This window comes from Leuconostoc lactis, from assembly GCF_007954625.1.
GTDB lineage: Bacteria > Bacillota > Bacilli > Lactobacillales > Lactobacillaceae > Leuconostoc > Leuconostoc lactis_A.
Genome location: NZ_CP042420.1, coordinates 535,001 through 592,671, shown reverse-complemented (window position 1 = coordinate 592,671; position 57,671 = coordinate 535,001). Strand labels below are relative to the sequence as shown.

Annotated in this window: 56 protein-coding genes, 1 tRNA gene and 2 rRNA genes (2 of these 59 running past the window's edge); 30 read left to right on the top strand and 29 right to left on the bottom strand. The window is 44.0% G+C overall.

What is annotated here, in order from left to right; translation table 11 throughout:
• The 3 genes in view from FGL80_RS03080 to FGL80_RS03070 are tightly spaced (at most 2 nt apart) and all read right to left on the bottom strand, a layout consistent with a single transcriptional unit that may run on beyond the window.
• Positions 1 to 300, bottom strand: partial view of an ABC transporter permease gene (locus tag FGL80_RS03080; protein WP_009999951.1) — the 5' portion only. 666 nt of this gene lie to the left of the window's left edge; 300 of the gene's 966 nt are visible here — the first part of the coding sequence; it begins with the start codon at positions 298 to 300; its stop codon lies off the left edge, out of view.
• Between the two features lie 2 nt (positions 301 to 302).
• Entirely contained in the window at positions 303 to 1,292 is a 990-nt protein-coding gene (locus tag FGL80_RS03075) for an ATP-binding cassette domain-containing protein (protein ID WP_055308507.1), read from the bottom strand.
• Positions 1,289 to 2,302 (bottom strand): ABC transporter ATP-binding protein, encoded by a 1,014-nt coding sequence (locus FGL80_RS03070; RefSeq protein WP_147001798.1) that lies wholly within the window; start codon positions 2,300 to 2,302, stop codon positions 1,289 to 1,291. The genes FGL80_RS03075 and FGL80_RS03070 overlap by 4 nt, the downstream gene beginning before the upstream one ends.
• Before the next feature lie 323 nt (positions 2,303 to 2,625).
• Here FGL80_RS03070 and FGL80_RS03065 point away from each other — a divergent pair, with 323 nt between their 5' ends.
• The 3 genes from FGL80_RS03065 to FGL80_RS03055 all read left to right on the top strand — a co-directional run bounded on the left by FGL80_RS03065 (position 2,626) and on the right by FGL80_RS03055 (position 4,953).
• Positions 2,626 to 3,066 carry a MarR family winged helix-turn-helix transcriptional regulator gene (locus tag FGL80_RS03065; RefSeq protein WP_055308509.1) on the top strand — a complete coding sequence of 147 codons (441 nt, stop codon included), beginning with the start codon at positions 2,626 to 2,628 and terminating at the stop codon, positions 3,064 to 3,066.
• A complete protein-coding gene (locus FGL80_RS03060) occupies positions 3,063 to 3,947 on the top strand; it encodes a metal ABC transporter solute-binding protein, Zn/Mn family (RefSeq protein ID WP_055308510.1) in 885 nt (294 codons plus the stop codon). Before FGL80_RS03065 ends, FGL80_RS03060 begins: the two co-directional genes overlap by 4 nt.
• Before the next feature lie 145 nt (positions 3,948 to 4,092).
• Positions 4,093 to 4,953, top strand: a complete 861-nt coding sequence (locus FGL80_RS03055; protein WP_055308511.1) for an aldo/keto reductase — start codon at positions 4,093 to 4,095, stop codon at positions 4,951 to 4,953.
• Positions 4,954 to 5,035: 82 nt separating this feature from the next.
• Here FGL80_RS03055 and FGL80_RS03050 read toward each other — a convergent pair whose 3' ends face one another.
• The 6 genes from FGL80_RS03050 to FGL80_RS03025 form a co-directional block, all read right to left on the bottom strand.
• Positions 5,036 to 5,800, bottom strand: coding sequence for an ABC transporter permease (locus FGL80_RS03050; RefSeq protein WP_055308512.1), 765 nt, complete (start codon positions 5,798 to 5,800; stop codon positions 5,036 to 5,038).
• Positions 5,801 to 5,803: 3 nt separating this feature from the next.
• Positions 5,804 to 6,709: an ABC transporter ATP-binding protein gene (locus tag FGL80_RS03045; RefSeq protein WP_055308513.1), complete on the bottom strand. Its 906-nt coding sequence runs from the start codon at positions 6,707 to 6,709 to the stop codon at positions 5,804 to 5,806.
• A 25-nt stretch (positions 6,710 to 6,734) separates the two neighbouring features.
• Positions 6,735 to 7,556, bottom strand: coding sequence for a hypothetical protein (locus FGL80_RS03040; protein ID WP_055308514.1), 822 nt, complete (start codon positions 7,554 to 7,556; stop codon positions 6,735 to 6,737).
• The gene (locus FGL80_RS03035; protein ID WP_055308515.1) at positions 7,553 to 8,458 is read right to left on the bottom strand and encodes an ATP-binding cassette domain-containing protein; all 906 of its coding nucleotides are present in this window, start codon (positions 8,456 to 8,458) and stop codon (positions 7,553 to 7,555) included. Before FGL80_RS03035 ends, FGL80_RS03040 begins: the two co-directional genes overlap by 4 nt.
• Entirely contained in the window at positions 8,455 to 8,844 is a 390-nt protein-coding gene (locus tag FGL80_RS03030; RefSeq protein ID WP_055308516.1) for a GntR family transcriptional regulator, read from the bottom strand. Before FGL80_RS03030 ends, FGL80_RS03035 begins: the two co-directional genes overlap by 4 nt.
• A gap of 483 nt (positions 8,845 to 9,327) precedes the next feature.
• The gene (locus FGL80_RS03025; RefSeq protein WP_010006252.1) at positions 9,328 to 10,389 is read right to left on the bottom strand and encodes a BMP family lipoprotein; all 1,062 of its coding nucleotides are present in this window, start codon (positions 10,387 to 10,389) and stop codon (positions 9,328 to 9,330) included.
• A gap of 277 nt (positions 10,390 to 10,666) precedes the next feature.
• On the opposite strand from FGL80_RS03025, the gene FGL80_RS03020 reads away from it, so the two are divergent.
• On the top strand, positions 10,667 to 11,182 hold the full coding sequence (locus FGL80_RS03020) for a DoxX family membrane protein (protein ID WP_055308517.1): 516 nt from the start codon (positions 10,667 to 10,669) through the stop codon (positions 11,180 to 11,182).
• 127 nt (positions 11,183 to 11,309) lie between these two features.
• Positions 11,310 to 12,218 (top strand): alpha/beta hydrolase, encoded by a 909-nt coding sequence (locus FGL80_RS03015; RefSeq protein ID WP_147001980.1) that lies wholly within the window; start codon positions 11,310 to 11,312, stop codon positions 12,216 to 12,218.
• Here FGL80_RS03015 and FGL80_RS03010 read toward each other — a convergent pair.
• The 8 genes from FGL80_RS03010 to tyrS form a co-directional block, all read right to left on the bottom strand.
• Entirely contained in the window at positions 12,215 to 13,033 is an 819-nt protein-coding gene (locus tag FGL80_RS03010; RefSeq protein WP_147001797.1) for an HAD-IIB family hydrolase, read from the bottom strand. The two genes, FGL80_RS03015 and FGL80_RS03010, sit on opposite strands and share 4 nt — an antisense overlap.
• Positions 13,034 to 13,131: 98 nt before the next feature.
• Positions 13,132 to 14,988 carry an FAD/NAD(P)-binding protein gene (locus tag FGL80_RS03005; protein ID WP_055308520.1) on the bottom strand — a complete coding sequence of 619 codons (1,857 nt, stop codon included), beginning with the start codon at positions 14,986 to 14,988 and terminating at the stop codon, positions 13,132 to 13,134.
• A gap of 101 nt (positions 14,989 to 15,089) precedes the next feature.
• Entirely contained in the window at positions 15,090 to 15,815 is a 726-nt protein-coding gene (locus FGL80_RS03000) for a response regulator transcription factor (protein WP_147001796.1), read from the bottom strand.
• The gene (locus tag FGL80_RS02995) at positions 15,812 to 17,122 is read right to left on the bottom strand and encodes a GHKL domain-containing protein (protein WP_147001795.1); all 1,311 of its coding nucleotides are present in this window, start codon (positions 17,120 to 17,122) and stop codon (positions 15,812 to 15,814) included. Before FGL80_RS02995 ends, FGL80_RS03000 begins: the two co-directional genes overlap by 4 nt.
• Before the next feature lie 286 nt (positions 17,123 to 17,408).
• Positions 17,409 to 18,398, bottom strand: coding sequence for a YeiH family protein (locus tag FGL80_RS02990; protein ID WP_009999979.1), 990 nt, complete (start codon positions 18,396 to 18,398; stop codon positions 17,409 to 17,411).
• A 72-nt stretch (positions 18,399 to 18,470) separates the two neighbouring features.
• Positions 18,471 to 19,340, bottom strand: a complete 870-nt coding sequence (locus FGL80_RS02985; RefSeq protein WP_055308523.1) for an NAD(P)-dependent oxidoreductase — start codon at positions 19,338 to 19,340, stop codon at positions 18,471 to 18,473.
• Between the two features lie 173 nt (positions 19,341 to 19,513).
• Complete coding sequence (locus FGL80_RS02980; RefSeq protein WP_055308524.1) at positions 19,514 to 20,503, bottom strand: D-2-hydroxyacid dehydrogenase; 990 nt, start codon at positions 20,501 to 20,503, stop codon at positions 19,514 to 19,516.
• 73 nt (positions 20,504 to 20,576) lie between these two features.
• Positions 20,577 to 21,824: a tyrosine--tRNA ligase gene (gene tyrS, locus FGL80_RS02975; protein ID WP_055308525.1), complete on the bottom strand. Its 1,248-nt coding sequence runs from the start codon at positions 21,822 to 21,824 to the stop codon at positions 20,577 to 20,579.
• A gap of 395 nt (positions 21,825 to 22,219) precedes the next feature.
• Between tyrS and FGL80_RS02970 the strand changes: the two genes are divergently transcribed.
• Entirely contained in the window at positions 22,220 to 23,158 is a 939-nt protein-coding gene (locus FGL80_RS02970) for a multidrug resistance efflux transporter family protein (RefSeq protein ID WP_055308526.1), read from the top strand.
• Between the two features lie 48 nt (positions 23,159 to 23,206).
• Here the strand turns inward: FGL80_RS02970 and FGL80_RS02965 are convergent, their stop codons facing one another.
• Together FGL80_RS02965 and FGL80_RS02960 are read right to left on the bottom strand one after the other, a co-directional pair.
• A complete protein-coding gene (locus tag FGL80_RS02965; RefSeq protein WP_172792730.1) occupies positions 23,207 to 23,644 on the bottom strand; it encodes a cysteine peptidase family C39 domain-containing protein in 438 nt (145 codons plus the stop codon).
• A gap of 81 nt (positions 23,645 to 23,725) precedes the next feature.
• The gene (locus FGL80_RS02960; protein ID WP_081455410.1) at positions 23,726 to 23,983 is read right to left on the bottom strand and encodes a helix-turn-helix domain-containing protein; all 258 of its coding nucleotides are present in this window, start codon (positions 23,981 to 23,983) and stop codon (positions 23,726 to 23,728) included.
• A gap of 99 nt (positions 23,984 to 24,082) precedes the next feature.
• On the opposite strand from FGL80_RS02960, the gene FGL80_RS02955 reads away from it, so the two are divergent.
• Complete coding sequence (locus tag FGL80_RS02955) at positions 24,083 to 24,811, top strand: helix-turn-helix domain-containing protein (RefSeq protein ID WP_147001794.1); 729 nt, start codon at positions 24,083 to 24,085, stop codon at positions 24,809 to 24,811.
• Between the two features lie 266 nt (positions 24,812 to 25,077).
• Here FGL80_RS02955 and pdxT read toward each other — a convergent pair whose 3' ends face one another.
• Entirely contained in the window at positions 25,078 to 25,632 is a 555-nt protein-coding gene (gene pdxT, locus FGL80_RS02950; RefSeq protein WP_055308529.1) for a pyridoxal 5'-phosphate synthase glutaminase subunit PdxT, read from the bottom strand.
• A gap of 12 nt (positions 25,633 to 25,644) precedes the next feature.
• The gene (pdxS, locus tag FGL80_RS02945) at positions 25,645 to 26,529 is read right to left on the bottom strand and encodes a pyridoxal 5'-phosphate synthase lyase subunit PdxS (protein WP_366246697.1); all 885 of its coding nucleotides are present in this window, start codon (positions 26,527 to 26,529) and stop codon (positions 25,645 to 25,647) included.
• Between the two features lie 117 nt (positions 26,530 to 26,646).
• Here pdxS and FGL80_RS02940 point away from each other — a divergent pair, with 117 nt between their 5' ends.
• The 5 genes from FGL80_RS02940 (at position 26,647) to FGL80_RS02920 (ending at position 31,029) form a co-directional block, all read left to right on the top strand.
• Complete coding sequence (locus FGL80_RS02940) at positions 26,647 to 28,083, top strand: aminotransferase-like domain-containing protein (RefSeq protein WP_147001793.1); 1,437 nt, start codon at positions 26,647 to 26,649, stop codon at positions 28,081 to 28,083.
• 89 nt (positions 28,084 to 28,172) lie between these two features.
• Positions 28,173 to 28,919 (top strand): helix-turn-helix domain-containing protein, encoded by a 747-nt coding sequence (locus FGL80_RS02935; RefSeq protein WP_055308532.1) that lies wholly within the window; start codon positions 28,173 to 28,175, stop codon positions 28,917 to 28,919.
• A gap of 110 nt (positions 28,920 to 29,029) precedes the next feature.
• Positions 29,030 to 29,377 (top strand): PadR family transcriptional regulator, encoded by a 348-nt coding sequence (locus FGL80_RS02930; RefSeq protein WP_009999995.1) that lies wholly within the window; start codon positions 29,030 to 29,032, stop codon positions 29,375 to 29,377.
• A complete protein-coding gene (locus FGL80_RS02925; protein WP_055308533.1) occupies positions 29,377 to 30,717 on the top strand; it encodes a DUF4097 family beta strand repeat-containing protein in 1,341 nt (446 codons plus the stop codon). The genes FGL80_RS02930 and FGL80_RS02925 overlap by 1 nt, the downstream gene beginning before the upstream one ends.
• A gap of 57 nt (positions 30,718 to 30,774) precedes the next feature.
• Positions 30,775 to 31,029: a PspC domain-containing protein gene (locus FGL80_RS02920; RefSeq protein ID WP_055308534.1), complete on the top strand. Its 255-nt coding sequence runs from the start codon at positions 30,775 to 30,777 to the stop codon at positions 31,027 to 31,029.
• A gap of 133 nt (positions 31,030 to 31,162) precedes the next feature.
• On the opposite strand, the gene gyrA is transcribed toward FGL80_RS02920, so the two are convergent.
• The 6 genes from gyrA to dnaA all read right to left on the bottom strand — a co-directional run bounded on the left by gyrA (position 31,163) and on the right by dnaA (position 40,196).
• Positions 31,163 to 33,685 carry a DNA gyrase subunit A gene (gyrA, locus tag FGL80_RS02915; RefSeq protein ID WP_147001792.1) on the bottom strand — a complete coding sequence of 841 codons (2,523 nt, stop codon included), beginning with the start codon at positions 33,683 to 33,685 and terminating at the stop codon, positions 31,163 to 31,165.
• 95 nt (positions 33,686 to 33,780) lie between these two features.
• The gene (gene gyrB, locus FGL80_RS02910) at positions 33,781 to 35,790 is read right to left on the bottom strand and encodes a DNA topoisomerase (ATP-hydrolyzing) subunit B (RefSeq protein WP_055308536.1); all 2,010 of its coding nucleotides are present in this window, start codon (positions 35,788 to 35,790) and stop codon (positions 33,781 to 33,783) included.
• A 25-nt stretch (positions 35,791 to 35,815) separates the two neighbouring features.
• A complete protein-coding gene (gene recF / locus FGL80_RS02905) occupies positions 35,816 to 36,943 on the bottom strand; it encodes a DNA replication/repair protein RecF (protein ID WP_055308537.1) in 1,128 nt (375 codons plus the stop codon).
• The gene (yaaA, locus tag FGL80_RS02900) at positions 36,925 to 37,386 is read right to left on the bottom strand and encodes a S4 domain-containing protein YaaA (protein WP_010000003.1); all 462 of its coding nucleotides are present in this window, start codon (positions 37,384 to 37,386) and stop codon (positions 36,925 to 36,927) included. Before yaaA ends, recF begins: the two co-directional genes overlap by 19 nt.
• A gap of 140 nt (positions 37,387 to 37,526) precedes the next feature.
• Positions 37,527 to 38,660 carry a DNA polymerase III subunit beta gene (gene dnaN, locus FGL80_RS02895; RefSeq protein ID WP_147001791.1) on the bottom strand — a complete coding sequence of 378 codons (1,134 nt, stop codon included), beginning with the start codon at positions 38,658 to 38,660 and terminating at the stop codon, positions 37,527 to 37,529.
• Positions 38,661 to 38,849: 189 nt separating this feature from the next.
• Positions 38,850 to 40,196, bottom strand: coding sequence for a chromosomal replication initiator protein DnaA (dnaA, locus tag FGL80_RS02890; protein WP_010000007.1), 1,347 nt, complete (start codon positions 40,194 to 40,196; stop codon positions 38,850 to 38,852).
• Positions 40,197 to 40,689: 493 nt separating this feature from the next.
• Here dnaA and FGL80_RS02885 point away from each other — a divergent pair, with 493 nt between their 5' ends.
• The 8 genes from FGL80_RS02885 (at position 40,690) to FGL80_RS02850 (ending at position 45,788) form a co-directional block, all read left to right on the top strand.
• A complete protein-coding gene (locus FGL80_RS02885) occupies positions 40,690 to 41,223 on the top strand; it encodes an rRNA large subunit pseudouridine synthase E (RefSeq protein ID WP_010000008.1) in 534 nt (177 codons plus the stop codon).
• Positions 41,224 to 41,305: 82 nt separating this feature from the next.
• Positions 41,306 to 42,022, top strand: a complete 717-nt coding sequence (locus FGL80_RS02880; RefSeq protein WP_010004821.1) for a YebC/PmpR family DNA-binding transcriptional regulator — start codon at positions 41,306 to 41,308, stop codon at positions 42,020 to 42,022.
• Between the two features lie 207 nt (positions 42,023 to 42,229).
• On the top strand, positions 42,230 to 42,364 hold the full coding sequence (gene rpmH / locus FGL80_RS02875) for a 50S ribosomal protein L34 (RefSeq protein WP_002816117.1): 135 nt from the start codon (positions 42,230 to 42,232) through the stop codon (positions 42,362 to 42,364).
• A gap of 120 nt (positions 42,365 to 42,484) precedes the next feature.
• Entirely contained in the window at positions 42,485 to 42,835 is a 351-nt protein-coding gene (gene rnpA, locus FGL80_RS02870) for a ribonuclease P protein component (protein WP_010004820.1), read from the top strand.
• Positions 42,832 to 43,671 (top strand): YidC/Oxa1 family membrane protein insertase, encoded by an 840-nt coding sequence (locus FGL80_RS02865; protein WP_010000016.1) that lies wholly within the window; start codon positions 42,832 to 42,834, stop codon positions 43,669 to 43,671. The genes rnpA and FGL80_RS02865 overlap by 4 nt, the downstream gene beginning before the upstream one ends.
• 169 nt (positions 43,672 to 43,840) lie before the next feature.
• Positions 43,841 to 44,299, top strand: coding sequence for a GNAT family N-acetyltransferase (locus FGL80_RS02860; RefSeq protein WP_055308538.1), 459 nt, complete (start codon positions 43,841 to 43,843; stop codon positions 44,297 to 44,299).
• Positions 44,283 to 45,206, top strand: coding sequence for a magnesium transporter CorA family protein (locus FGL80_RS02855; protein WP_010000019.1), 924 nt, complete (start codon positions 44,283 to 44,285; stop codon positions 45,204 to 45,206). Before FGL80_RS02860 ends, FGL80_RS02855 begins: the two co-directional genes overlap by 17 nt.
• A gap of 9 nt (positions 45,207 to 45,215) precedes the next feature.
• Entirely contained in the window at positions 45,216 to 45,788 is a 573-nt protein-coding gene (locus tag FGL80_RS02850; protein WP_010000020.1) for a xanthine phosphoribosyltransferase, read from the top strand.
• Positions 45,789 to 45,882: 94 nt separating this feature from the next.
• Here the strand turns inward: FGL80_RS02850 and FGL80_RS02845 are convergent, their stop codons facing one another.
• On the bottom strand, positions 45,883 to 46,428 hold the full coding sequence (locus FGL80_RS02845; RefSeq protein WP_055308539.1) for a TetR/AcrR family transcriptional regulator: 546 nt from the start codon (positions 46,426 to 46,428) through the stop codon (positions 45,883 to 45,885).
• A 136-nt stretch (positions 46,429 to 46,564) separates the two neighbouring features.
• Here FGL80_RS02845 and FGL80_RS02840 point away from each other — a divergent pair, with 136 nt between their 5' ends.
• The 4 genes from FGL80_RS02840 (at position 46,565) to asp3 (ending at position 51,431) form a co-directional block, all read left to right on the top strand.
• Positions 46,565 to 47,194 carry a GNAT family N-acetyltransferase gene (locus FGL80_RS02840; RefSeq protein WP_055308540.1) on the top strand — a complete coding sequence of 210 codons (630 nt, stop codon included), beginning with the start codon at positions 46,565 to 46,567 and terminating at the stop codon, positions 47,192 to 47,194.
• A 154-nt stretch (positions 47,195 to 47,348) separates the two neighbouring features.
• Positions 47,349 to 48,833, top strand: coding sequence for an accessory Sec system protein Asp1 (gene asp1, locus FGL80_RS02835; protein ID WP_055308541.1), 1,485 nt, complete (start codon positions 47,349 to 47,351; stop codon positions 48,831 to 48,833).
• Between the two features lie 31 nt (positions 48,834 to 48,864).
• Positions 48,865 to 50,391 carry an accessory Sec system protein Asp2 gene (asp2, locus tag FGL80_RS02830; RefSeq protein WP_055308542.1) on the top strand — a complete coding sequence of 509 codons (1,527 nt, stop codon included), beginning with the start codon at positions 48,865 to 48,867 and terminating at the stop codon, positions 50,389 to 50,391.
• Positions 50,392 to 50,396: 5 nt separating this feature from the next.
• Positions 50,397 to 51,431 carry an accessory Sec system protein Asp3 gene (asp3, locus tag FGL80_RS02825; RefSeq protein ID WP_147001790.1) on the top strand — a complete coding sequence of 345 codons (1,035 nt, stop codon included), beginning with the start codon at positions 50,397 to 50,399 and terminating at the stop codon, positions 51,429 to 51,431.
• 21 nt (positions 51,432 to 51,452) lie between these two features.
• Here asp3 and FGL80_RS02820 read toward each other — a convergent pair whose 3' ends face one another.
• Positions 51,453 to 51,827, bottom strand: coding sequence for a PaaI family thioesterase (locus tag FGL80_RS02820; RefSeq protein WP_055308544.1), 375 nt, complete (start codon positions 51,825 to 51,827; stop codon positions 51,453 to 51,455).
• Positions 51,828 to 51,863: 36 nt separating this feature from the next.
• On the opposite strand from FGL80_RS02820, the gene menB reads away from it, so the two are divergent.
• The 6 genes from menB to FGL80_RS02790 form a co-directional block, all read left to right on the top strand.
• Positions 51,864 to 52,697 carry a 1,4-dihydroxy-2-naphthoyl-CoA synthase gene (gene menB / locus FGL80_RS02815; RefSeq protein ID WP_055308545.1) on the top strand — a complete coding sequence of 278 codons (834 nt, stop codon included), beginning with the start codon at positions 51,864 to 51,866 and terminating at the stop codon, positions 52,695 to 52,697.
• A 191-nt stretch (positions 52,698 to 52,888) separates the two neighbouring features.
• The gene (locus tag FGL80_RS02810; RefSeq protein ID WP_055308546.1) at positions 52,889 to 53,680 is read left to right on the top strand and encodes a carbon-nitrogen family hydrolase; all 792 of its coding nucleotides are present in this window, start codon (positions 52,889 to 52,891) and stop codon (positions 53,678 to 53,680) included.
• Positions 53,681 to 53,688: 8 nt separating this feature from the next.
• The gene (locus tag FGL80_RS02805) at positions 53,689 to 54,876 is read left to right on the top strand and encodes a pyridoxal phosphate-dependent aminotransferase (RefSeq protein WP_055308547.1); all 1,188 of its coding nucleotides are present in this window, start codon (positions 53,689 to 53,691) and stop codon (positions 54,874 to 54,876) included.
• Between the two features lie 508 nt (positions 54,877 to 55,384).
• Positions 55,385 to 56,934, top strand: a 16S ribosomal RNA gene (locus FGL80_RS02800).
• A 113-nt stretch (positions 56,935 to 57,047) separates the two neighbouring features.
• Positions 57,048 to 57,119: transfer RNA gene (locus FGL80_RS02795), tRNA-Ala, on the top strand.
• A gap of 188 nt (positions 57,120 to 57,307) precedes the next feature.
• Positions 57,308 to 57,671, top strand: a 23S ribosomal RNA gene (locus FGL80_RS02790); it runs 2,546 nt beyond the window's last position.
• The 16S and 23S rRNA genes sit together here with 1 tRNA gene alongside, the layout of an rRNA operon.

Here is a 57,671-nt window from a genome sequence, read left to right as displayed (position 1 = left end):
GGTTGGCCAAAGGCGCTGTTCAATCAAGCGCGTGACTGACCAGCCCTTATTAACCGTATAAGAAGTGCCTAAATCACCATGCAAAACATGGTCGACCCAACGGATATATTGCTCATACCAAGGTAAATCAAGCCCGGCTGCGTGCCGCATCCGTTCAATTGTCGCTGGATCCGAATTGGGGTTTAGGTTCCCGTAAAACGGATCCCCCGGCATCAATTGTGCCAACATAAAAATCAAAATTGACACCAAAATCATCTGCGGAATCATAATCAAGACACGGCGTAGTATTGTTTGTAGCATAATTATCGTGCCTCCTTTTTCACAGCAGCAAAGTGGGTATCTGTGATAGCCTGCAAATCAAAGGCGCGCAATAATTGCCCTTGTTCGCGGTAATAATCCAACTTGCTTTCCTCAAACTCCGCTTCAAGCGCCTTACGCCGTGCGCGGTTGGCATCGCGTTGACTGACATCCAAGCTCGGAATAGCTGAGAGTAAGCGTTTTGTATAAATATGCTGCGGATGCTCAAAAATATCGGCCGTTGTACCCATTTCGACAAAGCGCCCTTGGTGCATAATGGCAATATAGTCTGTCATATATTTCACCACGCCTAAATCATGGGAAATAAACAAAAAACTAATCCCAAATTCACGCTGAATTTTCTTCATAAAATTCAACACTTGCGCTTGCACCGACAAATCCAACGCCGATACCGGTTCATCAGCCACAATCAAGCGTGGATTTGTCGCCAAGGCCCGCGCAACCCCAATCCGTTGCCGTTGACCACCAGAAAACTGGAACGGATATTGCGTCACTGTCCGTTCTGGCAGGCCAACAATGGCCAATAATTCTAAAACACGCGCATCAATCGCTTCTTGCGTAAAGAGTCGTTCACCGTTCGCCCCAGCGCCAATCGTCTGCGGCACACCAAAGTTTTTTAACGGCTCCGCAATAATTTCACCGATTGTTTTACGCGGATTCAGACTAGATTGACTGTCTTGAAACACCATTTGTACATCTTTGTTGTAATGCAGATGCTTTTTTTGCTTAATCGTTGTCACATCTTGGCCATCAAATAAAATTTTGCCACTGGTTGGATTTTCTAGCCCAACAATCGCCTTGCCAATCGTCGTCTTCCCCGAACCAGATTCACCAACCAAGCCATACGTTTTCCCGGCTTCAATGGTAAAAGAAACGTCATCTACCGCCTTAATGTTACCTGTTACCCGATTAAAAAAACCTGAGCGAATCGGATAGTAAACTTTCAAATGCTCAATTTTAACCAGCTCACTCATACCTCACCTACCTTGTTAAAATCATCCGTAAATTCAAATGTTCGCCAAGCCGTCCCCCGAACAAAATGATTGGGCCCGACTTCATGCAACGTGTCAGCCACGGGTGCATTGACGACGTCGTCATCAAGCCACGGCAAACGTTGTAGGAACAAGTCTTTACTATGATCCATGTCCTTCAAAGCTGGTACGGTACCCGGAATTGCATACAACGCCTGCCCAGGGGCAACATCTGCCGGGTCCGCCCGTAACAGCGAGCGTGTGTAAGGGTGCGTTGGGTGCGTAAATAAGTCATTAACCGGCGCTTCTTCAACAATTTGCCCAGCATACATCACGGCCACTTTATCGGCCATCGCCGCCACAACACCTAAGTCATGGGTAATGAGTAAGATACCGGCATTCTTTTTGAGTTGAATTTCTTTAATTAAGTCTAGGATTTGTGCTTGAATAGTCGCATCTAACGCAGTTGTTGGTTCATCCGCAATAATCAAATCTGGTTCATTGGCTAATGCAATCGCAATCATCACACGTTGCCGCATCCCACCAGACAGCTCATGCGGATATTGTTGTGCCACCCGTTTAGTATCCGTAATCCCAACGTCCGTTAATAACTTTTGAACCCGTGTTGTCACGACCTTAGCGTGTTTATCATGCACGGTAATGGCTTCAGCAATTTGGTCGCCAATTTTCATCAGTGGATTTAAGCTCGATAATGGATCTTGGAAGATCATTCCTACCGATACCCCACGGTACGTATCAAACTGCCGTTCAGATAATCCAATCAATTCATCACCGAGTAAGCGAATCGACCCCGTGGCCTGTGTTTGATCTGGGTTATGCAACCCCATGACACTCATCGCAAAGGTTGACTTCCCTGAACCAGACTCGCCGACGAGCGCCAACACTTCACCACGTGCAATCGATAAATTAACGCGGTGTAGGGCTGTTTGATAATCGCCAGCAATTTTAAATTGGACAGATACATCTTTTGCATCTAACAACAAATTCCCCATAAAGACAGTTTCTCCTCAAACATCAATTAAATTATAATCATCTCATTTTAATGATAGATTGTCGCGTTGATAATAATCATACATCTTTTTATTATAAAATGCTAATGTTTTGTGAGGTTTAAATGATACAAATTATTATAAATTGGTTAAAAACGCTATGACATATCAGGTTGTCGCCTTCGATAAAAAACCTACATTTTTAGATAAATGAGAACTTTATAACTAAGGATATGGTTTGGTCGACCCCTCAGATAGCTTGACAGGCTATCGTTTTCTTGATATAGTTTACTGGTTAATTAACTAGTAAACTATCGAGGTGACAGATGTCTGAATCCAATACAATTATTCATGAACTCAATACTTTTGTGCAAACCTACGCCGCGCGTTCTGAATTTATCAAAACGACGACTGCCCAGAAAATCAACGCCACACAAGCCCATCTGCTGATGCTATTGCAAGAAGAAAATGCAACCAATGCCAATCTGGCTCATAAGATGAACTTATCTAAACCAGCCATCACAAAGGCCGTTAAAAATTTGATTGCCCACGGCTACGTCATTTCATCACAAGATGCCAGCGATAAGCGCAGTGTGAATTACGCTTTAACTCCTGCTGGTATCAAGCTGGCGCGCCAACATGAACAGTCGCATCAAGCCTTACACGAAGACATTGATGCCACGATTGCGACTTTTACACCCGAACAACAAGCCACCATTATTCACTTTCTCAAACAAATTAATCAACTAGAGGATACCCGATCATGAAAAAACTCATTGCCGTGTTGGCAATTATCGTCATTGCCATTGTTGGTTTCGCTGCCTTTAAAGGTAGCGAAACCCCTCAAAAGGCCACGAATAAAATTAGCATTATCACGTCAACTGATTTTTACGCCGAACTTGCGCAAACCGTTGTCGGTGATCACGGCACAGCAACGGCCATTATCAAGCACGATAATATTTCCCCTGAAGACTATGAACCCACAACAGCCGTTGCCAAAAAAGTCAACGGGACTGACATTGTGATTGCTAACGGCTTAGGGTACGATGCTTGGCTCACAAAATTAGCCAAATCATCCCAAAAGTCGCAACTCGTAGAAGTTGGTGAAGATGTTTTACATGACAAAATGGGTCAAAATCCCCATTTATGGAATGATCCCAACACGATGATTCAATCAGCTCACTATTTAGCAGATCTTTTATCTAAAAAAGATCCCGCCCATAAGTCAGACTATCAAGCAAACGCCAAGAAATATATTGCCAGCTTACAGCCCATCACTGATTTAGTGGCACAACTGAAAGCCAAGTCCAATCAGCAAGACGTCGCCCAAACTGAACCAGTCTTTGAATACATGTTAGATGCGCTCGGTTATCACGTCATGGATAATGATTTTTCTGAAGCGATTGAAGAAGGTAACGATCCCTCACCAGCAACCTTATCTGCTTTGAAAACAGCGATTACATCACATAAAATCGCCTTCATTGTCAATAACAAACAAACGACCAGCTCAACCGTGACAAACATCATCAATCTCGCCAAGGCTAACCATATTCCAGTTGTCAACGTCACAGAAACCATTCCAAATGGTGAGCACTATGTCAGTTGGAAATTAGCGGAACTCAAACAAATTCAAGCCATCATGAAATAACATCACAACCGTGATACGAACAGCTGTTCAAAAAGTGTTATACTACCATTGAGTGCAAAAGCTTTGCTAACTTTTGCAAAATAGTCCCGTCATTTGGTACGAATTTGACGTGGTTTGGTAGCAGCTATGCATGGAGGTAATGTTTATGGCACTGACAGAGACTTATACATTGGCTAATGGGGTTCAAATCCCAGTTATTGGTTTTGGTACCTGGCAATCAGCGGACGGTGATGTCGCCTACGACGCAGTTAAATGGGCACTGGAAGCTGGTTATCGACATATTGATACCGCCGCAATTTACGGCAACGAAGCTTCCGTTGGCCGTGCGATCAAGGATTCTGGGATTGCACGTGACGAACTGTTTGTCACGACAAAACTTTGGAACGATGCCCATAGTTACACGGCAGCCAAAGCCGCTTTGGCCACATCATTAGAAACCCTTGGTTTGGATTATGTTGATTTGTATCTGATTCACTGGCCTAATCCAGCCGCGGTGCAAGAACAAGGGCCGCAAGCTTGGGAACAAGCCAATGCGGATACTTGGCGCGCCATGGAAGAAGCCTACGCTGACGGACAAGTTCGCGCAATTGGCGTATCCAACTTTCAAATTCATCATTTGGAAGCACTAGCGAAAACGCAAAAGATCGCGCCAATGGTGAACCAAAGCTTCTTGAACCCTTCTGATGAACAAGCTGAATTGGTCGCTTATGATAAAGCGCATAATATCTTAGACGAAGCTTACTCACCATTAGGTACTGGTAAGCTGGTACATTTGCCACAAGTTGCTGATTTGGCAGCTAAGTATGGTAAATCCGTCCCACAAATCTTGATTCGTTGGTCATTGGAAAAAGGCTTCTTGCCCTTACCAAAATCAACACACCAAGCCTATATTCAAGCCAACTTAGACGTGTTTGATTTTAGTCTCACCCCAGAAGACATGGCAACATTAGATGCCTTACAGGGTGTTGGTGGCGCTCACACAGAACCTGATACAGCAGATTTTTAACCGATTAACAAACAGTTGTTTCACGTGAAACAACTCAAAAGGCGGACGACCAATAGGTCGTCCGCCTTTTTATAAGCTGTTATTAAACTGAACGCTTTTTAAAAATCCAGTACGCCACACCATACATCAGCACAATATCAAGCAAATAAACCCAAAGTACTGTTGTTTGTGACAAATGCACGAGGTCTTTGAAGGCCGTCTTTGGCAATTCAAGCATCGCAATACCGAGATAAATATTAAACGGATTCCACTTCATGATTGGCGCCATTTCAATCAACAACGCCGATAAACTCGTCAAAATCGGTGTCCCAACAATCATGACCACACCCAAGCCAATCGCGGCCCCAGAGCTTTTCACCAAGTTTGTAATGAGTAACACTAAGGCCGCAATAAATATGATTTGTAGCATCGTGATAACAAATGTCTGCCCCATCACTTGCCAACCGGTTCCCATGTCGTTTAACTTGGCCTGCAAGTTCACTTTAGGAACGAAAATAACTTTCGCTAGCATCGTCCCTAGAAACGCTGTGACAAACAACGCCAAATAAACACTGAGATTTAACAATAGTTTGCTGGCAAAGATCTGCCCGCGGCTAAAACGCCGTGAGAGCAATGGTCGAATTGTCCCAAAGCCAAACTCTTGTGACACGCTTAAAGCCGTGATAATAATCCCAGCAAAGACAATATACAACGTCGCTTGCCCGAAATTCACGACAACTTCACCGGAACGTTGTGTTTTAAAAATGGCCATGACTGCCAACGGGAAAAGAAAACTTAAAGCTAACCAAATATACAGACGATTCTGTTTAAACGCCTTATAATACTCTTGTTTCATTAATGTCAACATAGCTTATTCCCCCTGCTCGTCATGCGCCAATTTATCCAGTAAGGTGCGTTCCAAATTGCCCGTTACGGTTTTAATCGCTGTAATACTAATACCAGCTTGATTGACTGCTGTAATGATTTGCTGTAATGTCTCAGCCCCCGCAATTTCAACTTGCCCCTCAGCAGTTGTCGCAGTCCAGCCATGTGACACAGCCAAATCAGCCGTAGCACGGTTATCTGAGGTATCAAATAACCAGCGTGTTTGGTCTTGGTTGAAAAATGCCGTGATTGTGGCTGTTTCAATGATTTTACCGTTGTTAATAATGACCACATCATCCACTAGCTTTTGGAGTTCATCTAACAAGTGACTGGAAATCAAGAAGGCGACACCCTCGTCTGCCAATGTGCGAATCAGAATCCGTAAATCATGGACTGATTGGGGATCCAAACCATTCATGGGTTCATCTAAAATGACCAACTTTGGGTTACGAATGAGCGCAATTGCGATACCCAAGCGTTGCTTCATCCCCAAAGAAAATTGCTTAGCTTTTCTTTTACCAAAATTAGGCCCGTCAATTTGTGTTTTCCGCATCAATGTCTGGAAATCTGCCGGTGTTTTGGTATCCATAGCATAGAGCTTTAAGTGCTCTAAGGCCGTCAAATTAGGATAAATAGCGGGATATTCAATTAAGTTCCCCATTTTATCCAAGGCTTGATGATGACTAAACGTAATAGGTTGCCCATCAAACATAACACTGCCTGAATCATAGCGCATCAAACCAGTAATCGCACGCATCGTTGTTGATTTACCGGCACCGTTTGGCCCAATTAAACCGACAATTCGCCCAGCTTCTACCTGAAAGCTGACGTCCGTCATGGCCATTTTTTTGCCATAACGTTTGTTAATATTTTTAACCTCTAATAATGCCATTTTTCCCCCTTAATACTGTACCCAATTAGCGATCCCAAGTCATTTTAAATCTTGGCTTAAAGACAAACGCAAACGTGATGCCTGCCAAAATGACCGGTATAATCATGGTGCCGATGACCACCTGCGCATCAATGGCGCCAACATGGCTCATCAATGTCGTCAATTCCGTTGCTGCAAAAACGAAAATAACGATTGGCCAACGCAAATAACGTATCCGAACAGCTTCTTCGGTAGTTTCACTACTAATTTTTTTCGCCAACATATACCCAATACTGAATAACGCCAAACCGGCCATAAACATGATCGTCAAGTCCAACAACATATTATTTTGCCAATAAGAGGCAATGGTACTGAGTGGTTGCCCCATCACGGCCACCGTAAATACCACACCCACAACCTTCATCCAGTTAGGGCCGATCACGGTATAGATAATGGCGGCAATACTGGCAAAAAAGAAATAGCCAAAGGCAAAATCCAAACTCGTTGTCATCAAGCCTGTCATATTAACCGGTTGTATCACGAACAACATACCAATAGTCACCAAAAAGCCGATGACAATTGGCAAAACAACTAATAAGAGTACCCGCGAGATAAACAATTGCCCACGTGAAACACGCTGCGTATATAACCACACATCCAACCGGCGTGATTGATCTAACAATAATGAGAGGAACCCCACGACTAGCCAGCCACCGGTGAGTAAGATGCCACTTTCAGCGATGGCCGACAATTGATGTTGCCAAAGAGATGAGCCGACTTGCAGTCCCAAGAGTCCCAAACCCAAGATGAATGCTAACATCATTTGATCCTTTTTAATGTGTGCATATAGCTGTAATGCTTGCTTCATTCTGCCACCTCCAATTCTTGCTGCCAAGCATAGGCTTCTTCCGCAAAACTCGCCCGAAAGACATCTTCACTCCCCACTGGTAGCTCTTCCACAAATTTGAAATCTTGTCCTGCTAATCTAATCCCGATTTCTTCCGTGAAATCATTGAAAACAATTGTCACAATATGCCCAGTTTGCGCAATAATCGTGCCACTCTCCCGTAAGAAGCTTGGCAGTTCATCACCAGCAAAAGCTAATTGATATTTTCTAATATTTTTATTTTCTTCAATGGCAAAAGTCCGATCAATCGTATGGTTTTTGAGGAGCAAAACACGATCAACTAGAGTATCTAAATCCACTAAATTATGGGAGGCAATCAATACGGTTGTTTGATGCGCCGTCACTTGATCGACAATGAGTTGTTTCACTTGATCACGAATCAACACATCAAGCCCATCTAACGGCTCATCCAATAAAACATAGCGCGCCCGACTCGCAAAACTCGCAATAATCACAAATAACGCCCGCATACCCTTTGAATAAGTCCGAATACGTTTACTATTATTAAGGCCAAAACGTTTAATTTCGGCATCATACCAAGCTTCATCAAAGTGACGATACGCCACTTTCAAAATGGCTTTCACTTTTTTAGGGGAATAATAACTCAACCAATTTTCAGGCATATCCACGTAAAACAATTGATCATGCAAATCAATTGTTTTCATATAATCCAAGCCATCTAAGCCAATTCGCCCAAAGTCTGGCAATAATTCACCTGAAATCGTATCAAACAACGTGGTTTTCCCAGAACCATTTCGCCCAACTAATCCCACAATTTCGCCCTGATGTAACTCAAAGCTCACATTTTTTAAAACATCTTGTTTTTGAATTTTCTTCGAGATGTTTTCAACCACTAACGTCATGCTTCCTCCTCGTGTTCTTCCCCTTGTACACCGTAACCCAAATCAATCCAGCGCTGCAACTGCGCCCGCGGAATCGCAGCCCGCTTGGCCTCAATGATGACTTCATCCAATCGCTGTTGAATACTTGCCAGCAAACGCTCATCTGTGGCCGTTGCTTCATGTCCCAAAACAAATGCCCCCTTACCAGCAATCGTTTCAATCACTTGTTGCTGTTCTAGGGCCTTATAAGCTTTTGCCACTGTGTTAGGATTGAGTCCCTCAATTAGGGCCATTTCTCTAACAGATGGTAGCTTATCGCCCTGACGCAACGCGCCAGATGCGATTTGTGATTTAATCCGCCACATCAGCTGTTCGTACAATGGCTGATGCCTCTGAATTTGTCCCATTCATGTCACCTCTTTTTATCTGACTTACGATAAACGCATTTTTGTCATGCCATACCCAACCAACTGTACCACGTGTACTATTGTACATAGTACAGTTGGTCGTGTCAACACGTGGCAATCCCCTCTGTGGCATCATCAATAACGCAAAAAAGCACCGCAACAGTCATGTTGCGGTGCTTTTTTAACAAACGAAACCCCGTATCTGCTTACAATACGGGGGATTTTATATCTTTAAGAGTGAGAAGAGAAGAGATTTTTTAGGAGAGAGAATAAAATGAAAATCCACCAGTATTTACAGGGTTTCGTTCTTAATTAATAAGTTTCTTGTTGCTTATCAATAACTTTATTATAAAGACCTAAGATTAAATTTAGTTTAAAATAGCTGAAAATAACTGACTTAAATGCTTTAAAATGTCACAACCAGGCACGTTATGACTAAAAAACGTCGCAAACTAGTCAGACTAGTTTGCGACGTTTCATTTTTTATTTAACTTCACTTAACTTTGTTGGGACGGTAATTTTACCATCTAAAATTTCTTGTTTAGCTGCTTGCGTTGCTGCCCAAGCATTTTCTGGCATTGAATCACGGGCAATATCAACACCCTTTTGCTTCAAGCCATACGTTACAGTTTGGCCACCAGGGAACTTCCCCTTTTTACCGTCTTCGGCGACCAATTCGATGGCGTTGTCAACCCGCTTAATGGCAGATGCCAACGTGAAGTTAGCCTTTTTGCCATCCTTAGTTGTATAGTTACCATCTTGCTTTTGATCCATGTCAACACCGATGACCCAGACTTTATTGTCTGCCGTGGTGTTTTCATTGATAGCCTTCGCCTCAGCAAAGACCCCGTTACCAGTTGCCCCGGCAGCTTGGAAAATCACATCAACACCACTGGCATACATGGCTGCGGCAATTGTCTTACCCTTAGCTGCATCAGTAAAGGTATTGGCATATTGTGACACGAATGTTGCCTTTGGATTTGTTGCTAACACACCAGCTTTAAAGCCAGCTTCGAATTGTTCAACAACTTCACCCTTCACACCACCAACGAAACCAATCTTACCCGTCTTTGACACAGTCGCTGCGGCAACACCTGCAAGATAAGATGATTGTTCTGAATGGAACATAATTGAAACGGCATTCTTAGTTGGTACTTTGGCTTCAACCATCGCAAAGTTAGTCTTCGGGTTAGCCTTAGCCACTTGATTCATCGCAGGACCACCCATGAATGAAATCCCGACAACCAACTTATAGTTCGCTTTCACGGCTTGTTGCAAGTTTGACTTGATTTCAGAATTATCATTTGAGACAAAATAAGTATAACCGTTTGCCCCTTGCTTTAAGCCGTTCTTTTCACCATAACGCTTGATACCAGTCCAGGCTGATTGGTTAAACGACTTATCGTCGACACCGCCAGTACTTGTCACTAAGGCAACAGAATAAACATCTTTCTTCTTTGCCCCTGAATTCATGGCAACAGATGTGCCAATACCAATAACTGCAACAGCGGCGACTAGGCCACCAATCAATGTTGAACGCTTCATTTAATTTTCCTCCGACTATATATCTCTCTGTATATATAGAAATTATTTGTGTTTTGCCAAACTCGGCTTAAATACACCGTCAACTATCATACCAGTAATTTTTTATCAACGCAACCAATAAACTTGCCTCAGTTTATTTTTTAAATTTTTTCTATCTGGTTAATACTATTTTTAACAATGCGATTTACTTGTTTTACTTTTCACAAACAAGCGTATATACTTACTTATTGTAATAAACATCACGAATACTCGTGACACAATAAGGGAGAGAAGAATTATGATTTATTGGTTACGTCACTCAAAAGTGGCTATGTGGGGATTAACGATACTACGTATCTACCTTGGTTTTGGTTGGGCAAAAGATGGGTTTGAAAAGCTTACTGGCCCTAAGCCTTTCGATGCATCAGGCTTGATTATGAGTGCCATTAAGCACCCAGTAACAGATCCAAGTGGTGCAAAGGCCTTTCCTTGGTATGACTGGTTCTTGTCAACATTCACTAATAACGGTCACAACACAGCATTCTTTTCATTTTTGGTTGCTTGGGGTGAACTATTAGTGGGTCTTGGTCTTATTTTCGGGACATTGACAATCGCTGCTAGCTTCTTTGCACTTGTTATGAACTTCTCATATCTTGGTGCTGGTGTTGTTTCAGTCAACCCAACTTATATTTTCATCGGCAGCTTGCTCTTGGTTTCTGGTTACAATGCGGGTAAGATTGGCTTGGATCGCTGGGTAACACCATTCCTCCGTTCAAAGTTTCCTTTCCTCAATAATGATATTAAAGTCAATTAGCGCTTTAACCAATTTAAAAAAGACCCAATTGGGTCTTTTTTTATTATCCTCAACAATGCGTTTATCTTGTCGTGCAATAGACGCATTCTGTATAATGAGCGTAACAACTAAACGCTAGAGGTGTATGATGCAATTCAAAGATAAACCTTACCATTTCATCCCCGCAACAGTGCCCGAGTCAGCGCATACCGTTATTCGCGACGTGGCTTATGGCCCCGATTCGCGACAATATTTAGACATCTACTTACCTGCTGGTCAGCAATCTTTCCCAGTCATTCTTGATTTATACGGTGGTGGCTTACTCCGCGGACAAAAATCCTCTTTTAAACTCAACCCCAGTTTACGCTTTTTAGCAGCTGGTTTTGCGGTGGTTAGCATGGATTATCGCCTCAACACCGCCACCCATAATCAGTTCCCCGCACAAATTGCCGACATTAGTGCTGCCATTCATTTCTTGGCCCAACATGCAACGGATTATCAATTGAATATGACGCACCTCACGCTCATTGGTGAATCCAGCGGCGCCCAATTAGCCGTGCTTGCTGCTGCCAGTTTTTCAGCCGGTGTGCCACTAGGTCCCCTATCACCAGCAGATATTGCGACCTTACCGGAAATCAAGCGCGTCATTGGTCTATATGGCCCTTATCAAGTCGACCAAATGACGCAACAGTTCCAACAGCTCGGTATTACGCCTCAGTTCCCAGAGACCGGTACAGCTGATGCCTTTGAAGGCATTATGTTAGATCACCACGCACCAGAAACTGTACCAGATCGTGTTAAACAGGCCAATCCCGCTACCTATTTGACACCAAAAATGCCACCACTTTTCTTAATTGCCGGCACTAAAGATCCCGTCGTCCCTTATTTACAGAGTGTCGATCTCGCGCAACGTTACCAAACCGCCACGTTGCGCCCAGCCAAAACATTGTGGGTGCCAGACGGTGTCCATGGCCCAGCCGATTATGATACCGATGCCATCTATCAACAAAAATACGCCTTTATCACAGAAACACCAAAAAACGACGCCCCATACTAGGCGTCGTTTTTTGCTAATAATTGTAAAATTGTGCGCGAGACACCGTCATGGTTATTATCAGCCACAACCGGTAAAAAGTCCCCCACTAAAGTCGTTTTTGGCATGATGAAGGGATAACCCACATGCGTTAACATCTCAACATCATTACCACCGTCACCAAACGCAGCAACATGGGCCATCTCAATCCCTAAGTGATCCGCTAATACTTGCAACCCCACTGCCTTATTCACACCAGCAGGCACAATATCAATTGCCCCTGTACCGGTTTCGGTCACATGGACAGCATGCCCCAATGTTTGCTTAGCCGCGGTATAAAACTGTAATTCATCAAAGTCACGCCAATTCATAGTGACTTTAAAGATTGGCTCCGCAATATCGGCAACATTGTCAAAAATGACAATATGTTGAAAATATTTTAGGTGCTTATCCATCACAGTCGTCGCAAATTCACGTGGGATATAGGCCGTATCATCTGTTGAATAAACTACCCCTTGGTCTGGTTTTGGTTCAAAGTTGGTAATTAAGGCCGCAATTTGCGCTAACGTTGCGCGCGGAATCGCTCGTTCATATAACACCTGCCCATCACCGGTCACAACCCGCGCACCATTGTTGGATACAAAATTAATGCCGTCATTTAAAAAACCGGCCATGATGCGATTAATGCGTGTCTGATGGACACCGGTAGCAATCGCAAAGGCAATATGCTGGGCTTTAAGTTGAGTGAGGACAGTCCGAAATAACGCATGATCAAACGTCTTATCATCCGCTAAGAATGTCCCGTCTAAATCTGTTGCAATCAGCTGAATATTTGCCATGAGTCGTGTATTCCGCTTCTATTTTTTCGCTCTCTAGCAGTCGTCTATGTCTATTTTTAGTTTACCACATTTATACCATGACAAATGTGACTGAGCACTTACGCATACGCTAGAATCCGTTGGGCAATCCAAGCAGCCTCACGTAAAATGACCGTGTTGACGCCAGGACGTGGAATCACCGTTCCAAACCACTTAAGACCTTCAAGCGTAATGCCATAAATATACAAATGTGGCACTTTATTACCATTTTGGTCAATGACTTCAAAAGTTTGGCGATCAAATGTCGCAGCGCCTATCTGATAAGTTGACCCGTCTGCGCGTGTTCGAGTTGGTTGCACGAGCAGGCCTTGTTGACGCAAGTTTTCAATGACAGGGTTTCTTGAGATAGCAATATCTGTTGCCCCTAAGCGTGCTTCAATTAAAGCATTCCCACGGAATTCTTGCTGGCGTACGTCGCGGGCAACAAATTGTTGCCCCTCAGTGTCAACATGAATTTGTGGTGCTGTTACTTCAAAAATCCCTGCTTCTATCAAAGCCAGTAATTGTTCAATCCGTTCAAGCGGTGGGCCAACTGATACTGACACATCGAACGGTTTAAATTGACGCAAAAATTTTTCATACTCGTCTGCGTCAAAATACTCATGTTCAATCACATATCGAATCCGATCACGTATATCACGCATAATATCAAAGGTTCCGGCAAAAGGCGCGTGCTTATTACCTAGCTTGGCATCGGCAATGTCTGCCCGTAAATACGTTTTAAACCACGTTGCATAGTCAACTGCAGCATCTAAATCACGAGCCGGATTACGAATTAAGTCAATATCAAATACTGGGATGTCATCTAGGCCAAATGCTTTTGCTGTCGCCGTTAAATCATCACTGGTTAACAAGGCTTGTCGTAAGGCTTCAGCTTGATCATAAGGCAAACGATTAGGCATAATCGCCAGTTGATTTAAAATGTATTTGTAAGTGAGCTCTTTTACCACTAATTTTTCAAAATCGTCATACTGTAAATGGCCGCCACCCGCTGCCCGCAAAGCGTCTAAAGCGGGTAACGTGAAAAACTTTGGCACGTATAATTCACTCGTATCCTTTTCGTTGACACCACGTGCGTGTAGTGGGAAACCACCACGCGAACCCGCAATAACATGCGGCTCATGACCCGAAGGGATATAGTCTAGTTCACCGGCAGCATTTCGGACAAATTGCCCCCCTTTACCCACGGTTAAGGCGGATAAATAATCAAAAAAGCTCAAGCCGAGACCGCGAACAATAATGGTATCGTTTTCATCAAATGCTGACAAATCCGCTTCCGCTGGGTGCATTGGCGCAACATACTTAAGTTGATTTTCCGCAGCAAATGTTTTAAAGCCAGCCTCTTCTTCTGACAAATAATCATCCGAATGCCCTAACGCCATCACCACTTGATCTGATAAAATTTGCATGCCATCAGCTAACGTCAATTGGAATTTCTGACCAATCGGTGTCACCTGGGTGACGGCTTGTTGCGTAAATGTCAGCGTTTGGTTTTGACGCACACGTTGCGTTAACCATTCAAAGAACCAAGCTGCATAAACGCCCATCATGCCCCGCGAAGCAAAGTCACCTGGTTGCTTTAATCGGGCAACTTCTTGCTGGTAAAATGAGTCAAATTCGGGATGAGCTGCTAAAAACGTTGCCGCTTGTCCTGCAAGCCATTGTCGTAGGTTTGGCCCTGGTAATGGCTTACCACCATTTTCGATGGAGTCATCGTTAAATAAAGTAATTTGATCAATCACAGTGTTCATTAAAAACTGCTGATTTTGTGATATGAATGGATCCCAGACACGGCCACCAATTGCATAGGGATCAAAAATTTGAATATCGAGCTTAGTATCATCCTCAGCGAGATTGATAAGCCGCTCTGCGACAGCCAGACCACGAGGTCCAGCACCAATAATTGCAACTTGCATGTATCTATATTCTCCAAAGCGTTAATAAAAACGTCTTATCCATTATTTTGTAAACTAGTTTCCATTATAGTCGGTTTTAACCTTGTTTTCAAAAACTTAACTTACATTTTGTCAATAGACGACTTTAACAACGTTTGTAGCTGTTTAAAATGCCGCTTTGAATAAGGTAATGCCACACAAGTATCTAATATCACGGTATGATTATGCCGATCTAAATAACAAATTTTATCACGATTAATCACATAAGCCGCATGGATTTGAATTAACTTGTCACTCAAATCAGCCAACGTTTTCATGGTCGCGCGTAAGTCAATTTGACGTTGCTCACAATAAATCGTCGCCCGATGACTGGCCATCACATTACTGGCAATATAAATCATGTCATTCACATCAATAATTTCCCGCTGATGGCTACTTGGCAAAGTCACAATTTCGGGTGTTTGTTGCGTTTGTAGCGCCAAATGGTGATTGGCAACACGGATAGCTGAGCGAATGCGTTGCTTAAATTTCGCTTCACACAATGACTTATCGACAAAATCTAGCGCCCCGATTTGATATTGATAACTCATAGCTAGTAATTCAGTATGCGTACTAACAATAATAATCGGCGATAAACTATCAAAGCTACGAATGGCCTGGGCGACATTGAGTCCAGCATGTACGACATGATGCAGCGCTAAATCAATCAAAATGACTTTTGGCTGTCGGTCTGCTTGTAACGCGGCTAATAACGGTGCTGGTTGATCAAATAACTGACACGTCCCAATAATTTGCTGTAACCGCTTTTGTTGTGGTGGTTGGTCTTCTAAGACATAATAATGGGTCAAATTGCGCCCCCAAACGTTAACTCTTGCCTGACACGACGGCTTTCGGTCACCGTCACCAGTTCAATATCTTGCCGTTGCATCAAAAATTGATGTACAAAATACAAACCAACTCCCGCATGGCCATGCTTTGATGAATAGCCAACCTGTTTAGACGTGGCCGTGTCTAATCGGTGTAAACAGCTATTGATGATCGCCACTTGTTCTGAACCAACAAAAACAATCGTCACCAACTTTTCTGGTGTTTCAATGGCTGCTTCAATCGCATTGTCGAGTAAAATACCAAAAACACGATAAAAATCAACATCCATTTTAAGGGCGACCGGTTGAAAAACTTGCTGAATATCAACTGCAAACTGTACACTTTGCCGTAATGCCTGTTGATATTTAACTAATAGCATACTGCGTAAATTAACGTCAGCAATTAAATGCAGCGCTAGTATTGGCGTCTCCGGTAAGGCCTGCTGGCTCGTTTCAATCACGGATTCATAAGCGTATTGCACGTCTGCCATATTGCCATTTTGGATACCATAAGCCAAACTCGCTAAGATATTTTTATAATCATGTCGAAATGTGCGATACGCCAAATATTGCTTTTCCAGCTGATTCGTATACTGCTGTGTGGCAACTAACATGCGATCACGTTGCTGTAATTTGCACGTTAATAGGTCATATTGATGTCGCAATGTGGGCAGCAAGATAAGCATCAGCACCCCAACCAGCGATAATATTTCCCACATCACTGATCCTTGGTAGGCTGTATCATGCCACAAATAAGCTAAATAATCGTTTAAACCACGCATGCCAAGCCCAATCATTAAAAAAACGCCGAGTTGCCGGGGATGACGTTGAAAAAAGCTAGTGGTTAACCATTTAAAACGATACAAATACGGTAAAATCGCGACCACAATCGTCACAACCCCAGCAATTAAATAGCCCAGTAACTGAATGGCTAAGGGAACCGCCAAGAATGATAATATGGCCAATGCGACATTGTACACCCAAGCAGCCAGTAACGAGCTCACAATGGCGTCAAGTAACAACACACCAAGCGGTGTCGCCCGCTGTGTTCGTCGACCAACATAAACTAAACTCACAATGAGTAGCGTTGACGTCACACTTATCTGATAAGCTGTTGGCACCAACCAACGACTTATCGCTGTCACGATGAATAACCAGCCTAAAAGTTGCCATATCGTCCGACGTGCTATCTGAGGTTGCCCCAATAATAGACCAAACCAAACAACTGCCGCAATGGTCGATGTCAACGGCTGCATCAGCAAATTAATATATGACAAAATTGTTAGCATGGCACTCCTCCGTGCGTCACCTTGATACGCGTCATGATCAGTGGTGACTTATCACGCTTAAACTCTGTCTTCGCCAACTTCTGGCAAAATATCATTTTTCTCACGTTGATGTCATCTTCATCATTTTATAACAACTATAATAATAAAACAAAACGGGTACTAACGCAAATCAATCCTTATTGTTGCCTAATGACTGTCAATAATCATAAATAGTTGATCAAAAAAAATACGCGACCACAATCGGTCGCGTATTTTTGATGTGTACGCTCTAAACACGACAACTTAATTAAAATAGTACCTTAATCAAGGCCACAGCTAAGATAACCTGCATGACACCGGTGAGTAAGCCATAAGACAAGAACTTACCACCAGAATTTTTAATGGTTTCAAACTTAAGGTTCAGACCAATACCGGCCAAGTTAACAACACCGAAGAAACTAGCCGTTTCATGGGCTGAGTGCGTCACAACGTCCGGTAACTTCACAAAACTAGCCAAGAGCAAGAATGCCAAGAACGCGATGACAAACCAAGGGACAGAAACGCCTTTAGCCGCTGCTTCGATGCTCTTATCACTGCGTTGTGCCATTTTGGCAAAGATCACTACCACAACAGTTAACAGAATGACACGTAGCATCTTGAACAATGTGGCGTATGTGACAACTGATTGGTTAATCAAAGTGGCTGTTCCGACTACTTGACCAACTGACTGCAAAGTACCACCGACTAAGGCACCCAACAAGAGATTGTTATTACCAACCAAATCCGGTCCAATAACTGGTAACAAAAGCAATAACACAACACCAGTCAAACTAACCGTGGCCACGGCAGTCCGGCGTTGGTCATCATTGGCCCCAATAGCTGGGGCGACAGAAGCAATCGCACTTGAACCACAGACGGCGTTTCCAGCGCCCATTAACATCGCTGACTTATCAGACACTTTGAACAAGCGACCACCCATCCAAAGGACAACAACAATTGTTAAGGCCATTTGAATTAAGATGAACGCAATCCCGTTTAAACCAAGATTTTCAATAGTTCTCAACGTAACCGTTAGCCCCATCAACGCAATGCCGATTTCAATTGGATACTTTTCCGCCCACTTCATACCAGGGGCAAATTTTTCGTGACGCAAGATGGTATTACCGAGGACAATACCAATCAGCATCGCAATCGCCTCGCCCCCTAGAAAAGGTAACCAGACAGCTAAATATTTTGCAATAACTGACACAATAAATGTGGCCACGATCCCTAAAATCATATTCCTTTTAATTGCCATACATTCTCTCCCTCACAATCAAAATTGAATTCTAAGTTGCTCCCCAAACGACGTTTCACGTGAAACATGCTATTATGCTGACGCAAATGACGCCCATAACTTGACAATGGCTTGCACACCCTCATCGCCATGAGCTGTATTGAGTTTAGCAAACAATTGTTCTGCCAGTGCTGTGCCTGGTAGATCAATGTCCATCTCAGCAGCTGCATCTAATGCAATGCGCAAATCTTTCAATAGATGTTTTACATAAAAACCAGCCGAAAAATCATCTGCCATAATTCGTGGCATATAATTTGTGACTGACCATGAACCTGCTGCACCATTCCGCCAGATATTGTAAGCAGCGTCAAGATTTAGGCCCGCCGCCTTAGCATAGGCCATCGACTCTGCCATCCCAATAACTGTTGCAGCAACCCCAATATTGTTGCTCATTTTCATGTGCTGACCCTTACCGGCATCACCAGCAAGTACAATATTTTGCCCCATGACTTGAAAAATGGGCAACACTTGGTCATACGTGGCCAATTCACCACCAACCATGATGGATAGGGTGCCATTTTTAGCGCCAATATCACCACCTGAAACCGGTGCATCAAGCACACCAATCCCAAGAGCTTGCCCCATTGCGGCAAGCTTTTCAGCTAATTTAGGTGTAGAGGTCGTCATATCAACCAAAATATCACCAGACTTGGCGCCAGAAAATAGCCCGTCTTGACCAGTCCACACCGCTTCCACGTCTTTTGGATAGCCAACCATGGTAAATGTTATGTCAGCAGCCTGAGCAACTGCAGCTGGCGAATCTGCCCAACGTGCGCCATTGGCAATCACATCGTCCGCCTTCTCACGTGTTCGGTTATACACGATCACGTCGTGCTTGGCGGCTAATAAATTATTAATCATGCCAGTGCCCATGACGCCCGTTCCAACAAAGCCAATCTTCATATTGCTTCTCCCTCAACAATTGCCATACGATTGCCAACATAGTTATTACATAACCTTTATTATCAATCAGACCCTAAAAAAAAACAACCGTCATTTGGTTGTTTTTTCAGAAAATTTGCCTGATTTTTTTCTAATATTTTTCTTTGTAACACCCGTCCGATAAATTATCCAATCTACCGTAGAATTTCATTATCCGTATACCCACCATTAGCAAGGGCCACTGCATCGTTTAACGCCATTTCAACCATATTTTTAATGGCTGTATTCGTATAAAAAGCAATGTGTGGCGATAAATAAAAATTATCCAATTGCGTTAGTCGCTGAATATTTTCTGGTAAATCCGTCACTGCCTGCTTTTGGTTCATAAACGCATTTTCATTGGGCGTCACATCAACCGCTGCACCGTATAATTGACCGGTATTCAAACTAGTTTCTAAAGCTGCCATATCGACAATTTCCCCACGTGCCATGTTTAATAGGATGGTACCTGGTTGGATTTTGTCAAAAAAAGCTTGATCCGCTAAGTTGCGCGTTTCCTCATTTAAAGGGGTATGAAAACTAATCACATTGGCGCGTGCCAAAGCATCATCTAATGTTGTGTATTCGACAAAAGCTTCGTTCTGCGCACGATAAACTGGGTCAACGCCTAACACTTTGGCTCCCAAAGCATGCAACATTTGCGCAAAAGCTGAGCCAATGCGACCAACGCCAATAATAGCAACTGTTAACTGATAAATTTCTCGTGCTTGGCCACCAGCTGCCCATGTGTAATCGCCGGTTGCCATGGCGCGCTCAAACTGCTTGTTATGCCGTAAAATATTAAATAACTGGGTTAAGGTATATTCGGCAATTGCCCGTGGTGAATAGGCCGCAACATTAGAAAGTCGAATTTTTTGACCAAAGGCCGCGGGTACATCAAAAACATCATAGCCAACTTGGCGCAAGGCAATTTGTTTAATCCCGTTCTCAGCGAGTATCTGATACACTGGCGCTGGCATTGCCGTTGTCTGTTGCGTGCTGACCGCATCAAAGCCCGCGGCTTGTCCCGCATTGTCAACCGTTAACGGTTCGGATAATGTGACCACCTCGTGCCCTGTTTTGGCCATCCAAGCGGTCACAAAAGGGTGTTCTTCGGCAACTGTATTGTACATGAGTATTTTCATATTTTGCTCACCTTTCTCTTATGATACTCATATTTATTGTAAACGAAAAGCACGCTAAAAGCGTGCTTTTTGATTATTTTACTTTGCCGAGGAAATACTTCTTTTTCCCACGACGGACCAATACAAATTGCCCATCGTAGTGTGTTGAAGGGTCTACTTCAGCTGCGACATCGGTCACTTTTTCACCATTGATTGTAATAGCGCCGTTCGTCACGTCTTCTCGTGCTTGACGCTTTGATGGTTCCACACCACCATCAACCAAGAAGTCAACCACATTCTTGATTTCATTAGGTGTGTCAAAGCTTGGTACGCCACCAAAGGCATCACCAATTTGCGCAGCCGAAAGCGTTGCCACATCCCCACTAAAGAGAGCAGCTGATAACTTTTCTGCGTCTTCAACAGCTGCTTGACCATGGACAAACTTCGTCACTTCTTGTGCCAAACGACGTTGTGCCAAACGGTCACCTGGGTTGGTTTCAACGGCCTTCGCCAACGCCTCAATTTCATCCACGCTTAAGAAAGTGAAATACTTCAAGTACTTCACCACGTCAGCATCACTTTGATTCAACCAGAATTGGTAGAAAGTATAAGGTGAGGTCTTCTTTGGATCCAACCAGATAGCGTTCCCTTCAGATTTACCAAACTTCTTACCAGTTGAATCTGTCATCAAAGGAATGGTGAGCCCAAAGGCCTTCGCATCATTGCCTTCAAGTGAATGAATCAAATCAATCCCAGACGTGATGTTACCCCATTGATCAGAACCACCAATTTGCAACTTAACGTCTTCGCGACGCCACAATTCATGGAAATCAATCCCTTGTAGCACTTGGTAAGTAAATTCAGTAAATGAAATCCCTGTTTCCAAACGTGACGCCACGACATCCTTTTTCAACATCACGTTAATTGAGAACAACTTCCCATAATCACGCAAAAAGTCTGTCAATGTTAGCTTGCCTAGCCAATCATTGTTATTCACAATACGGGTGTCATCATCACCAAAGAGCTTTGTCACTTGCGCTGTGATGCCCTTTTCGTTTTCAGCTAATTGTTCAGGTGTCAAAAGTTGACGTTCTGTCGTGGGCCGTGGGTCGCCAATGGCACCTGTCGCCCCACCAACAATAATCACTGCCTTACCACCAGCGTTTTGGAAACGCTTTAACACCATAAAGGGAATCAAGTGGCCAAGATGCAAAGAATCAGCAGTCGGGTCTGTCCCAACGTAAGCACCAATCTTGCCATCGGCCATTGCTTCTAATAACCCTGCTTCGTCTGTGACCTGATTTAACGCGCCACGCCATTTTAGATCTTCAATAAAATTCATCTGTCTCTCCTTTGTTGTCGTTAAAATAGCAAAAACCGTCCTATAATAACTATAGGACGGTTTTAACCGTGGTACCACCTAAATTGTAAGTCATCGGACCTACCACTTATTACGCCTTATCGCGGCAGACGTCATACTACTTAATGTTGTGTAACTCGAGCACAGCGGCGGGCTAGTTCACAGCACCCACTAACTTTCTTTGACGCGCCAATCTGTGTCTTTATCAACTGATGATGTTTTTATTATATCAGATAATCTGATCAATATGTGATTTTTATCAGAATTACGGCATGAATGCTTCGTCCATGACAGCAACACTCACATTATTTCTAGTCATCCCCGTTTTCTCTGGTAGAATGGCCTTATATCGCCTAAATTACTTTTTGGAGGTTGCGATGTCAAACCGTTTAAAAGCCATTAGTATCGGTATTGTGGCCGCTTTTTTCTTTTCGATCACATTTATCGTTAACGAAGTCATGGCCAATGCCAAAGGTTACTGGGGCTATACTGCTGCCCTACGTTATCTTTGGATGCTCCCCTTAATGCTGATTGTGAATCGTTATTTAGGTTCCAATTTGGCACGCATCCTAGCCTTCATCAAACAAAACTTAATAGCGTGGCTCATCTGGTCACAAGTATGCTTTGTGTTGTTTTATGTACCCCTGAGTTGGGCAGTTGATTATCTCCCTGGTTGGCTGATTTCAGCAACTTGGCAACTCACGATTATCTTTGGGGTGTTAACCACCCCATTAGTTAAAGTCACACGACCAAACGGGCAACGGCAAGCGTTAAAAATCCCACTGGCATCGCTGCCGTGGATGTTAGTCATTTTACTAGGTGTTTTGCTAACTGTCGCCGCTTTTCTCTACCACTTACAACATATCACGCCAATGCTGCTGGCGATTGGGGCCATCATGCTTGGGGCCGTCGCTTATCCGCTGGGTAATCGTAAAATTATGGCAGTGGTTGATCCGAGCATGACGGCAACCGAAAAAGTGCTGGCGATGTTAATTTGTTCTTATCCTGTATGGCTTTTAATTGCCGGACTTTCCTATCATCAGGTCGGTTTGCCGCATATGGGTCAAGTCATCAATACCTTTGTCGTCGCCTTATCTTCTGGCGTTATTGCAACCGTACTCTTTTTTAAAGCCACTCAACTTGCTGCGCATAATATGCGAGAATTAGCCGCCGTTGAAGCGACACAATCCATGGAAGTGGTGTTTTCCGTGCTCCTCAGCCTCATGTTTCTTGGACATGCGCTCCCCACGCCAAGCCAACTGTTAGGGTTGACGTTGATGGTAGGCGGTATTATTATGCTGGCGATTCGTGAATAAGCCCATCCGAAAACAAGCTGCCTGTCTTTTGGCAGTTTTTTTGTGCCATTAGATGCTTGCCGACGGTGGTGTGATGAACAAAGCAACCCCAGTCCACATACGACTAAATGCTGGCAACGACAGCTTAATTTTCCCAACTGCAGGATCTGGATCTGCAATGCATAAGTCCTGCCCAGCTCGCCTGTAAACCACGACATAATGATAGTCGCCAGTAGGTTGTCGGACATGGGCAATAAATGGCAACAGTAAATCAGGTTGGGTTAATAACGTCTGATCTGCTTGCAGAGCCAACGTGTCAAAATGAAGCATTTGTGCTGCTGACATTAACCCATAGGCTGTTGTGCCTAACGCATTAGTCTGCGTCAATTGGCGTAGCCGTGACAGCGCTGGCGATGTCCCATAATGAGCCATAACCATGGCTAGGGCTGCCAGCCCACATGCCATTTCATCTTCTTGTGCGATATATTGGAAGTTTTGTTGTGTCATCTTATGTTTCAGCAAATACCATATCGGCATGCTGCTTATCACTTTATCCGTTTATAATAGGTTTTAGATTAGTCATGGTCGTTATTTCAACATGCGGTCACAAGTCGTGTTAAATAGCTCCGCCATTTGAATAATTAAATCAACATCTGGTACTCGCTTACCTTCTTCATAGCGCGCAATGGTTGAGGTACAAACATTTAACTTTTCCGCCAAATCCCGACGGCTAAGTCGAGCCCCTGTTCTAAGTGCTGTTAAATTTTGAGGTAATTGATGGCCGCCAGTAACTTGCTTTAACTGTGCAATGGTCATTTGCTGATAACGTGTCTGATTCAACATCATTTTCTCCTTATTTTCGTCTGCCTACCACGACATGTACTATTGGGTTTCTGCCAATACTATCATTGTACGAAGATCGCATCAAAACGCTTGGAGAAAATTATGACAATTGGTCACCAGATTAAATTGCTAAGACAGTCAAAAGGGCTCACCCAACGCGATTTGGCAGATACGCTTTATATTTCCTATCAAGCTGTCTCCAATTGGGAGCGCCATCAAAGTCAGCCCACCGCTGATATGTTGCTTGCCATCCTTGAAAAATATCACTTACCACATGACTTTTTCATCACACAATCAAAACAACAACAATGCACGCAAGAAAAAGAACAAATCTTACGTGGTTTTTTGGAGAGTCTCATGTATTGTGCCAGTAAACCGCCAAGTTATGCCACAATTGCCCAGTTTGCGAATCTCTCAATCGCGCAAATTTGCCAACACTTTCCAAATTATGAGGCACTCGTTAATCAGTTTATGGTCACCGTTGACGACCAAATTAAACCCACCGTTGAAATGCATCTTATCGCACACGAAGATTTGATCACAATTTTTTCAACCTATATGGCGCCACGCTTGTATGCCGAACGTGAGAAATTGCACCTGTTATACACCCGCCCCTACTTGAAAGACACTTGGTTACGTTTTATTAAAGGACGCTACAAACAGCTCATCCAACAATGGCAACCAAAAGCCATCGACGCTACCTACTTGCTTGACGTGCTCATTACGTTCATTTCTGTGTGGTTGAGTGCCATACACCCCGAACCATTGGCAGCTTTTCAACGGCGTATTCAGCATCTTACCCGCATCCCTATACAATCTTGGCCACAGTAAAACCCCAGGCACCGCGTGTAGCGGTGCCTGGGGTTTTTTAATTTTAGACAATAAAAAACCTACACCACTCATCACTACCCTGACCCAAAGTCTGTCTTAAGGTAAATGTTTAGCATAGGTACCCCTAGTTTGAGAACTCTGTTTCAATATGTAACAGCCTCACCTAGTATTCTATCAAATTGTCGGCTTAAAAAATTCAATTTGTAACGCTATTTTTTGACGTAAAATATATGCGTGACTTTTTATGACAATTGTGTTATAAAAAGTCATTTATTCGCAATTAACTGAATAAATTTTTCATGAAAACGTGTATCAGCTGTCAATTCTGGATGAAAAGCGGTCACTAAAATATGCGCATATTGTGCCGCGATCACCTTTTCGTCATCAATTGTGGCCAAAACAGTCACCGATTCATTAACAGCTGTCAGATACGGCGCCCGAATGAACACACCATGAAACGGTTCATCAAATCCAACCACCGAAATGGCTTGCTCAAAACTATCTTTTTGCCGACCAAAGCCATTACGCACCACCGTTGCTGGTAACGCGCCAAATGCCTTGGATTGGGTTAAAAGCACCATTCCGGCACAGGTGCCAAAAACTGGTAAGCCAGTCTGAATCAGCTGTCTTAACGGCTCAAGTAGGTGTTCTTGTACGAGCAATTTGTAAATCACTGTACTCTCCCCACCAGGAATAATCACCCCATCAATACCCGTTAAATCCGCCACTTTTTTGATTAACTGCACTTCAACTTGGCACTGTACCAACATGTCAACATGTTCACTGACTGCCCCTTGTAAATCCAATACGCCAACAATCATTCCCATTCTCCCTTAGATGCCACGACTAGCCATTTTTTGGTCTTCTGAGAGCGTGGCTATTTCAATCCCCTTCATAGGCTTACCAATATTTTTTGACACTTCGGCAATCAAATCGTAATCGGTAGGATTCGCCGTTGCAGCCACAATGGCTTTGGCAAATTTTTCGGGATTTTCTGAGTGGAAAATACCTGAACCCACAAACACCCCATCAGCGCCAAGGTTCATCATCAATGCAGCATCTGCTGGTGTAGACACACCGCCCGCGGCAAAATTAATGACTGGTAACTTACCATGTTCATGAACGTAGGTCACCAAATCATACGGTGCCCGCAAATCACGGGCAATCGTCATTAATTGATTCGGGTTGGCCGCTTGCACTTGCGCAATTTGTTCATTAACTTTTTCCATGTGGCGAACCGCTTCAATAATATTGCCTGTCCCTGGTTCGCCTTTGGTCCGTAGCATTGAAGCCCCTTCACCAATCCGGCGTAAGGCCTCGCCAAGATCACGGCAGCCACACACAAACGGCACTTCAAAGTCCGTTTTATCAATGTGATAGGTGTCATCTGCTGGGGTTAGCACTTCACTTTCATCAATGTAATCCACGCCAACCGCTTCTAACACACGGGCTTCAACAAAATGCCCAATGCGTGCTTTTGCCATCACCGGAATCGTCACGGCGGCCATAATTTGTTCGACCATGGCTGGATCAGACATGCGTGCGACACCGCCAGCAGCTCGGATATCAGATGGGACACGTTCTAAGGCCATGACAGCCACCGCACCAGCTGCTTCAGCAATTTTTGCTTGTTCGACGTTGGCAACGTCCATAATCACGCCGCCTTTTTGCATTTGTGCCATCCCGCGCTTAACCAATGTGGTGCCTTTTTCCATGATTCATACTCCTCTAATGTTTGTGATTTGAATTTCATTCTATTTTAAGTTATGCTGAATTGACTGAGAACAACCAATTGGTTTAATTTTTGACCAACCAATTTAAAAGGAGCACCGATCTTGCGCTGGCAACTACCATCACACGACAAAAAGGCCGTCTATTTGCAGCTGATTAATGTCATTTTACAAGGGATTGAACAAGGCGCCTTACTACCAGGTGAACAACTGCCGCCAGAACGCCGCCTCGCACAAGACTTAGGAATTAATCGCTCGACCGTTCAACACGCACTCAATGAATTAGTCAGCCAAGGCATTTTACTCCGGCAACAAGGGAGTGGCACTTGGGTTAACTCGGGCAAATGGGGTGTTTTATCAGCACATGTCAACTGGCGAAACTATTTTACAACGGATTGTTTAAGTGATCCGGAAAGCTTTATGGTACAGCTCAAACACTTGCGCCAACAGCCGGAAGTTTTAAATTTAGCCGACAGTCAGACCGAAAATGCACCTTTACGTCAGCTAGCACTCCCAAGTATCGCCATGGCCACGCTACTGCAACAAAATACTGCCAACGCAATGAGTGGTAGTCCCGCATTAAAAGCACAAATCAGACGACACTTGCACCCCTATCTCAACCAACCCCTGCCAGATGAGCAACTCCTGATTACTGCTGGCGCCCAGCAAGCCTTTTTCTTAATTGCCCAAGGATTATTATCCTATGGTGATGCCATTGCCATTGAATCGCCGTCTTATTTGTACCAACTTGCCTTATTTCAAGTCGCCGGTATTCGGGTTTTTGGCGTGCCACGCACAAAAAATGGCGGGTTATCCCTCGACGATTTGCAGCATTTATATTACCAACACCATTTAAAATTCGTCTTTGTCAATCCAACCAATCAAAACCCCACGACTCAAACCATGCCATTAGTCGAGCGGCACGCCCTGATTGCGCGGTGCCGGCAACTCAATTTACCCATTGTTGAAGACGATCCTTTTGGCTTCACGCTCGCGCTTAGTCAGCAAAGTATCCCCACGCTTAAACAATTGGATCCCAATAATGTGATCTATATCGGCTCTCTTTCCGAGTTTAGTGGTGCTGACACCCGAATTGGTTGGTTGATTGCCCCACCAGCCATCGTCTCGCGCTTATCAGAAATTCGCCAAGAAATGGAATCCGGCATCAGTATTTTTTCCCAGTATCTGGCGACCCAACTCTTAAGCCAACCCAACTTGGCCGACTTGGTCGCCCAGCAGCAACACCAATTAGCGCACTCCCGTCAACGGCTATTACACCTGCTCGCACCCTTTGTATCACAAGGCCAATTGGCCTATAAAATCCCGACTTTAGGCAATACGCTGTGGCTCCATATTTTAACCAAATCGACAATGACCCGCGCTGATTATCAAGTGTTTCTCGATCAGCAACTGCTGGTTTTACCAGATTTCTTATTTGGTCGTCACAGTAACCATGTCCGTTTAAGTTATTCGCAACTCCCCGCGGATGATACCCTATTAAAGCAACGTCTACAGGCCGTAATGGCACAATTAATCGATTGACAACTAGGTTTTTTAAACCAGTTAGTGTATGATGAACGTGTTTAGTACATGCCCTGCATCATTTAAAAGATAACATTTGAGGAAAAATAATGGCGATTGGTAACCAAATTAAAGCGCTACGAAAATCACTTGGCTTGACCCAACAAACATTTGCTGACAAACTGTTTATTTCCTATCAATCCGTTTCCAATTGGGAACGGGCTAAAAGCCACCCTACCGCTGAAATGATGCTCACAATCATTGAAACGTTTCATTTACCACTGAATTTTTTTATGCCCAGCGACCAAAACAGTCAAGATCTCGATGACGAACAACTCATTTTAGCCGCTTTCATTAAAAGTATGCGCGCGAGTGCTGATAAAATCCCGACAATGGCAACCATTGCCAAATTGGCTGGCCTATCCATTGAACGTGTCATGGCTTATTTCCCAACGTTCGATGATTTAGCTTATGCCACTATTAATGCTGTCGATGATAACATTAAAACCAAAATCGAGTCGCGCTTAGCCGTTGAACCTGATATTTTAACGGTTTTTATCAATGATATGACGCCCTTACTTTATCAAGAACACAAAGTTCTCCATATCTTATATACGCGACCCTATATTCGTGGGGTGTGGGTACAATTTTTGAAAGCCAAATATAAGTCCCTTTTGATTAAATATCAACCACGGGCGGCGCAAGATGTCCTGGGTACGGAATACTACATCGAAACCTTAACTGGCCTTATCTCGGTTTGGATGAGCCAAAAAAAGCCGGAACCCTTAACTGATTATCAAAAACGGTTACGTGTTTTGACAAGCCAACCACTCGCCATATGGCATACCCTAGGTTAAAAAAAGACAACCATTGCTTGGTTGTCTTTTTTACTCTGTTTAACAAATTACTTTGACAAACACAGTAATTTTTCCTATAATAAACGCAAGATTAAGTGGAGGACAATAAGATGTCAATTTCTAAAGACCTTATTCGTGGTCACATTGATACCATGATTCTCAATATTCTCCAACAACAGGATTCTTATGGTTATCAAGTCGCCAAATCAGTTCGCTTACTCAGCCAGCAACAATATGAACTGAACGAAGCAACTTTATACACGGCTTTTCGGCGTTTAGAAAAAAGTGGTGATATTACCAGTTATTGGGGCGATGAAACCCAAGGGGCTCGCCGGAAATACTATAAAATTACTGCTACTGGCCAACAACACCTCCAACAAGCGATTGTTGACTGGCAATTTGCAAAAGATGTGATTAGCCAGCTCATCACTGGCACGATTGCAGAAGGAGACAAATAATGACCTCAATTGAACTCGCGATACGTACTCGCCTAGACGTTATTTTTTCAAAATATACGCCTAATCCGCAACTTACTGAATTTAAAGAAGAACTCGTGGCTGATTTGCTAGATGCCTATCAAGATTTTGCCCAACAAGACAAATCACATGAAGAAGCACTCGATGACACCTTTGCGCAGTTAGGAGATATTGACACTATTTTACAAGAAATGAGTGATTCACATACCCAACAAACTGCGTCTGATGATGAGACAACGCAAGATGCGACAGCCCGCTTCTTTGATTTGTCAGATGATGGCTTGCGCCTTGGTAATCTGCACATTAATGGTCAAGGTGTCCGCTTAGGTGACGATATTATCCTTGATGGTAAAAATAATAAAGTGCAATTTGGTGATTGGCTTCATGTCGACCGCGCTGGTGCACGGGTCGGTCGTAAATTCTACGCCTTTGATACCACTGACGATACCGCAACTTTTACCGAGCAGGAATCAACCAATTCCCCACATTGGACTGCTGCACATCACAGTATTCAGCTGCCCGTTACCGATCAAGCACTCGTTTTAAATTATAAAAATGCTACCTTAAATTTTTATCGTAACGATAAGACGGATCTCGTAACCATTGATGAATTTTTCAGTCGCGATAATCAGCGCTATTTTGCATCAGTATCCGAAACGCCGGATCAAGTGGTGGTCACCCAAGGTGACACGCCACGACTCTTTCAAGTGAAAGTCCACGTGAATATCGGTTTGCCACAAAACTTTTCCGATGGCCATCTGACGGTTACAAATCACGCCGGTCAAGTGACCGCAAAAAACCTCACCCTGAAAACCTTTAATTTAACCCTGACGGCAGGTAGCTTCCACGTCAAGCATCTTCAAGTCCACGAAGCCAATTGGGATTTCAAAGCCAGTGACGTCAACGGCCGAGATATCACCATTGATCACGCTAAGATGACCAATCAAGCTGGTCGCATCCAACTTGACCATGTGACGTTACCACACAGTCAAATCAACGTAACATCTGGCACAATTAAAGTTGATCACTTTATCGGCGGTGGGCAATTTAACACGACATCTGGTACTCTGCGCCTCAAAATTCAGACACTCACGCACGACTTGCAATTACAAGCTCTAAGCGGTGACATTCGTCTAACGACGCCTGATACGCAAGATTACTATTTTGATCTCTCGTCACAATCAGGCAATGTGACCATGCCTAACCGACCTGATAGGCATTTTAACCACAATACGCCGCAGGAAAAGCGTGGGTTTACTGGTCAAATGCCAGAATTTACCATTGCGGCCTCAGTGGATTTGGGTACCATCAAAGTCTACTAACGCTGCACATTATCACTGTCACCATACAATTTTTCATTCAATAAAAGGAGACCTATCATGTCAAAAAAGAAGCATTTAACACGTTCTCGTTCAAACCGTATTCTCGGCGGCGTTCTAGGTGGGATTGCCGAATATTTCGGTTGGGATGTGACCTTAACCCGTATTATTTACGTGATTATCTCTCTAATGGCCTTTCCAGGCATTATTTTCTATCTTTTGGCTTGGATTATCATCCCCGATGAACCACGTCAAACCACCTATCATACTTATGAAACAGGGGCACGGCGTGACGTTACACCAGATGATGAATAATTGGTGTGTGTAAACAGTCATTGCCTCGTATCATTTAGTATCCCGTTAGCAAGCGCATAAACACTGTTTATAGCGCACAAAAAGCCCGCTGATGATCATCAGCGGGCTTTTTGTATGTCTGGATGATGCTTGATTAATCTTCTAAATCATCCGTTAATTGTTCAACGATTTGAGTCGTTTGTTCAATCACTTCTTCTGTTTCACGTGAAACATCTTCCGTTGTTTCGTGTTCAACCTTTGCTAATGTTGCCACTTTGGCACCATCTTCTAAGCGAATCAAACGCACACCCAGGGTTGCACGACCAGTTTGGCTCACGGATGCCACGACAAAGCGAATCATCACGCCTTGTGTCGTTGTCACCATAATATCCTCATCACCGCGGACGATCGTCATCCCAGCTAACACACCGTTTTTATCAGTAATATTCGCTGTTTTGATACCTTTACCGCCACGACCCTTGATTGGATACTCAGTAGCTGGTGTTTGCTTCCCGTAACCTTTTTCCGTGATGACCAGCACGTTCTCGGTGTCGTCCACGACGTCTGCGCCAATGACTAAGTCATTCTCGCGCAAACGAATTCCACGCACACCGGCAGCAGCACGACCCATGATTCGGACATCTGCTTCAACAAAGCGCACAGAATAACCGTCCTTTGTTGCAATTAACACACTTTGTGTCCCATCCGTAATTTGAACAGACAAAACTTCATCATCGTCATGCAACGTTAAGGCCTTCAAACCGTTCGTTCGAATATTGGCAAATTCACTGACCGCTGTCCGCTTAACGACGCCTAGACGCGTCACGAAGAACAAGTAATCATGACTGTCTGTTGCTTCCCCACGCACATTGATGACTGTTTGGATCTTTTCATCGCCTTCAAAATGCAATAGGTTTACAACAGGAATTCCCTTGGCTTGACGGCCATATTCTGGCACTTCATACCCCTTCATCCGGTATACTTTGCCCTTATTAGTGAAGAAAAGCAACGTATCATGCGTTGATGTGGCAACCATTTGGTCCACAAAGTCTTCATCATTGACATTCATGCCTTGCACACCACGGCCACCACGGTTTTGTGCCTTAAATTCCGCTTGTGGGACACGCTTAATGTAACCATTACGCGTCAACGTGATAATCACATCTTCTTCTTCGATCAGATCTTCATCTTCCAGGGTTGTCACATCCCCAACTTGAAGCTCTGTACGACGTTCATCACCAAATTTCGTTTGGATTTCGAGTAATTCATCGTAAATCAATTGATCGACACGCTCTTGATGGGCCAAAATGTCCTTCAAATCAGCAATCAATTCGACTAACTTTTGATACTCATCTTCGATCTTGTCACGTTCCAAACCGGTCAAACGGACCAAACGCATATCCAAAATCGCTTGCGCTTGCTTATCTGATAAAGCATAGCCATCAATCAAACGGGTCTTGGCTTCTTCAGAAGTCGCCGATGACCGAATGATCGTGATGATGGCGTCGATATGGTCTAAGGCAATACGTAACCCTTCTAAAATGTGGGCGCGTGCTTGGGCCTTTTGTAAGTCAAAGGCTGTTCGACGACGAATGACTTCACGTTGGTGCGTCAGGTAGGCTTCCAAAATAGCCTTCAAACTCATGGTTTGTGGCTTACCACCATTAATCGCCAACATGTTGAAGCTAAAGTTCGTTTGCAGCAACGTTTCCTTATACAAGTTATTCAAAATAACACTGGCTGACGCATCACGACGCACATCAATTGAGATTCGCAAACCGTCACGATCTGATTCATCACGGATACCTGTAATGCCTTCAATGCGCTTATCACGTGCCAATTCGGAAATTCGTTCAATTAAACGGGCTTTATTGACGGCATAAGGTAATTCCGTCACGATAATCTGTTCTTTACCAGTCTTTGTCTGCTCAATATCCACTTTGGCACGAACGGTTACCCGCCCACGGCCAGTTTCATAGGCCCGACGAATACCAGACTTACCCATCACAATCCCACCAGTAGGGAAATCTGGGCCTGGTAAAGCTTCCATCAAATCTGACGTCGTGGCCGTAGGATTATTCATTAAGACGTGAATAGCTGAAATTACTTCCCCTAAATTATGGGTTGGAATATTGGTTGCCATCCCAACCGCAATACCGGTTGCCCCGTTAACCAACAGGTTTGGGAACCGAGCTGGTAAGACTTCTGGCTCACGTTCTTCACCATCATAGTTGGGAACGAAGTTGACCGTATCTTTATTTAAATCACGGACCATCTCCATCGCCACTTTTGACAAACGGGCTTCGGTATAACGCATCGCCGCAGCACCATCGCCATCGACAGAGCCAAAGTTACCGTGACCGTCGACTAGCATGTGTCGGTATGAGAATGGTTGCGCCATCCGCACCATTGATTCATAGATCGCTGAATCACCGTGCGGATGATATTTACCCATGACATCCCCGACAATACGCGCTGATTTTTTATGCGGCTTATCGGGTGTGTTACCTTGTTCAATCATTGAATACAAAATACGACGATGAACTGGCTTCATACCATCACGGACATCAGGCAAGGCACGCGCCACAATTACTGACATAGCGTATGACAAGAATGATGTTTTCATTTGTTCTGACAAATTCGCATTACGAATACGCGCGTCATTTTGTTCAGACATTGTTTACTCCTTGTAAAGTTCTTCTGCGATAGCATGATGCTGCAAAAAAGCAGCCATAGCGTTTTAAGCTGTTATGACCGCCAAATACGCATTAATTAAATGTCTAAGTTTTCAACGAAGACAGCATTTTCTTCAATAAATTCACGACGTGGTGCGACATCGTCACCCATCAACATATCAAAGATACTATCGGCTGCTTCGGCATCGGCAGGATCAACCCGCAACAATCGCCGGTGCAAGGGATCCATGGTTGTATCAGCTAACTGATCAAAATCCATTTCCCCAAGTCCCTTATAACGTTGAACCTTTGGCTTAATATTTGCAGGTAATTGTGCCAAAAAGTCCTCTAACTCTTCATCTGAGTCAAGGTATTCTCGGGTCTTTGAATTACCCAAAGCCACCCCATACAATGGTGGCTGAGCGATATAAATGTAGCCGGCATCAATCAATGGTCGCATATAACGGTAGAACAACGTTAATAGCAACGTGCGAATATGAGCGCCATCGACATCGGCATCCGTCATGATAATGACTTTATGGTAATTCGCTTTTTCGACGTTAAACTCATCCCCAAAACCAGTGCCCATTGCAGTGAAAATGGTACGAATTTCTTCGTTGGCCAACACCTTATCTAAGGTTGCCTTTTCAACGTTCAGGATTTTACCACGGATCGGCAAAATGGCTTGCGTCAAACGATTACGCCCTTGCTTGGCTGAACCACCGGCCGAGTCACCCTCGACAATAAATAATTCCGAAATCGCTGGGTCATTTGACGTATTATCGGCCAATTTACCTGGCAAATTACCAATTTCTAAGCCAGATTGCTTGCGTGTCATTTCACGCGCACGCTTAGCAGCAAGGCGAGCCTTTTGCGCTAAAATACCCTTTTCAACAATTTGCTTGGCCACAGACGGATTTTCCATCATGAAACGGCTGAATGTTTCAGAAAACATCCGATCAGTAGCCTGACGCGCATCAGAATTACCAAGCTTTGTCTTGGTTTGACCTTCAAATTGTGGGTCAGGATGCTTGATTGAGACAATGGCCGTCATGCCTTCACGGACATCTTCACCTGTCAAGCTTTCAGCGTTTTCCTTTAACTGCCCATTCTTACGCGCATAATCGTTAATCACACGCGTTAGCGCTGTTTTAAAGCCTGTTTCATGGGTCCCACCTTCATAGGTGTTAATGTTGTTGGTAAACGTCCGTAGACTATCTTTGACGTCTGTCGTGTACTGCAAGGCAACTTCGACAACAATCCCATTTTCTTCCCCTTCAACATAGACTGGTTCAGGGAAAACAACCGTTTTCTCGGCATTCAAATAGTTGACATACTCTTTAATGCCACCTTCAAAGTAGAAACTTTCTGTGACTGGTTCTTCCGGACGCTTATCCGTAATGGAAATGCGCAAGCCCTTGTTCAAGAAAGCCAATTCACGCACACGTGTTAACAACGTGTTGTAATTATAGACCGTTGTTTCACGGAAAATATCGGCATCTGGCTTAAAGTGCACAATCGTGCCACGTTCAATAGTTGGCACTTCATCTAGTTTCACCATGCTGGTATTCACACGGCCAACTTGAAAGTCCATGTAGTAGACTTGGCCATCTCGCACAACCCGAACATCTAAGTCAGTCGACAAAGCGTTAACAACCGAAGCCCCAACACCGTGTAGCCCCCCAGAAACCTTATAGCCGCCACCGCCGAATTTCCCACCGGCGTGCAAAACGGTAAAGACAGTTTCTAGCGCTGGCTTCCCAGTTTTAGTCTGAATGTCAACTGGAATCCCACGACCGTCATCCGTCACGGTAATTGAATTATCTTTTTCAATGGTGACGGTAATATGTGACGCGAAGCCTGCCAAGGCTTCATCAATCCCGTTATCCACAATTTCCCAGACCAAATGATGCAAGCCTTGGGCTGTTGTTGTCCCAATGTACATCCCCGGACGCTTACGAACGGCTTCAAGGCCTTCTAAGACTTGAATTTGGTCTGCATTATAATCACCAGCATTCGCATCAACCGTGCTTGCACTGCGAATTTCTTCGTCATCTGTGACAATTCCGTCAATATTTTCTACATCATGCTTGTTTTCTTCAGACATAATAAATCCTTTATGTACCTGCTGATTACTCAGCGTGCTCTTCTAACGTAATTTCACCATGTTGCACGTGAAACACTTTCGGGGTATGAATCAATTGTCGCGCCACATCACTCAATGTCGGTGCCGTAATAAACGTCTGCACCTTATCTTGAATGGCTAATAAGAGATGCGTTTGTCGATTGGCATCTAATTCACTTAACACGTCATCTAAGAGCAACACGGGATATTCACCCGTCTCCTCCTGCATCAAGTCAATTTCGGCCAATTTGACCGCTAATGCTGTTGTGCGTTGCTGACCCTGTGAGCCAAAAACGGCAACATCATTCTCGTTGACAATAAATTTAATGTCATCGCGATGTGGGCCCACTAAGGTAGTACCCTGCATAATCTCACGGGCTTCCTGACGCGCTAATGCCGCTTCAAACGCTGCCTTAACCGTTTCAAGGTCATCATCGCGTTCAAAGGCAACCCCAGTTTGGTAAGCTAGCGTCAACGTTTCCTGTTGATTAGAAATTTCTGCATGAATCGGCTGGGCCGCTGCTTGCAAACGTTCTAAAAATCTGCGACGCGCGAGCAAAACTTGGGCCCCAACATCGACTAATTGCGCTGTCAAAACCGACAAAAACACCTTATCAGTCGTTTGTTTCATTTGCAAACGTTTAAGGTACGCATTTCGATCCTTTAAGATGCGCCGATACTGCGTCGTGTTATAGAGATACAGTGGGTTCATTTGACCGAACTCCATATCAATAAAACGTCGCCGCACACTGGGCGCACCTTTAACAAGATCCAAATCTTCAGGGGCAAACAAAATGACATTTAATTGGCCAATGTATTGTGATAGCTTTGATTGCTCTAAATGATTCACCCGTGCTTTTTTGCCTTTAGTCGAAAAATGCAAAGCTAACGGTGTTTCGCTGACATTTTTCTTAACGCGACCACTAATTGTGGCCGAATTGGCTTGCCAACGAATTAAATCTTTATCACTACTCGTACGATGAGAACGCGCTAAAGCCAAGACGTAGATGCTTTCCAACAAATTCGTCTTGCCTTGCGCGTTCTCACCTAAAAACACATTCACACCCGCACTAAAATCAAGCGTCAAATCAGCATAATTCCGGTAATTCGTGAGCGTTAACGATGTGAGTTCCAAGAACCCGGTCCTTTTGGCCCGTTACTGCGACGCCCTGGCTTTGGTCGCCCAAAACCACCAGCACGTGAGCTGTTTTGTTTACGCAACTCAGCAAAGCGTGCCTCTTTACGCGCCTTTGCCACCGCTGCTTTTTGCGCTTTGATGCGATCATCGCGGACTGTTTTCTTGGCGGCCAGGGCACGTTCATCCTTTTCTTGTTGTGCCTGAGCAATTAGTTCATCAGCATTTTCAGCTAACGAAATAATATAGGTTTCGCCATCAACGATGATTTCATCATGGTCGTACAGCTTTTTCCCCCGACGATTTTCCGGTTCACCATTGAGTAAGACAGGAAAATCCATCAGATAATATTTTGCTTGACCACCTGAAGAAATAATATTTTCTTCTTTTAGAAGTTGTGTGAGTGTGATGTATTCAGTTGTAATTTCTATCGTTTTCGTCATATCGGTTACCTTTGTATTATACCATTTTTTCACCGCTAATTCTTAAAAAAACGGCCTAAAATCAGCTTTAAGCGATTTTAGGTCGTTTTAAGGGTAATGGTTTACTTTGACTTAATTTTATTTAAAACGCGTATCACGAATTAAAACGTTCGCACTGGTGTAATGAGTTGCAACTGCTTATTATCCACTTCTCCAGCCGGCGTGACCGTGAATGGTCGCAAATTCGTGGTAAATTTCAAATCAACTAACTTACCGTTAAAGACACGGAGCGCATCACGGACATAATCGGGGTTAAATGAGATTTCTAGATTCTCACCCTCAACTGACGTTGTTTGTAACTCTTCTTGCACTTGCCCCACTTCTTGTGATGTCCCAGTTAGGGTAACGACACCATCGGTCATGGTCAATTGGACTACGTTATTACGGCTTTCGTGACTCAACAGACTCGCACGGTTGATGGCCCCAAGTAAGGTTCCCGCATCAATGGTTAACTGCGTCGTACTTTCAGTTGGAATTAATCGATCCGTTTCTGGATAGTTTCCTTCCAACAGGCGTGAATAAAACGTTGTGTGACCCAGATCAAAGACTGCTTGGTTTTTGGCCAACTTAATGTCCACGCGGTCTTGCCCTTCTAAGAGACTTTGCAACTCATTGAAAGACTTTGCTGGCATAATCACATCCGCGTTCACTTGTGCATCAGTCCCCGTCAACGTCACAATGCGTTGTGACAAACGATGTGAATCTGTTGTCACGGCCTTCACATCATTACCATTTAAGGCCAAATGAATCCCTGTTAAGATTGGTCGACTTTCTTGTGTTGAGGCAGAGATTTTAGTTTGTGAAATGATATCGACCAATTGCGCTGCGGAAACACTCAAACTTTGCACATCGTCTAATTCTGGCAATTGTGGATAGTTCCGCACATCTTGCCCATTAATTGTAAAGGCTGAAGCACCAGACGTGATACTTGCCCGTAACCCATCAACGGCCAACGTTAAATCATCAGCTGGCAGATTTTTAACGATATTGGCAAAAAAAGTTGCTGGTAAGGTAATCCCACCCGTTGAGCCAATAACTAATTGTGCAGACATATCAGATTGTTCAATTCGCGTTTCAATTGAAATATCACTGTTTGATCCCGTCAAAATCAATTCATCTTGCGACAAGACAATTTTGATGTTGGTCAAAATAGGAATCGTTGTGCGTGATGAAATCGCACGTGAGACATCATTAAGTGACTTAATAAACACTTGGCGATTAATTGAAAATTGCATAATTATGCTCCTCTATTTTTGGCCCTTAGCTGGGTAGCTTTTTAAATAATTTAAATAAAGATATCTAGTAGTAATAATAAGGGGTGTTTAAGTTGTGGAAAACACCATGTGGGTAACTGCTGACTAGTAAACAGTTGTTCACAACGTTGTGGGAAAACCACGCTGGTTATCCCATGTTATCCACACACGTTATTTCCCGTTTTTAATCTCATCTGTTAAGGCATCAAGCATTTCTTTTGTGCGTGCATCAGACTCAGCCTTCTCGGTAATCTTGTTAGTCGCATGCAAGACCGATGAGTGATCCCGTCCGCCAAAAGCACGGCCAATATCAGGCAAACTTTCGTTGGTGAGTGTCCGGGTGAGATACATCGCGACGTGCCGGGCAGTCACTAAATCTTTTTTCCGACTGGTACTCTTCAGATCATCAATTGTTTGCATGTAATAATCGGCCACCACTTGTTGAATGCGTTCGACAGTGATTTTAAACCCTTGATTAATATTTAAATCGCCTAAAATTTGTTGGGCGGTTTCTTTCGTTGCGGGCTTATTACGGAAACGCAACATCGCCTCAAAACGGTGGAATGTCCCCTCTAGTGTTCGAATATTAGAATCAATTTTGTCAGCGATTAATTCCAACACGTCATTTGGAATGGTTAAATTATCGGTTTCTGCAAGGTTCTTGAGAATGGCCACTCGCGTTGGTAAATCAGGCTTTTGAATATCCATTGAGATCCCCGCTTCAAAGCGTGACGTCAGACGTGATTGCAAATCCACGATTTCTGTTGGCAGCTTATCGGAGGTCATAATGATTTGCTTGCCAGTTTTGGTTAAGACATTAAAGGTGTTAAAGAATTCTTCCTGCACCTTTTCTTTGCCTGACCAGAACTGAATATCATCAATTAATAAGAGATCAACAGTCCGGTATTCTTTTTTGAAGGCTGCCGTCGCCCCTTCACCTGCCCGCAATGATTCAGTGAAATCATTCAAAAAGTCTTCCGCCGTGGCGTACTTAATCCGGGCTGATGGCGTTGTTTTGGAATAGGCATTCCCGATGGCTTGCATCAAATGGGTTTTGCCCAAACCAACCCCACCGTAAATCAAGTACGGATTATAAACACGGCCGGGATCTTCAGCGACAGCGCGCGCAATCGCGTAAGCATTCTCATTACCAGCGCCGACAACAAATTTATCAAACGTGAAGTTTTCATTGAGATCGGATTCGCGGGTAAATGTGAGGTTTTCCGTTTGAATTGGCGTTGACTTTGGTAGACTTTCAGCCACGCGGAGTTCTGGTTTAATAAAGCCTTCGGCAATTTCCATGGCATATTGCACAAAACTCATGGCATAAGATTTATTCCAGTTGTCAATAATGTCGGCACTTTCTTCTGCCGGCACTTCCAAAACAATCCGTGATTCAGTTAAGGTAATGGGTGTTAAGGGTTCGATATAGGTATCAAATGAAACAGGACCAATTTCTTGATAGAACTTAGCTTTGACCTGATTCCATAATTCCTCTTTTGTAATGGGTTTTGTCACGAAAATCTCTCCTATATATTCGACACAATGCCAAAATAACGACAAATAGTCCATTTGCCGTGATGTGCCGATCAACTTTTCTGTATTTAAAGAAGAAGTAGCAAAACTAATTATAACAGTAAGAAATTGAGTTTTCCACAAGCAAAAGACAATTTTACGACCTTTCAACAGATGTGGACAAAAGAAATGAGGTGATGTGGATACTAGAACGAACAAATGTACGAGTTATCCACAAACAAACAATGTTGTACACATGTAAAAGTGTGTAAGGACAATATTTGAGGTTTGTTATAAACATTATCCACAATTTTGCAACCACAACCTGTGGATATGTGGATAACTTGTGAACACCCCTGTGATTAATGTTTCCAGAAACGTTGATCCTTCACAGGCTGGTAACTTGTTTTGGACAACTTTGTGAATTCTAAAGAAAAGTTTAAGGCCTTCAAAAAAACGCCTGTTTTTACCTAGGATGTTTGCTATAATTAAGCGTATGATCGTACTTTTTAACAAACCCTATAATGTGTTGACGAAGTTCACAGATGCTGATGGTCGGCCAACGCTAGCAGATTATATTGATATCCCACGTGTTTATGCGGCTGGTCGCTTGGATATGGATAGTGAAGGCTTGTTGCTGTTAACCGACAGTGGCAAGTTGAACCATGCTTTGACTGATCCGGAGAATAAGGCGTATAAAACATATGTAGTACAAGTTGAGGGCGTGCCAACCAAGGCGCAATTAAAGCAACTCGAAAATGGGGTTGAATTAAAGGATGGCTGGACACTGCCGGCAAAAGCTAAGCGCATCCCGTATCCAAAATGGCTATGGCCACGAGAGAATCCGATTCGTGTGCGCAAAAACCAACCCACAAGTTTTATTCAACTTAAAATTAAGGAAGGCCGTAATCGGCAAGTACGTCGGATGACTGCTGCGGTAGGGCTGCCAACTTTGCGTTTGATCCGGACGCACATTGGGGACTATCATTTGGCTGACTTGAAGCCAGGTGAATATCGCGTGATTAAATGAAGCAGCGCGTATTTTATCGTACAAAATACGATGTAACCGTGATAATATTGAAGAGATAAACAAAAACAGATGAGGTGAGACCATGGGACGTAAGTGGGAAAACATTAAGATGAAAAAGGCGCAGACCGATGGGGCTGCCGCCAAAGTCAACAGTAAGTATGGGATCGAAATCTACGCGGCTGCCAAGCAAGGCAACAGTGTTGATCCAGAAGCAAACTCAACGTTAAAGTTCGTCATTGAACGTGCCAAGCAAGCACAAGTGCCAAAGCATGTTATCGAACGTGCGTTAGAAAAGGCCAAGGGTTCAGGGGATGAAACCTTTATCGAAGGGCGCTATGAAGGCTTTGGACCAAATGGGTCATTATTGATTGTTGATACGTTGACATCTAACGTTAACCGCACAGCTACGAATGTCCGCACAGCCTTTAACAAGAACGGTGGGACTTACGGTGCCGCTGGTTCTGTCAGCTACTTATTTGATGAAACTGGCGTTGTTGTCTTTGAAGGTGACGATGCGGATGCCGTATTGGAAACGTTGTTAGAAGCCGAAGTTGATGTCCGTGATGCGGAACAACAAGACGATCAAGTGGTCGTTTATACCGAACCAGCTGATTTGCATAAGGCAATTGAGGCCCTTCGTCAAAACGGTGTGTCAGAATTTTCAACGACAGAAATTACGATGCTACCACAAGCCGAAGTCACGCTTGAAGGAGAAGACTTGGCAACATTTGAAAAGCTCGTGGATGCCCTTGAAGCCGATGATGATGTCCAAAAGGTACATCATAACGTTGCACTCTAAGCAGGGGATGAAAAAGCCATCAGTCGATGGCTTTTTTTGTTGTTCAAAATGCTGAGATAGCGTACAATGGTCATATTGGATTGAGTCACACATGAGTCAGCGATTGATTTACACGGATACGCTTGCTTATAGATGTGATCCATGATATGATTAAAATCGAATTGCAAAGTTTTTGCAGGTAAAAATCGCGAATGGAGGTGAACACACATGAAGCGTACATACCAACCAAAGAAGCGCCATCGTGAACGCGTACACGGATTCCGTAAGCGTATGAGCACGAGCAACGGTCGTAAAGTTTTGGCTCGCCGTCGTGCAAAGGGCCGCAAGGTTCTATCAGCCTAACAAGGTCGCTGCTATGCAGTGGCTTTTTTATTTTTTTAAAAGCGTGAGGACTGCTAGGGTAGGCCGGCATCGCGATGCGGCCAAAACCGCGTACATATCCCTCAAGAGAGACTAAATCTAATGAGAAAAACTTTCCGAATAAAAAAACCGGCTGAATTTCAAATCGTTTTTAATAAGCATCAGTCTGTCGCAAATAAATATTTTATTCTTTACCAGCTCCAAAAGCCTGAGCAAAAGCATTTTCGTTTGGGTTTGTCAGTGAGTAAGAAGGTTGGGAAGGCGCATGATCGTGTTTGGGTCAAGCGGCGCATTAGACAAAGTATTTTAGAACTGAAACCACAATTACCGCAAGAGTTGGACTTATTAATTATTGCGCGCCCAGCTGTTGCCAAAAAAAGCCAAAAATTCATCAAAGAACAAATCACACATGTGCTAAAATTAGCTAATATTTTGAAAGTAGAAGACCGATGAAACGTTTTGAAAATATTCTAAAAAAGATTGGCCCGTTACCCCTTATCCTAGCAGCCGTGGCGTTAGTGATTATTGTCATTGCCAGTGCCTCTTTTCACGGGCATGTTGCTTCTAATGGGCTGTGGGGCGCAATTGTTGCGGCCTTTACATCAGCTATTTTGGGGTCAGCCGCTTGGTTTGGCAACAACTACGGCATGGGTATCATTATTTTCACCATTTTGATTCGTTTCTTGATTTTGCCATTGATGGTTTATCAAGTCCATTCAATGATGAAAATGCAAGGGGTGCAACCAGCCTTGAAAGCGTTGCAAGCAAAGTATCCAGGTAAGGATACTGAAAGCCGTCAATTAATGATGGCAGAGCAACAAGCTTTGTATAAAGAAGCTGGGGTTAACCCATTTGCGTCATTGTTACCATTAATTGTACAAATGCCAGTTTTGATTGCTTTGTACCAAGCCATTTACACATCACCTGTGTTGAAGTCAGGTAAGTTCTTGTGGTTGCAATTGGGTAGTCATGATCCTTACTATGTTTTGCCAATCTTAGCGGCAGTCTTTACGTTTGCCTCATCATGGTTGTCAATGCAGTCAACGCCAGAACAAAACGGGATGACAAAGGCGATGCCTTATATTTTCCCCGTGGTGATCTTCTTTTCAGCCATTGCGGTACCAAGTGCTTTGTCACTTTACTGGGTTGTTGGTAACGTCTTCCAGACAATTCAAACATTCTTCTTGCAAAATCCGTTTAAGATTCGTCGTGAACGCGAATTACTCAAGCAAAAAGAACGTGAATTGCAACGTAAAATTAAAAAAGCAAAGCGCGGAACGCGCCGATAAACAATGCTTACAGCAGAACAACTTTCTAATAGAAAGTTGTTCTTTTTTTGTGTCTTTAGAGGCGGTTACAGTCACACAGAAAAACTGTTATAATAAATGCTGTTATGCGCTAGCGATTATTATCGTAATGGTTAGGCGTTGAATTTTAATGAAAGTAGTCAAACATTGAATGGCACAAGATGCAACAACTTCTCCAGATCATACGGTACACTTACGGCCAATGCGGCCACAAGATGTGCCTAGTGTGGCCAAGATTTATCTCACTAGCCGGCAGGCCTATTTTCCATGGGTAAAAAAGCCACAGTATGCGGATTTTGAGCGGGTGAGTGTGGGTGAATTGGTGCAAGTCGCTGTTGTGGCTGATGAAATTGTCGGCTTTGCAGCCTTATCTGAATGGGATAGTTTTTTGCATTTACTTTTTGTGAAGATTGGTTGGCAGCAACAAGGTGTGGGCAAAGCCTTACTGAATTGGGCGCGGCAGCAAGTGCAACGGCCATTAGAACTGAAAGTTGTGCAGGCTAATGTGGCAGCACAACGCTTTTATGAACGTGAAGGTTTTCGTATTGTCGCCCGCGATAATTTTGCGCAACCAAGCAATGTGACGTATAGAGATGATCGAAACAGTTAAAAAATTTAGCCGCTTTACGTGGCATCATATATCGAATTTGACCCCTGAAGATACTAAGGTCTTGGTAGCAGATCACGAATTAACTGATGAAATGATTGGGTATGCTATCGATCATAATGAAGCTGTTCGGATGGAATATGACGCGGCGGCTGAAGAAGCGTTAATGGTGATTGACGTGATTTCGTATCATGATGATGTGGTGGAAACACGGCCGATTGGAATTTTATTTGCCCATGGCGATTTATATACCTTTTCACACACCGTGACTGATTATGTGCAAGCGGTACTGTTAGCGCCGGAAAATCGGCAAGGACGGGTCGCTGATACGGATATTACGGCCATTGATTTTGTGATGACGGGCTTATATACACTGATGATGCGCTATGTCGAACAAATTACTGAAATTAACCGCAAGCGGCGGGTGATTCAATCGCAATTGGGACATCAAAAACGCACAACAAAGCAAATGAACGATTTGTTACGTTTGCAGACGCAAATGATTTACATTCAAAATTCATTAGCTAATAATCATGTGATGTTAGATACTTTTAAGCACGATTTTAAGGATAAGCTGTCTAATTTTGAGATTGAGCATATTGATGATGTGCGCGTTGAAATTAGTCAAGCTGAGCACATGGCTGATTTAGCAGTGGCGGTGATTAATTCTGTTGTTGACGCCTATGGTAACTTGAGTAGTCGCGATTTGGACTGGACCATGAAAGTCCTCACAGTCTATTCAATTGTCTTGACGGTGCCAACGATTGTGAGTGGTTTTTATGGTGAAAATGTCAAATGGTTACCGTTCGCCGATATGCAAAACAGTTGGTGGATTTCTATCTTGATTACGGTGCTGTTAATGGGACTTGTGAGTCTGTTGTTAGCACTGAACGGCTTTTTCAGAAAGTAAGGATAACGCATGAAACAGTTAGAAGAACGGATTAAACAAGAAGGTCGAGTGCTTGGCAACGATATTTTGAAGGTCGATGCTTTTTTGAACCATCAAATTGACCCTGAATTGATGCAGGCGATTGGGTCAGCTTTTGCGCAACATTTTCAAAATGACCAGATCGATAAAATTTTGACGGTGGAGTCATCAGGCATTGCACCGGCTGTCTTTACCGGTTTGGCCCTGCACGTGCCGGTAGTTTTTGCACGCAAAAACAAGTCGTTGACGTTACCCGACGGGGTTTGGACAGCTGACGTTTATTCGTATACGAAGCAGACAACTAATCACGTGATGATTGACCAGCGCTTTCTTGGTGCCGGAGAACGCGTGTTGATTATTGATGATTTCTTGGCGAATGGGCAAGCAGTGGCTGGGTTACTTGATATTGTTGATCAAGCACAAGCGGTTGCGGTAGGTGCTGGGATTGTGATTGAAAAGTCATTCCAAAAGGGTCGGCAATTGTTAGATGACCGTGGTTTGCCGGTGGTTAGTTTAGCGCGGATTAAAGCATTTCGCGATGGGCAAGTTGAATTCGATTCATAAACATGTTTCACGTGAAACACAAAAAGCGCAGTGGTTAACCGCTGCGCTTTTTGTGAATAAAGAAGAGGGGATGTGTCTGTGTGAGGCCGCATGATTAAAATTTACGGAGTAAGGCATAGATATGTTGATCAAGTGTTGTAGCTGAAATGGCTAAGTCTTGTGTCACAAAGTCCATCACCAGGCCCATGATGCCGGACACAATAAAATTGATTTCAACCGTATCGGGGATATTGTTGGGTAAAGTGGCTTCGAGCGCACAAGCTTTTTGAATAAAGGCAACTTTCACTTGCTGGAAAACAGCGGCGCCAATGGTTGGCTGACGTAACAAAACGGCCACTGTGTCTTGGTGGCTGCCAATGTAGGCCACAAGCTGGTGACTTAATGTTTTGAGAATCGCATGGTTTTCTGCTGTTGTCGGATAATTTTGACTGAAAATTTGGGTGATATCGCTGATTAAACTCGCCACAAGGTGATCGTGTAGATCATACATATCGCGGTAATAGCGATAAAAAGTACCGCGGTTAATATCGGCGGTATCGGCTAATTGCGCCACGGTAATTTTATCAAGGGGCTGTTCGGCCAATAACTGAATAAAGACCTGTTTAATTTGCGCTTGCGTTTTAATTTGTCTGCGATCCATGACCTGTTGTTCCTCAATTGGCTGAGATGTGTGCGATAAGCGACACATCAACGAGATGTGTTTATTGTAACATGCCATTCAGCGCGATAGACTGGGGATAAGCTAAGTTTTCAAACCGCGGTTAAAGGAGCAAGCCATGCATTTTAGATTAGCAGTTGTGCCAGAAATTAATTATTTATCGACGTTAGTTGCCGATGCCTTTCAGCATTATGCGTTATACCAACAAACGATTGGACAAACTTTTACAAAAAAGGCAGACTATCAGCGCTTTATTCAGCAATTACATGCGGTACATGTTGCCGTCAACGTTCACCTTAAAAAAGCGTTTGTTGTTGAAGAGCAGCAACAAATTGTGTCGGTGGTCATTTTAGATTCGCCGCAATTACCCACCGCCAGTATTTGGCAGTATTTGAAATATGGCGGTTTAAAATTACTGCCGTACGTCTTGACCCATCAATTGGGCCGATTTTTACAGATGTTAGATGATGCCGAAAAAGTCCCACAACAAGATCAGCAGGCCAATTGGCATGTTAATTTATTAGCAGTCAATCCAGCACATCAAGGCCAGCAAATTGGATCAAAAACATTAACCCAATTTGTTTTACCATATGTTAAAAAGCACGGTGGCCAACAGGTATCATTAATTACCAATACGGCACGCAACGTGGCTTTTTACCAGAAAAATGCTTTTCAAGTGATCGATGAGCGCGTACTCGCTTTTCAAACAACCCAAGTCAAGTCTTGGGCGTTGGTCCGACAAGTTTAAACGACTTCACAAAACAGACACGTCGCTATTTTGCAACGTGTCTGTTTTGTTAATGTCTCGGGTTAATTGGTATAATAGGAACAATGATAATTTTCTTATGACGGCCGATAGATTGATGAAACACGTCGTACTGGTCATGAGAAAGGAGAGCCCCGTGACAATACATATTATTCCGGATTGGCAAGATTACGCCAGACGTTTACCTGAATTCAATGATAGTGTGCACCAAGCACAACTTTTTCTGTCGCAAGGTCAAGCAGTCGAGTTGATTGTGATTGATTTTTTGCCACATTTAAATCAAATTTTATTGCATACGGCATTGACTGAAACCAAAATTTGGGCGGTACATGATGTGTTGCAGCGGGTAAGACTTACTGCCGATCGCCCAGTGGCGGTCACTGATTTTACCTGGCCAGCGCAGGCACAATTTATTTATTTGCCGGATCGTATTTTAGTGCAAGTTGATGATCAACTTTATGCAACGGTGTGGTTAGATCAAGCATGGCGTACGCGCATCGTGGCGATCGATTTGTGGACCGACGATAAACGCACCCAACAACTGCTGATTGATTACCGTGGTTTTGTCTCACGGGTCACGACGTTTAATGCGCAAGGTGACAAAATACGCCAAGATTACTTAACCCCTAGTGGTGCAGTTGCTGTGCAAGAGGATTGTGTCTCTGGGGCGGTGACCACGCAGCAGAACTGGACTGCGCAAACCCAATTTAAAAATATGGCGGAACTCGTGGTGGCAGCATTGGCACATCATTTAGATAACGTCCCTGCGGAAGAGAACTTGATCATCGCCCAGAGTCAACGATCAATGTTTTTAATTAGTCAAATCTCACCCAAGCAGCCGGTGATATTGAGTTATCAAGCACAACGAACGAACCCGCAGTTAGCGCAAGCCTTGTTATTACAAATCACTGGTATCGTGTCACACGCCGTGACGGATACCCAAGCCCAATATGATAAGATTGTGGCCCAATTGGCGAATCCAGAGCAATTGGCAATTATTCCACCATTTCCGGTGCAAACAGCGGAACTGCCCAACCTACAATTGCCAATTGCAATTATCTATTGGGTGGCCGATGATTTGAATCAGGCCGATTTTGAAGCAGTTCGTATCGCCATGACGCTGCAACCAGAGGCCATTGTGTTCATTGAAACGGCGCAACCGCATACCGAATTTGATGCGTTAATTAAAATTGCGAGTCAAACCGCAACGAATGCGCATGGATTAGTTGATGAAGCCAGTCAAGCGGCTTATCAAGGCCGTTTCCAGTTTATACCACCACAAGATGAAGCGCAGCGTTTACAATATATGTCAAATGCACGGGTTTTGCTTGATCTCGGTGAGACCCCTGATCAGTTTATGCAAACAGCCGCGCTTGCTTATGCCGTGCCGCAAATTAACCGCACGGTCACTGAGTATGTTTTGCCAGAAAAAAATGGGCAAATTGTGACAAACCAAGCGGAATTAGTAGCGGCATTACAAGGCTACTTAACAGCGTCACAACGTGATCAAGTCGTGAAAGAAACGGCTCGAGAATTAGGCCAAACGATGAGTGATGAGTATCTATGGATTAAGTGGCAACAAGTCTTTAATAAAATCAAGCAGCAGCGTCAGTCATCATGACGACGATGTGGCATCGTGCAAGGTAGGATAAATGGCAGAAATTTCAGTACTTCAAATAGGTGCCGAGAATTGGACACCACAAATTAAAACAGCCAAAATTGATTGGCAATATACCACAATTTTAGATTTACCCACCCGACTGGCCTTGCAAAAGGATCCGTATGTTTTAGAACAAACCTATGTTGTGCTAACCGATGAGACGCTTGAGAGTACGTTGTTATCTAGTCAAATCAACGACTGGCCAGCGCGACGCGTTTTATATTTTGCACAACAAATCACCCCAGAATTTCAAGCAATTTTAGATGAACGTCAGGCTTTTCGTATTGCTGAAAAAACGCCACGTGCAGTAGCTGAACGGATTTTAAGCGATTTTCAATTTGAACAAATCGGGTTTTCAACCCGATTTAGTGAAACGCAGTTTATCCCGATGCCATCAGAAACAACGCACTTTGAACGTCAAGGACGTTTTTCAGCGCGTTTCAGTGGTGATTTTGGGGATGCATGGCAACAAATTGGCGCGTTAAAAACATTTGCTGCCGATTTTGCAGCGACAACAGAGAACGTGGTGTGGTTAGATTATGAACAAAGTGGCACGGCGGAAGTTCAGTTGCAGTTTGTTTTCTTTCGTGATGGGCATATTCAATTACGCCAGACCGTTACTGGGGACCAATTACGTCAGTTAACAACGGTTGGTGGTTTGCAGGACTACGATAATTATCAAATTATTGTTTTAGCACGGGGACACGGTGTCTTGGATTTGCATGTGCTACACCAACGGCGGTCACGCCACGGCGTAGGGGTGTTGATGCCAGGGGATGATTGGCAATTAACGGCTGAAAACGAGGAAATTTTAAGTTATTTCGACCCAGGTGACCGTCAGGCACCATTAATTGTGAATTTTTCTGGTATTCGCTTGCATGTGGATGGCTTTGAAATGCGCGGGCCACTGCGTGAACTTGGGACACCGTATTTGCTCTTTACGGATACGCGGATGCAAGGTGGTGCGTTTGATATTGGGACCGAATTATATGAAAAAACCGTAATTGAAACGATTAAACGGGCAATGGCGACGCTGAATTTAAAACCAGAAGACGTTATTTTAACGGGTTATTCAATGGGGAGCTTCCCAGCGATGTATTACGCGGCTGATATTAAGCCGCGTGCCGTCGTGATTGCCAAACCCATTATTAATCTGGGGACATTTACTGCTAATTCTGATTTCCCTCACGGCTATAATCAAGATTGGACGTTGGATGTTCGGCGTTATTTAGCTGGTCGAATGGATCCGGAAGATACAGAACCGTTGAATCAGATTTTTTGGGAACATATTCAAAATGTCGATTGGTCAAAAATTGCGGTAGATCTGTTAACCATGACAGATGATGAATATGACGGGCAGAGTTTGCCGGAATTATTGGCTTTCTTTCAGTCACGCGATACACCATTAACACATCAACAAGAAGTTGGGACACATACGGCTAAAATTCCCGAAATGGTGCAATTTATGACGGCAGCGCTAGCCAAGTGGCGTGATATCATCCGACAGGAGGCACAATAAGACTTATGCAATATCAAATTTATTGGACGCCACAAACGCACTTGTTAGAATTACAAGGGGCAACCGTTGATTTTCGTGCTTTGGACACGGTGTTTTATGAACACTACTTCTTGCCGAGTGGGCAAGCCGTGGTGACCTGGCATTCAAAACAAGCCTATGACAAGCAGCAGCAATTAGCTGATTTGCCACAACTAGTGCCCGGTGAAACGTATACGATCACACGACACATTGAAAATAGTGAGCGAATGTTTGCTTATTTAGTCGTCACTTTTTATGATCAGCAACATCAAGTTTTACTGAACAATAGTCAAAACCAAGATGAAATCACCGTGACGGTGCCAGAGAATTATGATTTTTACACGATTGGATTGCATGCCGCCGGGGCTGGGCATTTTACTTTTCATGATATTTTGATTCGCCCAAAGATAAATGGCATCTTACGCGACAGTGACATGGAGATTGCTCCACGTTTTTATAGTGATGTGCATATTCCAAAAGTTGTCACGTCTAAAACACTACGGGTCATTTTTTCAGAACCTGAGCATGGTGTGACCGATTACATGTCGCGTTGGATTAAAACAACGCAACAAGCGGTCCAATACATTGCCAGCAGTTTGCCGCAGGCAGCGTTTTATCGACAACATGAAGCCGAAATAATTGCGAGTGTGAAAGCGGCCCGTCGCAAAGTCCGCGCCCGTCACATTGAGTTTGTCGGCTATGGACCAATTTCGAGTTATGCGGCGCTCTACTATCAAAGTCAGATTAAAGGCAGTGCGGCAGTTATTAGTGACGATGTCAATTTGGCACCAACGCCAGCACTTAAGATGGCGCGGACGGTCACGCGGGTAAGTTATTTGGGACACCCCATTGCGCCCAATTTGGATACGCCGGTGTTATTATCGCACCCAGCGTATGAACGATTAGATGCACTGCATTATGACACGCCAACCCCAGAAGAGGTGCGCCGTCAAGCAGCGTATGATGCGGCACATCCTAAGAAACGTGGTTTGACGCAATTTTTTACCAAAAATAAAAAATAACACGCCAAATTGCTTGGCGTGTTAAATAGTTAGTGTTTTGGTTGTCAGGGTAACGGTGCTCGTACTTGTGAGCGTGTTCGTCTGGGCTTCATGAATGGTGACCTGCCAAACTTGTAAGCGATGGCCAACGCTAATTGGCGTGGCGGTGGCCACCAGGGTGCCTTGAGATACAGGGGCAAGGTGATGAGTAGTTAAATCAACACCAACAGCGACTTGCCCTTCAGGGAGCGTGGCATTGGCCCCTAGTGAAGCGGCCGTTTCGGCCAAAAGGGCATTCACGCCACCGTGCACAAGGCCGTAAGGTTGCATCAGTTGTGCGGTCACGTTGACGGTAACGATTGTTTTTTCTGCTGATAATAATGTGGTTTTTAAGCCTAAAAGTTCTATAATGTTCATAGGACTAAAATCCCCTTTCTGAATGGAGTATAACATATGACAACTTGGCACGCCGTAAAAGCGTACAACGAAATTTTATTTGAAACGAATGCTGACGGGAAAAATCCTGGGCAGGTTGCAAAAATCACGATGAACGATGTTAGCACACATAATGCCTTTACCCCTGGCATGGTGGCTGAAATGATCGATGCTTTCACGATTGCGCGTGACGATGCACGCATCGGGGTGATTATCCTGACTGGTGCAGGGGATGAAGCCTTTTCTTCTGGTGGGAACCAGAAGGTACGTGGTAATGGTGGTTACGTTGGTGGCGACGGCATTCCACGTTTGAATGTCTTAGATTTGCAACGCTTAATGCGGATTATTCCAAAGCCAATCATTGCCATGGTCAAAGGCTGGTCAGTTGGTGGCGGAAACGTTTTGCAACTGGTGGCTGATTTAACCGTGGCGGCTGACAACGCCAAGTTTGGCCAAACTGGTCCCATGGTTGGGTCTTTTGATGCGGGTTATGGCTCAGGTTATCTTGCCCGTGTAATTGGGCACAAGCGTGCCAAGGAAGTTTGGTTCTTAAACCATTTCTATACAGCACAAGAAGCCTATGACATGAATTGGATTAATAAAGTGGTGCCACTTGCTGAAGTCGAAGATGCCACAATGGTCTGGGCTGACGAACTGCTCACTAAATCGCCAACTGCTTTGCGCTTTATTAAAGCGGCCATGAACGCGGATACTGACGGTTTGGCTGGCTTGCAACAATTTGCTGGTGATGCCACACTGCTGTATTATACGTCTGACGAAGCCAAAGAAGGCCGTGATGCCTTTAAAGAAAAGCGAACACCAAACTTTGATCAATACCCAAAGTTTCCATAAATCATAATGGCGAACCCAGCAGGTTTGCCTGTTACGAAAAAACACCACGATGAGTCGTGGTGTTTTTTTGCGCGTTAAAGTTGTTAAAAAGCTGGCAACCGTGTATTTTGATTGTTAAATATGAGTTTTAGATGAAAATTATTTGACAAAAAATCTCATATAATGCACAATAACAGATAAAAGGATCAATCATGACGTTAAAAATTGCTATTGCCCAAATGGACATTGCTTTAGGACAACCGGAGATAAATCAAGTGACGGTGGCGCAGTATGCCCAACGGGCCGCTGCTGCTGGCGTTGATGTCCTTGTTTATCCAGAAATGTGGCAAACAGGATATGCGTTAGATCAGTTGCCAACGTTAGCTGATCGTGCAGGTGCAAGCACGCAGCAATTATTAGCACAGCTCACTAAAAAATATCATTTGAATATTGTGGGCGGTTCTGTTGCCACACAACAAGGGGAACGGTTTTATAACACGATGTATGTGGTGGACCAAATGGGCCAGCTTGTCAGTACCTATCATAAGGCGCATCTTTTTGGATTAATGGCTGAGGAGCAATACATTGCTGCGGGTGATCAAAAAAATACCTTTGAATTAGCGGGTGTGTCAGCTGCTGGGGTGATTTGTTATGATATTCGGTTTCCAGAATGGCTACGGGCCATGATGGCCGAGGGCCCACAACAAATTCTCTACGTCGCAGCTGAGTGGCCAATTCAACGCATTGACCAGTGGCAGATTTTATTGCAAGCACGTGCCATTGAAAATCAGGCCTTTGTGGTTGCTGCCAACCGGGTTGGGCGTGACGCAGACAATCAATTTGGTGGTCGATCGCTGGTGATTGATCCACTGGGTCAAATTGTGGCACAAGCGAGTGATACGGATGAAGCCCTACTTGTTGTGACAATTGATATAGCCGACGAAAAGACAGTACGTGGCCAAATTCCGGTGTTTCATGATCGGCGCCCTGAATTGTATTATTAGGAGAGATTATGCATTTTCAACAATCAGATTTACTTAAAACACTGCCAAAACAATTTTTCGCCTCATTGGTGAGTCGAGTAAACGCTAAAATTGCAGCTGGTGCTGACGTGATTAATCTTGGGCAAGGGAACCCGGATTTACCCACGCCAGATTACATCGTCCAGGCGATGCAACAGGCAACAGCCGTGGCGGCCGATCATCAATATTCTGCGTTTCGTGGTGAGATGCGGTTTAAGACAGCCATTGCGCAATTTTATTTTGATACTTATGGCGTGGTTTTGGATCCTGCAACAGAAGTTGCCGTGTTAGCAGGAAGTAAAATTGGCTTAGTTGAATTGCCTTTGGCCTTAATGAATCCAGGCGAAACCTTGTTGTTACCAAATCCTGGTTATCCTGATTATTGGTCGGGGGCAGCGTTAGGTCGTGTTGCGGTTGAACAAGTTGAATTGAAAAGAGATAACGACTTCTTAATTGACTACGATGACATTCCGGCTGATATGGCACAACGCGCAAAACTTCTTTATATGAATTATCCTAATAATCCAACGGGGGCTGTGGCAACAGCCGACTTTTATGAGCAAACAGTAGCCTTTGCGAAGCAAAATCAAGTCGGAATTATATCGGACTTTGCTTATGGGGCCATTGGGTTTGATGGGCATCAACCACGATCCTTTATGCAAACACCGGGCGCAAAGACTGTTGGTATTGAAACCTATACCTTCTCAAAAACATTTAATATGGCTGGGTGGCGTGTCGGTTTTGCCGTTGGAAATGCTGACATGATTGAAGCGATTAATGTCATTCAAGATCATTTGTTTGTTTCGCTATTTCCGGCTGTTCAAGATGCAGCCATTGCGGCATTAGCACACTATCATGATCAAAATAGTGCGGTTGCAAACTTGGTGCAAGTCTATCAACAACGGCGTGATGCTTTTGTCCAAGCTGTTCGCGCCTATAATTGGGAACCGTATGTCCCTAAGGGGGCATTTTATGTGTTAATGCCAGTACCAGCGGGTTATACGTCTGCAAGCTTTGCAGATTTACTCTTAGAAGAAGCAAATGTGGCAGTGGCCGATGCGTCAGGGTTCGGGGATGCAGGAGCGGGGTACGTGAGGGTCAGTCTAACGACTGACGTAACACGGTTAGTTGAAGCTGCACGTCGAATTGGTGAATTACCAGTATTTAAAACGCACTAAACGATAGCATTACAGGCCAATCCGGACACGGATTGGCCTGTAATTTTAAAATCATGAAAAAAGGGGTTGACGAGAGGTGAGAAAGGCGGTATATTAGTATATGTTCTAACGGCGACGGATAAGCAAGCGGTTACAGTGAGAGATTTCTGAAAGAAATTTCGAAAGAAGTAGTTGACAAGCGAAACGCGACGTAGTAGAATAATAAAGTTGTCTTAGCGGTGCGAAAGCGCAGCGGGGATGATTACGAAAAAACATTTTGAAAAAGGTGTTGACAAGTAATCAACCGCGTGATAAGATAATATAGTTGTCTCAGCGACAACAAGTAGCACATTGAAAACTGAACAAAACTTTGAACAAACGAATCTGTTACTAGTTATTAGCAGTAATAACTGAAACAAATTTGCGAAGTCAATTCGTAACAAACAATAAACGGATAGTCGTTATAGAGATATAGCAATTAGTCAGTTTAATCGAAGAGTACATCTTCAAACGATGAATTTAATTCATTTAAATTGAGAGTTTGATCCTGGCTCAGGATGAACGCTGGCGGCGTGCCTAATACATGCAAGTCGAACGCGCAGCGAAAGGTGCTTGCACCTTTCAAGCGAGTGGCGAACGGGTGAGTAACACGTGGATAACCTGCCTCAAGGCTGGGGATAACATTTGGAAACAGATGCTAATACCGAATAAAACTTAGTATCGCATGATACAAAGTTGAAAGGCGCTACGGCGTCACCTAGAGATGGGTCCGCGGTGCATTAGTTAGTTGGTGGGGTAAAGGCCTACCAAGACAATGATGCATAGCCGAGTTGAGAGACTGATCGGCCACATTGGGACTGAGACACGGCCCAAACTCCTACGGGAGGCTGCAGTAGGGAATCTTCCACAATGGGCGAAAGCCTGATGGAGCAACGCCGCGTGTGTGATGAAGGCTTTAGGGTCGTAAAGCACTGTTGTATGGGAAGAAATGCTAGAATAGGGAATGATTTTAGTTCGACGGTACCATACCAGAAAGGGACGGCTAAATACGTGCCAGCAGCCGCGGTAATACGTATGTCCCGAGCGTTATCCGGATTTATTGGGCGTAAAGCGAGCGCAGACGGTTGATTAAGTCTGATGTGAAAGCCCGGAGCTCAACTCCGGAATGGCATTGGAAACTGGTTAACTTGAGTGTTGTAGAGGTAAGTGGAACTCCATGTGTAGCGGTGGAATGCGTAGATATATGGAAGAACACCAGTGGCGAAGGCGGCTTACTGGACAACAACTGACGTTGAGGCTCGAAAGTGTGGGTAGCAAACAGGATTAGATACCCTGGTAGTCCACACCGTAAACGATGAATACTAGGTGTTAGGAGGTTTCCGCCTCTTAGTGCCGAAGCTAACGCATTAAGTATTCCGCCTGGGGAGTACGACCGCAAGGTTGAAACTCAAAGGAATTGACGGGGACCCGCACAAGCGGTGGAGCATGTGGTTTAATTCGAAGCAACGCGAAGAACCTTACCAGGTCTTGACATCCTTTGAAGCTTTTAGAGATAGAAGTGTTCTCTTCGGAGACAAAGTGACAGGTGGTGCATGGTCGTCGTCAGCTCGTGTCGTGAGATGTTGGGTTAAGTCCCGCAACGAGCGCAACCCTTATTGTTAGTTGCCAGCATTCAGTTGGGCACTCTAGCGAGACTGCCGGTGACAAACCGGAGGAAGGCGGGGACGACGTCAGATCATCATGCCCCTTATGACCTGGGCTACACACGTGCTACAATGGCGTATACAACGAGTTGCCAACCCGCGAGGGTGAGCTAATCTCTTAAAGTACGTCTCAGTTCGGACTGCAGTCTGCAACTCGACTGCACGAAGTCGGAATCGCTAGTAATCGCGGATCAGCACGCCGCGGTGAATACGTTCCCGGGTCTTGTACACACCGCCCGTCACACCATGGGAGTTTGTAATGCCCAAAGCCGGTGGCCTAACCTTATGGAGGGAGCCGTCTAAGGCAGGACAGATGACTAGGGTGAAGTCGTAACAAGGTAGCCGTAGGAGAACCTGCGGCTGGATCACCTCCTTTCTAAGGATAATCGGAAAGTGACAGTACATTAGATTGTAAATTTGGCAGTTCAAAGTTTTGTTTAGTTTTGAGTGTGGTACTGTAATAGGTATCATGGTCAAAAATGATCCTATGGGGAATTAGCTCAGCTGGGAGAGCACCTGCTTTGCAAGCAGGGGTCAGCGGTTCGATCCCGCTATTCTCCATAGACAGCCGAAAGGTTGTCGCGGTTGTACATTGAAAACTGAATAGTAACAAATTCTTTTAAATAATTGAAAAATTAATTAAATTGAACCGAGAAACAACACAAAAAAGTTCTTTAATAAAGAACGGTTTAATCGCAGGTCTGAAAAATGACCAACTCATAAACTTAAACCACAACTTCGGTTGTATAGGTTAAGTTAATAAGGGCGCGTGGTGGATGCCTTGGCACTAGGAGCCGATGAAGGACGTGACTAACTACGATAAGCTTTGGTGAGCGGTAAGTACGCTATGACCCAGAGATTTCCGAATGGGGAAACCCAACTCGAAGAGAGTTGTCATTATCTGAATACATAGGATAATGACGGAACACGCTGTGAACTGAAACATCTCATTAGCAGCAGGAGAAGAAAGAAAAATCGATTCCCTAAGTAGCGGCGAGCGAAAAGGGAAGAGCCCAAACCAGAGTGCTTGCACTCTGGGGTTGTAGGACTGATATATAGGAGTTACAAAAGTGTTTTATAGCAGAACAAGCTGGGAAGCTTGGCTATAGAGGG

Bases quoted from the DNA above. Each gene is read 5' to 3' on its own strand.
- FGL80_RS02860 (WP_055308538.1), top strand. From the start codon at position 43,841: ATGGCACAAGATGCAACAACTTCTCCAGATCATACGGTACACTTACGG.
- rpmH (WP_002816117.1), top strand. From the start codon at position 42,230: ATGAAGCGTACATACCAACCAAAGAAGCGCCATCGTGAACGCGTACAC.
- FGL80_RS03060 (WP_055308510.1), top strand. From the start codon at position 3,063: ATGAAAAAACTCATTGCCGTGTTGGCAATTATCGTCATTGCCATTGTT.
- FGL80_RS02805 (WP_055308547.1), top strand. From the start codon at position 53,689: ATGCATTTTCAACAATCAGATTTACTTAAAACACTGCCAAAACAATTT.
- FGL80_RS02845 (WP_055308539.1), bottom strand. From the start codon at position 46,428: ATGGATCGCAGACAAATTAAAACGCAAGCGCAAATTAAACAGGTCTTT.
- yaaA (WP_010000003.1), bottom strand. From the start codon at position 37,386: ATGACGAAAACGATAGAAATTACAACTGAATACATCACACTCACACAA.
- dnaN (WP_147001791.1), bottom strand. From the start codon at position 38,660: ATGCAATTTTCAATTAATCGCCAAGTGTTTATTAAGTCACTTAATGAT.
- FGL80_RS03020 (WP_055308517.1), top strand. From the start codon at position 10,667: ATGATTTATTGGTTACGTCACTCAAAAGTGGCTATGTGGGGATTAACG.
- FGL80_RS02960 (WP_081455410.1), bottom strand. From the start codon at position 23,983: ATGATGTTGAATCAGACACGTTATCAGCAAATGACCATTGCACAGTTA.
- FGL80_RS03040 (WP_055308514.1), bottom strand. From the start codon at position 7,556: ATGAAGCAAGCATTACAGCTATATGCACACATTAAAAAGGATCAAATG.
- FGL80_RS03065 (WP_055308509.1), top strand. From the start codon at position 2,626: ATGTCTGAATCCAATACAATTATTCATGAACTCAATACTTTTGTGCAA.
- FGL80_RS02965 (WP_172792730.1), bottom strand. From the start codon at position 23,644: ATGACACAACAAAACTTCCAATATATCGCACAAGAAGATGAAATGGCA.
- FGL80_RS02970 (WP_055308526.1), top strand. From the start codon at position 22,220: ATGTCAAACCGTTTAAAAGCCATTAGTATCGGTATTGTGGCCGCTTTT.
- FGL80_RS03045 (WP_055308513.1), bottom strand. From the start codon at position 6,709: ATGGCATTATTAGAGGTTAAAAATATTAACAAACGTTATGGCAAAAAA.
- FGL80_RS02810 (WP_055308546.1), top strand. From the start codon at position 52,889: ATGACGTTAAAAATTGCTATTGCCCAAATGGACATTGCTTTAGGACAA.
- FGL80_RS02820 (WP_055308544.1), bottom strand. From the start codon at position 51,827: ATGAACATTATAGAACTTTTAGGCTTAAAAACCACATTATTATCAGCA.
- FGL80_RS03030 (WP_055308516.1), bottom strand. From the start codon at position 8,844: ATGGGACAAATTCAGAGGCATCAGCCATTGTACGAACAGCTGATGTGG.
- FGL80_RS03035 (WP_055308515.1), bottom strand. From the start codon at position 8,458: ATGACGTTAGTGGTTGAAAACATCTCGAAGAAAATTCAAAAACAAGAT.
- FGL80_RS03050 (WP_055308512.1), bottom strand. From the start codon at position 5,800: ATGTTGACATTAATGAAACAAGAGTATTATAAGGCGTTTAAACAGAAT.
- FGL80_RS02865 (WP_010000016.1), top strand. From the start codon at position 42,832: ATGAAACGTTTTGAAAATATTCTAAAAAAGATTGGCCCGTTACCCCTT.
- FGL80_RS02995 (WP_147001795.1), bottom strand. From the start codon at position 17,122: ATGCTAACAATTTTGTCATATATTAATTTGCTGATGCAGCCGTTGACA.
- FGL80_RS03025 (WP_010006252.1), bottom strand. From the start codon at position 10,389: ATGAAGCGTTCAACATTGATTGGTGGCCTAGTCGCCGCTGTTGCAGTT.
- FGL80_RS02985 (WP_055308523.1), bottom strand. From the start codon at position 19,340: ATGAAGATTGGCTTTGTTGGAACGGGCGTCATGGGCACTGGCATGATT.
- FGL80_RS02935 (WP_055308532.1), top strand. From the start codon at position 28,173: ATGGCGATTGGTAACCAAATTAAAGCGCTACGAAAATCACTTGGCTTG.
- FGL80_RS02850 (WP_010000020.1), top strand. From the start codon at position 45,216: ATGAAACAGTTAGAAGAACGGATTAAACAAGAAGGTCGAGTGCTTGGC.
- FGL80_RS02855 (WP_010000019.1), top strand. From the start codon at position 44,283: ATGATCGAAACAGTTAAAAAATTTAGCCGCTTTACGTGGCATCATATA.
- FGL80_RS02880 (WP_010004821.1), top strand. From the start codon at position 41,306: ATGGGACGTAAGTGGGAAAACATTAAGATGAAAAAGGCGCAGACCGAT.
- gyrB (WP_055308536.1), bottom strand. From the start codon at position 35,790: ATGTCTGAAGAAAACAAGCATGATGTAGAAAATATTGACGGAATTGTC.
- pdxT (WP_055308529.1), bottom strand. From the start codon at position 25,632: ATGATTGTTGGCGTATTGGATTTACAAGGGGCAGTCAGTGAACATGTT.
- FGL80_RS03015 (WP_147001980.1), top strand. From the start codon at position 11,310: ATGCAATTCAAAGATAAACCTTACCATTTCATCCCCGCAACAGTGCCC.
- asp3 (WP_147001790.1), top strand. From the start codon at position 50,397: ATGCAATATCAAATTTATTGGACGCCACAAACGCACTTGTTAGAATTA.
- asp2 (WP_055308542.1), top strand. From the start codon at position 48,865: ATGGCAGAAATTTCAGTACTTCAAATAGGTGCCGAGAATTGGACACCA.
- FGL80_RS02840 (WP_055308540.1), top strand. From the start codon at position 46,565: ATGCATTTTAGATTAGCAGTTGTGCCAGAAATTAATTATTTATCGACG.
- FGL80_RS02930 (WP_009999995.1), top strand. From the start codon at position 29,030: ATGTCAATTTCTAAAGACCTTATTCGTGGTCACATTGATACCATGATT.
- FGL80_RS03010 (WP_147001797.1), bottom strand. From the start codon at position 13,033: ATGGCAAATATTCAGCTGATTGCAACAGATTTAGACGGGACATTCTTA.
- FGL80_RS03070 (WP_147001798.1), bottom strand. From the start codon at position 2,302: ATGGGGAATTTGTTGTTAGATGCAAAAGATGTATCTGTCCAATTTAAA.
- FGL80_RS02980 (WP_055308524.1), bottom strand. From the start codon at position 20,503: ATGAAAATACTCATGTACAATACAGTTGCCGAAGAACACCCTTTTGTG.
- FGL80_RS03075 (WP_055308507.1), bottom strand. From the start codon at position 1,292: ATGAGTGAGCTGGTTAAAATTGAGCATTTGAAAGTTTACTATCCGATT.
- FGL80_RS03055 (WP_055308511.1), top strand. From the start codon at position 4,093: ATGGCACTGACAGAGACTTATACATTGGCTAATGGGGTTCAAATCCCA.
- FGL80_RS03005 (WP_055308520.1), bottom strand. From the start codon at position 14,988: ATGCAAGTTGCAATTATTGGTGCTGGACCTCGTGGTCTGGCTGTCGCA.
- FGL80_RS02990 (WP_009999979.1), bottom strand. From the start codon at position 18,398: ATGGCAATTAAAAGGAATATGATTTTAGGGATCGTGGCCACATTTATT.
- tyrS (WP_055308525.1), bottom strand. From the start codon at position 21,824: ATGAATTTTATTGAAGATCTAAAATGGCGTGGCGCGTTAAATCAGGTC.
- menB (WP_055308545.1), top strand. From the start codon at position 51,864: ATGACAACTTGGCACGCCGTAAAAGCGTACAACGAAATTTTATTTGAA.
- FGL80_RS02955 (WP_147001794.1), top strand. From the start codon at position 24,083: ATGACAATTGGTCACCAGATTAAATTGCTAAGACAGTCAAAAGGGCTC.
- rnpA (WP_010004820.1), top strand. From the start codon at position 42,485: ATGAGAAAAACTTTCCGAATAAAAAAACCGGCTGAATTTCAAATCGTT.
- FGL80_RS02925 (WP_055308533.1), top strand. From the start codon at position 29,377: ATGACCTCAATTGAACTCGCGATACGTACTCGCCTAGACGTTATTTTT.
- FGL80_RS02885 (WP_010000008.1), top strand. From the start codon at position 40,690: ATGATCGTACTTTTTAACAAACCCTATAATGTGTTGACGAAGTTCACA.
- FGL80_RS02920 (WP_055308534.1), top strand. From the start codon at position 30,775: ATGTCAAAAAAGAAGCATTTAACACGTTCTCGTTCAAACCGTATTCTC.
- gyrA (WP_147001792.1), bottom strand. From the start codon at position 33,685: ATGTCTGAACAAAATGACGCGCGTATTCGTAATGCGAATTTGTCAGAA.